Here is a 45,785-nt window from a genome sequence, read left to right as displayed (position 1 = left end):
ACGCGGCGCTACAAGCCGTGGCGGGGACAGCGGATGGCCGGTCGCGGGGGCAGGTGATGGCCGACACGCTGACCGGGCGGGTGACGGGGCGGGCGGTGACCGGCCCGGTGGACGTGCACGTGGACCTGCTGATCCCGATCGACACGCTGCTCGCCGAGGAACCCGGGCAGGTGGCGGGGTTTGGTCCGGTCCCGGCGGACCTGGCCAGGGAGTGGGCGACCTCGGATGAGGTGCAGGTGCGCCGGCTGTTCACCTACCCCGAGACGGGTGACTTGATCGGGATGGAGTCCCGGTCACGCTGTTACCGGGGTGGTTTGGCGAGGTTGGTCCGGGTGCGGGATCGGACGTGTCGGACGCCGTGGTGTGACGCGCCGGTGAAACAGACCGATCACATCACTTCGTACGCGAGGGGTGGGCCGACCAGTGAGCGGGACGGGCAAGGGTTATGCGAACGCTGCAACTACGTGAAAGAACACCCCGACTACCTGGTGGGTGGTGACGCCGGTCAAACGCATGTGGTCACCGGTGGCCTGTCCGCGTCCAGTCGGCCACCCGCCCCGCCGGGACACCCGCCACCCACCCGGTCCCCCATCCGCCGCACCCTGATGAACATCGAATGGCAACACGCACTCCGACACCACTGAGCGACGTCAGAGCAAGCGTGCGCCCAGCCAGTCCGCGATGTATGACGCGGCGCGTGCCCAGCCCGCATCGAGCATCAGGTCGTGCGGTAGGCCGTCCAGGATGACGGGTTCGACGCCATACCGGAGCGCGGTCAGCGCCACGTCGGACGGTGTTGCCGTGCGATCCTTCGATCCGCCGCAGACCAGCAGCGGCGTCGTGACCCGTTTGGTGCGGACGGGGCGGATGAGGGTGTTCGCGGTGGCGCGGAAGCTCTCGTCCTGCAGCCGGGCGGCGTACTCGGCGACCTCCTTCGCCGGGGCCTCCGCCGAGAAGTACCAGTAGCGGGCGTCATCTGGTGACGCGAACATCGGCTTCGCCCGCAACGTCATGAACAGCTTGAGCGTCCCGAGCGGATCATGTCGCGCCATCCGGCACGTCAGCCGCATGCCGCCACTGGGCGGCGGCGAGCCCACGAGCACACCCGCTGGTGCACGGTGATCCTCCAGATAGCGCTGGATCGCGAAACCACCCAGCGAATGCCCCACGAGCACGGCAGGATTCGGGAGTCTGTCGACGGTCATCACGCCTGCGGAGAACCTCGCGTTGTGTATGGCGGCGCTCGACGGGACCGTGGGCAGGTACGTCGATCTCGGGGTCGCTCCGACGCGGCATTAGACTCCTGAACCCGTGGCACTCACCATCGGAATCGTCGGTCTTCCCAACGTCGGCAAGTCGACCATGTTCAACGCGCTGACCAAGAACAACGTGCTGGCCGCGAACTACCCGTTCGCGACGATCGAGCCGAACATCGGTGTCGTTCCGCTGCCGGACGAGCGGCTCGACAAGCTCGGCGAGCTCTTCCATTCCGACAAGATCGTCCCGGCCACGGTCTCGTTCGTCGACATCGCCGGCATCGTGCGCGGCGCCTCCGAGGGAGAGGGCCTGGGCAATAAGTTCCTCGCCAACATCCGCGAGGCGGACGCGATCTGCCAGGTCATCCGCGTCTTCGTCGACGACGACGTCACCCACGTCGACGGCAAGGTGTCTCCCGAGTCGGACATGGAGACGATCAACACTGAGCTGATCCTTGCCGACCTGCAGACCCTCGAGAAGGCCGTGCCGCGCATCGAGAAGGAAGTGAAGGGCAAGAAGACCGACGCGTCGGTGCTGGAGGCGGCCAGGGAGGCGCAGGCGATCCTCGAAGCCGGAGACACATTGTTCGCCAAGGGTTTCGACGTCGCGCCGATCAAGGAGCTGGGTCTGCTCACCGGCAAGCCGTTCCTTTACGTCTTCAATGTCGACGAGGACCAGCTCACCGACACCGACCTGCAGGAGTCGCTGCAGCGACTGGTCGAACCGGCCGAGGCGATATTCCTCAACGCCAAGCTCGAGATGGACCTCACCGAGATGTCCGACGACGAAGCGCTGGAGATGCTGCAAGGTTTCGGCGCCGAGGAGTCCGGCCTGAACCAGTTGGCGCACAAGGGTTTCAACACCCTCGGGCTGCAGACCTACCTCACGGCCGGCCCCAAGGAATCGCGAGCGTGGACCATCCACCGCGGCTGGACGGCGCCGCAGGCCGCCGGCGTCATACACAGTGACTTCCAGAAGGGCTTCATCAAGGCCGAAGTCATTTCGTATGACGACCTCATTGAGCTCGGCTCGGTCGCCGAGGCCCGCGCGCACGGCAAGGCGCGCATGGAGGGCAAGGACTACGTCATGACAGACGGCGACGTGGTGGAGTTCCGATTTAACGTCTAGCGTTATTGACGCTAGACGTTATATGCACGGTGCGTGATCAGATCGTTCGGCGACCGCGACACCGAGAAGGTCTGGCGCCGTGAACCGCCGAAACGACTGGACTCACGAATCCACAAGGCGGCGAACAGGAGACTCCACCTTCTGGATGCCGCAACGACTCTGGACGCGGTGCGTGTGCCGCCCGGCAATCGCTTGGAATCGCTCAAAGGCGATCGGAAGGGCGAGCACAGCATCGGGGTGAACGACCAGTGGCGGATCTGCTTCCTGGGCCGATGCAGCTGCTGAGGACGTGCAGATCGTGGACTACCACTGAGGAGGAGAGATGGCCGAGAAGCTCTACCCGCCGATCCATCCGGGTGAGGTCCTCATGGAGGATCCTCATGGAGGACTTCATCGAGGGCTTCGGCATTACGCAGAATAAGCTTGCGACCTCGATCGGTGTGCCGGCCCGGCGGATCAACGAGATCGTGCACGGTAAGCGTGCGATCACGGCAGACACCGCGCTGAGGTTAGGGCGATACTTCGGGATCGAGCCGCAGTTCTGGCTCAACCTGCAGACCCGCTATGACCTGGAACTCGCGGAGGATCGTGTCGCAGAGCAGATCGCTGCGATCGCGCCGCTGAAGACCGCATGACTGCCGAAAGTCGCGATGTGCCGAACGCGTTGCTCCAGCGGCTCGTCGGCGACCGGATGTACTCGGTGGAATTCGTGCTCAACGACTACGTGCAGCTCAGGTTCGACGGTCCGCCTGGCGGTTCACCCGTGACGCTGAACTCGTATGTCTGGCCGACAGTCGACTGTGGCGAGCGTGTCTGGCACGAGGCCGATCTCGGCTATGCGGACGCGTTGCGAAGGTTGGTGCCGGGCACGGTGGGGTCAACCTCGGAGGATACAGGGGCCGGAATTCAGATCTTCTTGGACACAGGCTCGGTAACCATTCATCCGAAGCTGGAAGAGGTCCACGTCGAGATCGCCGAGATCATGGGCTTCGCTGACGGTTCGTGGACGGTCTGGCGGCCGGCAGAGGGCAGTTTCGACGACCTGGCCTGACTGGTGCGAGCGTAGACGTCGCAGCGCCGTGTAGCGCGGGTGCTACAATGAACGGCATGAGTGCGGACGCGCCCCAGGAAGAGAGCCTCTCGCAACGTGAGTTGCGCAACGAATCCGGGCGCGTGCTCCGAGCCGTCGCCGAGGGGCAGTCGTTCGTGCTGACCAACAGCGGAATCCCCGTTGGCCGCCTGGTCCCTCTCGATGCTCCGCCTCCTTCGTTGCCGATTGTTCGGCCGGCAAAGCGGGTCGGCGGTTGGGCCGCGCTGAAGCCCGCGCCGGCCGAAGGTGATCGCCCACTGGCTCAGCTCCTCGATGAGCTCCGCGAGGAGCGAGTGTGAGCGACGTTCCGGTCGTCTACGTCGACACGTCAGCGCTCGGGGCGCTGCTGGTGGCGCAGGCGGAAACGGATGCGCTGCTGGACTGGCTCGGCCGGGCTCCTGCCAGGCTCGTCTCCAGCGATCTACTCGAGACCGAGTTGCGTCGTCTGGCCGTGCGGGAGGAGCGGGATCAGGCGAAGGTCAGCGCGCTCCTCGATGGCGTGTCGCTCGCGGCGCTCGACCGGGCGGCATACCGCTCCGCTGGGCTCTTGCCGCTGCCGCACCTGCGTACCCTCGACGCCCTGCACCTGGAGGCGGCGCTGCGCCTTGATGTCGACGCCGTTCTCACCTACGACAACCGGCTGGGCGAGGCTGCGCGGGCGGTCGGTCTCGAGGTAATCGCTCCCGGTGCGGTGAGTGCTTCGCACCCGGACTCGGGAGGACGAGAAATCGGAGGCGAGACATGAAGCTCTTGCTCACCTCGGCCGGCATCAAGAACACGAGCATCGCGGGCACGCTCGTCGACATGCTGGGCAAACCCATCGCCGAGGCCAGCGCCCTGGTGATCCCGACGGCGGCATACCCGGCGGGTGGTCCCGTTGCTGCGTGGCGCATCGTCTCCGGCAGGCAATGACGCCGGTGTGCGAGATCGGCTGGAAGTCTGTCGGCCTGCTCGAGCTCACTGCGCTCCTCAGCATCGACGCGGCACAGTGGATCCCCATCGTCCGGGAAACCGACGCTCTTCTCGTCGGTGGCGGCGATCCGCTCTACCTGGCGCACTGGTTGCGGCAGTCCGGCGTGGCTGACGTGCTGCCTTCGCTGCACGACACGGTGTGGGTCGGCGTGAGCGCCGGGAGCCTGGTTGCTGCGCCCCATCTGAGCCAGGACCTGAGCGACTGGCAGTCGCCGACGGGCAGTGTCGACGCACTGGGGCTGGTCGACTTCGGCATCTTCCCGCACCTCGACAACCCGAACATGCCGGAGTTCGGTCTGGCTGATGCGGAGCGCTGGGCCGCTGCGCTCGAAATGCCCGGCTACGCCATCGACGACGAGACGGCCATCACCGTCATTGACGGCAAGGTCGACGTCGTCTCCGAGGGTCACTGGGAGCTGTTCGACTGAGACAGTCATGCGCAGATTGCGGTTCTTCGCCTACTTCAGGCCGAGTTCTTGGGTGAGCAGGTCGATGTCCGTCACGTCCTTGGCGCGGCGAACCAGCCGAGGATTCCAGGTGGGCATCATTTTCCTTGATCTCGATCTGAGGCATCGGCTCGATGACCCGGGCTTCGACCCCGCGCAGGGTCCGTGTCCGAGATTCGCGGATCATGTTCCGCGGCCAAGGTTCGCCGGCGAGCGCGACACCGCGGCGCTACGGGAGGTCATGCGCCTTTGCGGCGTCGGTGCAGAGCTGGTTGCGCGGGGGCACGAGTGGTCGCGGGGGCACGAGTGGTATCGCTCCGACCCGGTCAATGTGCCGGGGCTCGCTGCCGAGTCACTGATCGTCAAGATCGGGGAGAACGTCGCACGACTCAGTGCCGAGACCATCGCCACCCGGACGTGCCCTGGTCGCTGATCAGGCGGATGCGGGACCGCCTCGCGCATCACTACGAAGGCACGGACTACGAAGCAGTTTGGGACACGCTTGTCGTTGATCTGCCGACGATCGGCGCATACGTCCGATCAGCCATGGAGCCATGACCTCCGCAGGGTCGATGTCGGTCTACAGCAGCGCAGCTACCTGCTGCGCGGTCGCCTTGGCGGAGTTCGGGTTCTGTCCAGTGACCAGCCGGCCGTCGGTCACGGTGTAAGAAACGAACGGGAGCTTCGCCTTCTCGTAGCGGGCCCCGCGCTTCTTCATCTCGTCCTCGGCGTTGTAGGGGACGAGCTTGTCGACCCGTGCCAGAACCTCCTCCTGCCACGCGAAGCCGGTCACCTTGCGCCCGGCCACCAGCAGCGAGCCATCGGACAACGTGAGGTTGAGCAGCCCGCAATATCCGTGACAGACCGACGACACGACTCCGCCGCGTTCCCAGATATCCCGCGAAATGCGTTGCAGGCCTTCACTGTCGGGGAAGTCGTACATCACCGCATGGCCTCCGGTGAAGTAGATCGCTTCGTAGTCGGCCGCGTCGACCTGGTCGGGGCTGAGAGTGGTCTCCAGCAGTGCCATCCGCTCGGAGTCGGCGCGCCACGCCTTCGCGGTCTTGTCGTAGTTCGGAAACGTCAGCGATCGGGGCTCCAGTGGCGACTTCCCGCCTTGCGGGCTCACGATGGTCTGCCGGAAACCCTTATCCTCGAAGACTTTCCACGCGTGCGTGAGCTCCGACAGCCACAAGCCCGTGGCATGGTCCGGATCGTCGTAGTGGCTGACGTTGGTGACGACGTGCAGGATGTGTCTGCTCATGAGGTCGGTCTCGTTTCGTTGTCTATCCGGCCGGATGTCGGGCGACCATCAACCCGATATTGCCGCGTTGTACGACGGTGCCGTGCTGATTGGTGAGCACGAACTCGCGGTCGAGGATCCCTGCCTCGCCGCTACTGGTAGCGCGGACGCTGGTGATGCGCACAGCGCAGTGCACAGTGTCTCCCGCCACGATCGGGTGCTCGAAGCGCCACCCGTCGATCCCGAGCAGAGCGATCGAGCAACTCTCGAAAATGCCCAGGCGCGAGGCCAATCCGAGCGCGACCGACAACCCCAGTGCTCCGTGGGCAATCGGCTCGCCATACCGGCCGCTGGCGCTGTGCTCGGCATCCGTGTGCACCGGATTGGTGTCCCAGCTCCAGCCCGCGAACGTGACGAGGTCGGCGTCGGTGATGGTCCGCCCCTGTGTCCGGAAGACCTGCCCCTCCTCGAAGTCCTCGAAAAACCACTCGGCGGGTGATCTCGTGTGTTGCGTCATACGTCGATCATTGCGCCTGGAACACTCGACTGCGTGGAGATCCGTGTCGCGCAACCGGGCGATCGCCGAGCAGTCGCCGGGTTGCTCTGGTTGCATGCCTCGGCGGATGAGCGCCGCCGCCAATCGGAGGAGTCATTTGCCGATGATTTCGCCGCGTGGTGGTCCAGCCACTTCGATTCGCATCTCGCGTTTGTCGCTCGGGTCGCCGATCACGGGCTGGTCGGTATGGCGTGGCTCGCGCTCCTCCCGCGCGTGCCACGGCCGGGGGACGCATCGCGTCGATCGGCGGATATCCAAAGCGTTTTCGTCCTGCCACAGTTTCGCGGTGCAGGCCTCGGATCAGCACTCGTGCGAGCGGCGACGGCTCACGCAGTGACGACCGGTGCCACTCGGGTGACGGTGAGTTCGGGCCGCCGGGCTGTCCCGCTCTACCGCCGTCTCGGCTTCGAAGCGTCGGACCAGTTGCTGCAACAATCGGTAAACGCCGACCCGGGTGCGAATCCTGGCGGCGAACCATCGGGACGGGGAGTGGGGCAGTGAGCAAACAGGCGGAGATCCGGACTGCAAATGCCGCCGACGTGGCGGCCGTCGTGGGGCTGGTCGAGTCAGCATACCGGGGTCAGTCCAGTCGTGCGGGCTGGACGACCGAGGCCGACCTGTTGGACGGTCAGCGAACCGACGCAACGGAAGTGGCCGAGCTGGTCGCGCGCGGCGCGGTGCTCGTCGCGGTCGTCGACGACGCCCTCGTTGCCTGCTGCCAGCTCGAAAAACGCATCAGCGCAGCATATTTCGGCATGTTCGCGGTCTCGCCGACGTTGCAGGGTGCAGGCATCGGCGGCCAGTTGATGGCGTATGCCGAGAGGTATGCCGAGCGGCAGTGGTCCAGCACCCGGATGGAGATGACCGTCCTGCGGCAGCGGACCGACCTGATCGCTTTCTACGAGCGGCGCGGCTACTACGACACCGGCACCCGCTCCCCGTTCCCGTATGGCGACGAGCGTTTCGGCATACCGCGTCGCGACGATCTGGAGTTCACCCTGTTGACCAAGCAGCTCGGCCGGCCGGCCAGTTCCCCCGAAAACCGGGTCCACCGATTCATCGTCGAGTACGAAACACAGTGGGAGATCGCCGCGCCCGCGTTTGATCGGCGGCGCGACACTGACGAGACCCGCGATCGCTTCGAGATCTGGGGCGAGCTGATGGCGCAGACGACCCGCAATCACTTCACGGACCCGACGTCTGTGCGCCTGGCGCGGTCGTTCAGCAACCCGGCCGAGTACGGGCCGGAGGTGGAGCAGTTCGTCCGGTCGGAGGTCCAGGACGACGTCGCTCGGGTGCTGACCAAGCGCACGTCCCCGCTCACGAAGTTCCGCGAGTACACGCTGCACGCCCAGGGCCCGGACTGGCGGATCTCGGCGATCAGCGAATACTTCGGGGAGCCCACACAGCCGTTCGAGGACCGGGCGACCGTGGACGCCCGGTTGCGGGAGTGCGCCGCGGACGCACCACTGGCCGAGTTGCCGCAGAAGGAGACGCACCTGGACGAGACGCGCAACTTCACCGATCGCGACGCCGACCTGGACGGTCAGACAACCCGGGCGCAGGTGGAACGTGTCGGCGCCCTGGTCAGCGCCACGGGAGTGCTGTCGGTCGTGGATTTCGGCTATGACAACGACAACGCCCGCCCACTCGCGCGCACGGTCCGACCGGGTGCCTACCCGGTCGAGCGGGTCACCGCGTTCGAGTGCAACGCTGCCGTGCGCGTGCGCTTCAGCGAGGAGCCGCCGGTTGCGTGGCGGCCGGCCTCGCTGCCGGGCAGCGGGCACGTGGTCGGTGTCGACGCGGGCTGCGTCTGCATCGTCGACTACGCCGGCTACGCGACGATGACCCGGCGCGCGAAGGCTGCGGCATACGACCGCTTCACCGCAACCCCGTATCCCAGGGTGCTGGAGTTCCCGCTCGGCAACGGCGACACCGGCGTTGCCTGCGACTCCGGATTCGGCGACGGCGGCTACCCGATTTACTGGGGCCTCGACGCGCAGGGCCGCACGGCGCAACTGGTCGTGGACTTCATGGTGCTCGTCGCCGAGGACGACGGCGGAGCCTTCAGGCACCTGTAGCGAAGCTGAAGTCCCGGGAATCCTTACCGAACCCGAACATTCGCCGCGCATCTCCCGAACGTAGGACCCGCAGGCTGGTTCGTGTTCGGAAGTGGGCCAGCTGGCCCACCAGATGCCAAGGAGAGACCGATGAACAAGCGACTTATCATTCCGGCCGGCGTCGTGTCGGCAGCGGCGCTACTGGGCGGAGGTGCCACGGCATACGCCGCGACCGGTACGTCGGACAGTGCGCCGGCCGTCGCGACGGTTGCGCATGTCACCTCGACTGCGAAGGCGAAGGGCAAGCACCACCATCGCTTCTGGCTCGACCGCGCACTGCACGCCACCTGGGTGAGCGCGCACGGCAAGGGCGACAAGACGAAGTTCGTCACCCACGACAGCATCCGCGGGTCCGTGGTCCGGATCTCCGGCACGTCGGTGACGGTGCGGGCCAAGGACGGCTTCACCCAGACCTACCGCATCGACAGCAAGACCAAGGTGCGCGAAGCCGAGAAGGGCAAGGCCGTGGCGTCGTCCGCGTCGGCGGTCAAGCTCGGTCTGCGCGTGCTCGTCATCGGCACGGGCAAGCCGACCAACCCCACCGCGAACGTCATCCGCTGGCGGATCGCGGACAATGCGGGCAGCGCGAGCACTGCGTCCTGACTGACGATCGGGGGATCAGCTGACCGGAAGGCGGATGGCGAAAGCCACTCCGCCTTCCGGCGCGTGTCCTGCCTCGATGCGCCCGCCCAGAGCGACGATGACTCCGTGCACGATGGCCAGACCCAACCCGGTGCCCACCGGCCGGGTATGGCGGTAGCGGTCATGCAGCACGCCCCTGCGGAACACCACGGCGAGGTCGTCGTCGGTCAGACCAGGCCCACCGTCGCGCACCTCCAGCACCGCCTCCGGCCCCTCCAACCGCAGGGCAAGGACGATCGGGGCGCCCGGCGGTGCCACGCGTACGGCGTTGTCCAGCAGGTTGTCCAGCACCTGCCGCACCCGCGCTGCATCCGTGTGCGCGCCGATCCCCGGGTTTGCATCGACCTCCAACCGTAATCCCTTGAGTTCGCACGCATTTCGCCATACCGAGCCGGTGGCGAGCACCACCTGGGTCAGGTCGGTCGGTTCCAGCTCGACCCGCAGCTCGCCGGAGTCGGCCCGGCCGAGGTCCAGCAGGTCGTTGACCAGGCGGGTGAGCCGCTCGGACTCGGACAACATGGTGGCGCCGATCGCAGGAACCTCGCCGGCCGGGATCACCCCGTCGGCCAGTGACTCGGCATAACCGCGCAGCGTCGTGAGCGGAGTGCGCAGGTCGTGCGACACCGCCAGCAAGAACTCGCGCTGCCGGCCCTCCGTCTCGGCGAGTGACGCAGCGAGTGTCTCGACCGCGTCGCCGATCTCGGCAATCTCAGCCGGTCCGGATGGCTCGATGGTCACGGCCCGCTCACCCCTCGCCAGCGCGTGCGCGGCCTGTGCCGTGCGTCGTAAGGGTCCCGCCATCCAGCGGGCGACCACTGCCGCCAGCAGCGCTGCAACTGCCAGTGCGATCGCGAAGGCGATGACCGCTCGCCATACGACGCCGGTCACCGCACCGATCGCGTCGCGCTGCCGCTGCAGCAGCACGATGGCGCCGGCCCGGGTGGGTCGTCCCTGCACCAGCACCGTGGCGTCGCCCGACTCGCGGGTCGTGCTGATCGGGCGCCCGTCCAGCAGGGCGCGTATGTCAGCAGGCGTGACCACTCTGGCGAGAGGATGCGAATGTGCTTGCAGCACACCGGTTTGGGTGATGGTGATTACCTGCACGTGTAGTGCGGCGAGAGTCCGCACCGAGCGGCGCTGACTGGCTTGCGCGTTGTCACCCAGGTTGGAGCCGGCTGCGGCCGCATCGGCGAGCCGAGAGAACGACTGCCGGGCGCGGTCCTGGTCGGCGGCGCGCACGAGACCGGCGGTGAGCAGCCCGGCGAGCGCGGCGGTGATCGCGCCGATCGTCGCGGCGAGGACGAGCAGCTGCCGGTAGAGCGGCCACCGTCGTCGCGCCCGGGGCGTCATCGGTCGCCCGGCTCGGCTGCGTATCCGACGCCGCGGACGGTTCGCAGCACCGCAACGGATCCGAGTTTCGCGCGCAACTGTGCGATGTGGACGTCGACGGTGCGGCTTCCCGGGTCGTTCGCATAGCCCCAGACGTGATCGAGCAGCTGTGCGCGGCTGAAGACCTGTCCGGGGTGCTTGGCAAGGAACGCGAGGAGGTCGAATTCCGTTGCTGTCAGGTCGATGTGCTGACCCGCAAGGTACGTGCGCCTGGTCGCGGTGTCGATGCGCACCGCACCGAGGGTGAGCGTCGTGTCCGGCTGTGGCTCGGGGCGATTGGACCGGCGCAGCAGGCCGCCGAGCCGCGCGACCAGTTCACGTGGCGAGAACGGCTTGGCCAGGTAGTCGTCGGCACCGAGCTCGATCCCGACGATCCGGTCGACCTCCTCGCCACGCGCCGAGAGGAATACGATCGGCACCCAGTTGCCGGCGGCGCGCAGCCGGCGGCAGATCTCGATGCCATCCCGGCCGGGCAGTCCGATGTCGAGGATGAGCGCGGCAGGGGAGAGCCGCACCACAGCGTCTTCGACTGCGGTGCCTGAGGATTCGAGATGCACAGCATACCCGTCGCGTTCGAGGTGCCGTCTGATGATGTCGGCGATCGCGGCTTCGTCCTCGGCGACGACGACGAGTCCGCGGTGGGCCGCACTCTGTGCCATCGGGTGAGCGTACGGGAGCAGGCTCAGCGGTGCCTGTGGCTCGATCCGACCGGAGCCGTTCTCCCGTGATGGTACGTGTGATGCAGCGGTGATGCAGCAATGATGCAGAGATGCGCACCACGGTCGATCTCCCTCCTGCGGTCCGTCGCCGAGCCGAGCAGTTGGCGGTGGCCCGCGGGCAGTCACTGTCCGCGACGATCGCGGAGCTGACGATTCGGGGGCTCAGCGAACTCGACGAGCCGGTCAGCATCGAAGTCGACTCCCGGTCGGGGTTTCCCGTCCTGTCACTCGGACAGCGGATCACGGACGAGGACGTCGCGAGCGCCCTGGATGACATGTGACGACATACCTGCTCGACTCGAATGTGCTGATCGCGCTGACGGCACGTGAACACGTTCACCACGAGCGGGTTACGCGATGGGCGGCGAACGTCGGCAGCTTCGCGGTCTGCTCCATCGTCGAGGGTGCGCTTCGCGGTCCGCCTCGGCGTGGGCGTGACCGAGGCACTGGAGACCGTGCGGCTTGTCCGGCAGCGGGCTGGCTACCAATTCTGGCCGGACTCCTTATCGTATGCCGACTGCGACCTCGCTCACGTTCGCGGGCATCGACAGGTCGCGGATGCGTACCTGGCTGCGCTCGCCGGTGCGCACGACGACGCCAGACTCGCCACCCTGGACGGTGGCCCGGTGACAGTGCTGTCAGGACTTGCGTTCCTCGTCCCCGACGATCACGGTCCTGCCTAGCCACGCCGTTTCGGCGAGAGGTCAGCAGTTGTGGTGAGCCGCGGGCTCTCGCGACAATTACTGTCCGTTCGCGGTGTGATCCGGCCCGACCTTGACCAGGGTCTTGAGCACGCCGCGCCACTCGTCGCTGCCCATCGGTGAGGCGACGAGCTGAGCCGGATCGTCGGTCGAGCGGACGAAGACATGGCACCGGTCGCCGTCCTGGGCGAGCACCACGTCATACGTGTTCCGGATGCTCTCGTCGGACCACCTGCTGACGCTGACCAGGGCGGTCTGCGGGCTCGCTGCGAGCACTGAGTCGGCATCGGCGTCGGCGTTGCCGCGTTCGCCGGACGGCAAGCGTTTCCAGAGGCGTTCGAGCGCGTCGGTGGTCTTGCGCAACGAGTAGAAATGGATGCCGAGTGCATCGATCAGCACTTCCAGCGTGACCCCTTCCGGTTGCGGCATGAGGACGAAGCGCCACGGATGGTCCGGCTCGGACCCGGTCACGCGCGCGTCCAGCACCACCCGAGAGCGTTGCTGGAACGTCGTCACGATGCCGAGATCGCCGCGGATCTGCAGGTGTTCGGATCCGGCATCGGTGGTGATCAGGTTGCGCGCCGCGAGGGAGCGCACGGCCTCCGCGACGAGCGCCGGGTCCGGCTTCTGTTCCATCAGATGCCCGATGCCACCGACCGCGTCGACCTCGGAGATCGTGTAGCCGCCGAGCGGCACCGCGCCGGTGTCGACGAGATGCACCAGGGCAGTCATCGAATCCGTAGGGACGCCAGGCCCTTTGGGTTGCTGTCTCATGCGTTTTCCTCGGTCTCGTCGATCACGGTACGGCGTACGGCGAGGCGGATCTCACGATCGCCGACGTGCACCACTTCGGTGGTCGTCTCGCCCGGCTCCGGAAGAGCCCAGTGCGGTGTGACGGTGGACATCTTGTCGATCACGGCCCGCGCCGCGTCGGACGGTGCCGCACTGGCGTAGACCTCCGAGGAGCCGAAGAGCCCTCGTCCGTTGCGGCCGTCGGGGTGCAGGACGAGTTCGGCGAGGGAGTCGGCGCGATGTGGTGGCGGAAATCGTGTCGCCAGGTCGGGCGAGATGGACGTCGCGTCGGCGTGGTGCTCGATGTCGTTCAGTGCGGTGACAAGTTCGTGCTCCGCGGCCTCGGCCACCGGCACTGCGGCCGACAGGGCGGGTGACAGGTAGACCGGCCGCCGTTCGGTTTGTTTGGACAGGCCCCACGGTCCGACGTTGCTCTTGGTGAACCGGTAGACGACGTAGTCGCACAGGTGCCGCACGTCCGTCGTCGTCGGCAGGTGAAATCCCGGCCCCATGGCTGTCGGCGTCTTTTCCAGTTGCACCCAGGTGCCGGTCGCGGTCCGGCCGTGGAGCTTCTCGCGTACCAGCGGCCCTTTCATGCCCAGGTCCGGGTAGAGCTTCTTGTCGATGTCGGGATGGTGACTGGACAGTCGCTCGATCGTTTTCGGGAAGCGCCAGCGCGTGTAGAGAGCGGGGTCGTCGACGAGAACGTGTCCGCCCCAAAGGATTTCGCGCAGCTGGGTCACATCGAGGCCATGTCGTTCCAGGTCGGCGATGATCGTCGCCTCCGGTCGGGTCAGCCGGCGGCCGGCCTGCTGCAGCCCGTCACGGAACTTCCCGTCGTGGGAGGTGATCTCGACCAGCAGCCGGACCCGCCGGCGCACCACCTCGGCAGCTTCACCGCTGAGAATCGGCGCCTCCGAGAGGTCGCCGGTGGGCACATCGGTCATGGCCGCACCGTATCCCGTGCGCATGGTGCTCCGCTGGCATGCAGGGACTTCCCAGCCTCGGGACGCAAGCTGCCATTCTCGGATTCGGCGAAGGGGCGGGCATGGCGTTCGGCAAGAAGGACAACGACCAGCAGCAACCACAGCAGCAGATGGCACCGCCCCCCGCGGCGGGGCCCGCGCCGCAGGAGAGCGTCGGCGGCGGCATACCCCCGGCTGCGATGGAGCGCGTACGGCGGCTGGCTGCCCTGGAGCAGCAGGACAAGTCGGCGTTCACCTCCGATCTGTCGGTCAGTGAGTTCCTGCTCGTACACAAGCTGGGGTTCGATGCCGTCGGCTACGTGATGGGCACGTCGATTTATCACATCGGTTTCCAGGCGCAGCGCTGGGGACAGTCGATGGAGCTGGAGGTGCTGTCCTCCGCGATGTACCACGCGCGGTCGCTCGCGGTGGAGCGGATGCGCAGCGAGGCGCACGCGCTCGGTGCCGACGGGATCGTCGGGGTCAAGCTGCAGATTCAGCGGTACGCCTGGCAGGAAGGCGAGCTGGAGTTCATCGCGCAGGGCACCGCCATACGGGCACGGCAGCCGAACCCGTCCTACAAGCTGCAGGACGGCGGACCGTTCACCTCCGACCTGTCCGGTCAGGACTTCTACACTCTGGTCCGTGCCGGGCACTTCCCGCGTGCCTTCGTCTTCGGTGCCTGCGTGTATCACGTTGCGCACCAAGGGATCCGGCAGAGCATGAAGATGGTCGGACGCAACATGGAGATGCCGCAGTTCACCGAAGCGGCATACACCGCAAGGGAATTGGCGATGACGCGGATGGAGAACGAGGCGAACCGCTTCGGCGCCGACGGCATCGTCGGTGTGCGCACCGAAGTCAGTGCGCACATCTGGGGCGAGCACGCTTCGGAGTTCCTCGCGCTCGGCACCGGCGTCATCAGCTCGCCGGAGAGCGGTATGCCGGAACCCAACCTGACCCTCAGCCTCGACAACTGATGTTCGGCCGCAAGCAGCGAGACCTTATGCCGGCGCCGCCGGAGTATGGGCCTTCGGTGCCGAAGCCGTTCTCCGAGCTGCTGCCGCAGGGCCAGGAAAGCGCGCTCGGGCGACTGGCGCGCACGGCCCGGATCCCGGACGACGCGCGGGCGCTGGTGCGCGCGCTCGACACGGAGACCACGCTGACGTTGCAGTTCTTGGCGCACGACAGCGCTGCGGTGCGGGACGTCTACGAGGTGGAGCAGATTCGTGACGAGCACACGCTCGCTGTTGTCGAGAGCTACGTGTCCGTGCCCGGCGCAGAGAAGGCCGCGTTGCCCGACGGGCGTTCGCTGGCCGCCGTGCTGGTCGCGAACCTCACCACGCTGCTGGAGGCGACCCGGGAGGTCCAGCGGCGTACCGCCGAGCGCGGCGAGCAGCAGATGCAGGTCAACGACATGTTCCTGCGCGACAAGTTCGGATCGGGCGACGACTCACTGCGCTTGCCACCGACCGACTGAGCCGGTCACGCCGGCCGGTGCCAGGCGCGGGACCAGGCTACGACCCGGCGCACCGCGGGTTCCGGGTCGGAGTCGAGCCGGTCGAGCAGCTCCGGGGTGACGGCCGGGTGTGCGGCGACCCAGGCGCGCACGTCGGACGTCGGGTCGGACGCGAGCTGCCATAACAGTGCTTCCGGCGTCGCCGGCTGGCGCGCGACGCATCGGCGCACCGTCGGGTCGGAGTCGTCCGCGAGCAGTTGGAGCACGTCGAGCGGGCAGTGCTGGTTGAGCGCTGCGCTCTGCCGGATGGCCGGGTCCGAACTGCGGGCGAGCAGCCGCACGCGCCGCAATTTTCCTTCCGTCGCAGGCGGACTCGGGTGCAGCGCCGTGATCTCGTCCGGGGTCAGCTGCTCCTCGCCGAGGTCGCGCAGCGCCGCCCGCTGGGCGGCGGTCAGGAACGTGACACAGGACATTTCCGGCTCCTTCGACGTCGGGTCTGCCACTGTATGACGAACCGCTGCATGAGCCTGCGCGGCTCGCTATCGGGCGAACGGCACCCCCGCTTGGCAGATGACGTTTGCGTAGAAGGTCGCCTCGCCCGTGCGGATCGCGAATTTCGCCGCCAGTGCCCGCCGCTTGAAGGCGTCGTGGTCGATCGGTTCGGGGGTGAGGCCAAGGGTGGTCAGTGCATCCAGACACGGGCGATTGGTCTCCAGCATCTCGCGGGAGATCCAGCTCGCCTCAAGCGTGAGTTCGGGCAGCACTACCTGCACGACATCGATGAAACCGGCTGCGCCATAACGATATCCGAGGTCGACCGTCGGAAGGTCGCCCAGTGGCAGGCCACTGTCGCACACGACGAATTGTTCGGTATGCCGCAAGCCGCTCAGCTGCCGCGCCAACTCTGCGTGAATGATTCCCTTGCTGATCACGGACGTGGCTCCTCAATGATCGATGGTGTCTGGTCGACGAGGTCCGGCAGACGCGCGAACGACTCATAGCCACCCTGTGCGGTCGGGTGCCGGACGGCGAGCGACCCGGCCGTCACGGCATACCGCAGTGCCGTGCCCAGCGAATCACCAGCAGCCAGTCGCGCGGCGAAGACACCGCAGAACGCGTCGCCGGCCCCTGTGCTGTCGACGACTTCGGGCGTCGGCGGGGTCGCGGCCATCAGTGTTGTGGTTGTGGTGCACAAGATGGCACCACGGCCACCGAGGGTCGTGACCACCGCACTGGTGCCGCGCGCAATCAGCGACCTACTGGCCGCGATCACTCTCTGCGTGTCTGCTGCGTCGACGTCGGGCAGCCCTGCAGACTCGGCGAGTTCGTGCTCGTTGACGATCAGCACGCCGCAGCGGCGTAGCAGATCGTCGTCCAGCCTGACGGACGGCGCCGCGTTGAGGACGAACCGGCCGCGGGCCGCCACCGCGGCCGACTCCACCAGAGGCACCGGGATCTCCAGCTGGCACAGCACGACGTCTGACTGTCTCAGCGATGGAAGTCCCTGGGACCATTGGTAATTGGCCCCAGGGGCAACCAGGATCGTGTTGTCCGATGCAGCTACCGTGATCCACGCGCTCCCCGTGCGAGCGTCGGCTACGCGGTGGACTCCGCTGGTGTCGACGCCAGCACTCGCAAGGGTCGCGAGCGCTTGCGCGCCCTCGGCGTCGTTCCCGACGGCGGCGACCATCAGGACGGATGCGCCCGAGCGGGCGGCGGCGGCTGCCTGGTTCGCGCCCTTCCCGCCGACCGAACTGGTCAGTGACGATGCGAGCAATGTCTCGCCGGGGTGCGGAAACCGGGCCACTTCCACCGTATGGTCGATGTTGACCGAGCCGATGACGACGACGCGATCACTCACCTGCGTCTCCCGGTTGGGCACCGGTGATGAGAGCGACCAGGTCGTCGGGGGTCACCGAGTCCACCTCACGACGCGCGACCGTCGTGCCACGGCGCAGGACCACGGCGACATCCGCGATCCGCTTCACCTGTGACATGTCGTGGCTGATCAGCAACACCGTGACACCTCGGTCCCGCAACCTGCGGACCAGTGACTCCACGGCTGCGGTCTCCCGTACACCGAGGGCTGCGGTCGGCTCATCCATGACCACGAGCTGCTTGCCCCAGTGTGCGGCCCGGGCAATGGCGATGCTCTGCCGCTGGCCACCCGACATCCGCCGGACCGTGCTCGCCACGCTGGGAATGTTGACGTCCAGTTCGGTCAGGATCTCCTTGGCCTGGGTACGCATCGCCTTCTTGTCCAGGATCCGCAGCGGGCCGGCGCCGCGGGTGAGCTCGCGCCGCAAGAAGAGGTTCTGCCAGACCGGGAGATCGTCGATCAACGACAAAGTCTGGTAGACGGTCTCGATGCCAGCACGCCTGCTCTCGTCCGGTGTCGCGAAATGCACGGCCTTGCCGTTGATGGCGATGGTGCCGGTGTCCGGCGGATGCACGCCGGTCAGGCAGCGCACCAGGGTCGACTTGCCCGCGCCGTTGTCGCCCAGCAAGGCAGTCACCTTCCCGCGCTCAAGCACCAGGTCCGCGTGGCGCAGCGCCTGGACGGCGTCGAACGACTTGCTCAGCCCGCGAGCCTCGAGCAGGACGTCCTGGGCGACCGGTTTGGTCAGATCCACATCGGTGTTCATGCCGTGGTCCTATCTCTGGAAGCGGGAGATGAAGGCTGCGCCGAGCACCACGACACCGACCGCGATCGGCTGGTAGTACTGCGAGATATCCAGCAGCGTGAATCCGTTGAGTAGCGTCTGCAGGAGCACGGCCCCGGCCGCTGTGCCGAGAATGGACGCGCGACCGCCACTCAGACTCGACCCGCCGAGGACGACCGCTGCGATGGAGCTCAGCAGCAGGTTGGTCTGCATGGTGGGGTCGGAGCCGCCATTGTTGGAGACGAAGAGCACGCCGGCGATACCGCAGGCGAGGCCGGAGCCGGCATACGCGAGCAACCGGACCCGGTTGACCGGGATGCCGACGTCGCGTGCCGCCTCCAGGTTGCCACCTGTGCTCAGCAGGTACGTGCCGGTGCGCGTCCAGAAGAGCAGGTATGCCGCGATCGCCGCGACGACCACCGCGACCAGCCAGAACCACCGGATCGGTCCGATCCCGTTGAGCGCCAGGCCTTGCAGGAAGCCGGACGAAACCGCGGTCTGATTGCCGCCGGTGAGCAGCAGGGTCAGGCCGCTGACCACCGACAGTGACCCCAGGGTCACGATGAAGTCGGCCATCTTCAGCCGAGCGACCAGCAGGCCGTTGACCAGGCCGACAACCAGGCCCGCGAGGATGCCGGCGGCGATCGCCGCCGGGGTGCCCCAGCCGTGTGTCCAGGTCCAGCCGATGACCGTCGCGGCCCACGGCAGGTTGGAGCCGACGGACAGGTCGATGCCGGCCACCGTGATGACGAGTTGCTGACCCATGGACATCACGACAAGGATCGCGGCCGACACGAACAACGCGGTCATGTTGCTTGTGGTCAGGAACTTCGGCGTCGCGATGAAGAAGACGACGAAGAGCGCCACCAGGGCGATCGGGGCGGCATAGCGGGCGACCGCCTCGCCCATGTTGCGCCGCGGACGCGCCGGAAGGTCAGCGTCCGCGGCGACTTGGGGCTCGGAGATACTCACTTGCTACTCGACTTCGGGGTGCCGAACGGGTCGTCGAACGGCGTGAACGGCTTGGGGAAGTTGCTGATCGCCTTGTCGACGTTCGCAGCGTTGATGAAGGCGATGGGAGCGACGACCCGGCTCGGGATCGACTTGCCGGCAACCTTGTCGATGCACGCCTGAACGGCCATCTGACCCTCGACATACGGGTACTGGGTCATCGTGCCGGTGTTTTTGCCGGCCTTGATGGACGACAGCATTGCCTGGATGCCGTCGACCGAGACGATCTTGATCTTGCCCTCTTTGCCGGCGTTTTTGACCGCCTGGGCGGCACCCAGCGCCATCGTGTCGTTGGCGGAGAAGATCCCGGTGATGTTCGGGTGTGCCTGCAGGATCGAGGTGGTCACCGTGAGCCCGAGGTTCTGGTCGTAGTTTGCTGGCTGAGCGGCCACGATGGTGAGCTTCCCGGCGGTCACCTTCTTGAAGCCGTTCAGCCGGTTGATGCCGTTCTGTTCGCCGGCGATGCCCTGGAGGACGGCGACGTCTCCCTTACCGCCCATCGCTTTGAGCAGTTCCTGCCCGGCTTGCTCGCCGGCGGACAGGTTGTCGGACCCGATGAACGACGCGTAGGACACGCCGGCCTTCTTCGACGCCTCCGGGTCGATCTGGGTGTCCAGGTCGAGGATCGGGATCTTCTTGCGCGCGACCGGAACGAGCGGAGTGATGACGTTCGTCGCGTTGACCGGCACAACGCCGAAGCAGTTGTAGTCCTGTCCTGCAAGAGTCTGGATCTGGGCGTTCTCGCCTTGGGAGTCCGTTTCGTTCGCACCTGCCTTGACGGTGACGGTCACCCCCTGCGCCTTGCCCTCGGCGACGGCGCCATCGCGCAACGCGGCCCAGTAGGGGTTGGAGAAGTCACGGGTCACGATCGCGATCTTGGCCTTCGACCCCTGGTTAGACGATTTACTACCGTGGGTGCCGCTGCTCGCGTTGCTTCCGCTAGAGCCACCGCGGCCGCAGGCGGTGACGCCGGTGAGGGTGAGCCCGCCGATGACTATGGCGGTGGCAGCCGTCCTGACGTGTGTTCTCATTGCATCTCTCCATGGGTGTGTTGGTGGATGGTTACTTCTGGATGTGCCCCGGCAGGGGCACGTGCTGGGGGTGTTATCCGGCGGGCACGCCGCAGGATGAGCGGCTGATGAAGGTGCACGGCGGGTGTGCCGCGAGCACTGGATTGCCTTCTCGCTGAGCGAGGACAGCCGCGATAGCTGCCCTGGCGAGTTCTTCAATCGGCTGCGCGATAGCGCTCAGCGGCGGGTCGAAGAGGTCGAACCACGGTGCGTCGTCGAAACAGATCACCGACATGTCGTGCGGCACCCGGATGCCGTGCGCGCGCAACGCTTTCAGCGCACCAACCCCCATGGGTCCGTCTGCGGCGATGATCACTGTCGGGTTTCCCGAGGCAAGAAGTGCTTCGGCGGCGCGGTAGCCGCTCTCCTGCCGGAAGTCGCCTTCCTCGACGACAATGTCCCGGCTGCGGAATCCGGCCGAGACGAGCGCGTCCCGGATCTGTCCGCGGCGGTCTCGCCCCAGTGGGGTGGCCAGTGGCGGCGCGACCACGCCGACCCGCCGATGGCCGAGCCGGGCAAGGAGTTCGGCCGCGTCCGCCAGCGCTTGCCGCGGATCGGAACTGACGATCGGCACGGTGCGCAGGCTCTCGGCCACCGCACCCGTGCCGGACACGGTGATCGGCCGGTCCAGCAGCACGATCTTGGCGCCCGAGGCGGCGAGGGCACGCAAGCCCGGAGTTGTGGACGCAGTCGGGACAAGGAGCACCCCGTCGACCTGGCTCCCGGCGAGCAAATTGAGCAGGTAGTCGTCCTGGCGCGCGACGTCCTCGTCCGAATTGCAGAGGATCAGTGAGTATCCCTCATGGGCTGCCTGGCGCTCGATCGTCCCGGCGAGTTCGGCGAAGAACGGGTTGGCGACATCACTGACGATCAGGCCGAGACTCTTGGTCGACTCGGTCCGCAGTGCTCTCGCGGCGGAGTTCGGCCGGTAGCCGAGCTGGTTCGCGGCGGCAATCACCCGCGCGCTGGTCGCGGTGGAGATGCGCGGGTTGCCGGCAAGCGCCAGCGAGACGGTCGCGTCGCTGACACCCGCCGCCGCGGCGACGTCACGCAGCCGGACAACCATGCGATCTCCTCGTTGTTTAATCGATTAACCGTCACTATGGCAGAACGTGGCCCAGATCACAACAGTCTCCAGCGAAGTGGTGTCGGACCGGATGTGCTGAGCTAGGGGTATGACGAACGAGAGCTCCACCCTGGCAGGTCACTCCGTGCACCGCGTGGGCTTCGGTGCGATGCAGCTTCCCGGGCCGGGCGTGATGGGGCCGCCACGGGATCGCGACGAGGCGCTGGCCGTGCTGCGGCGAGCAGTCGAGTTGGTCGTGAATCACATTGACACTGCTCAGTTTTACGGCCCCGACGTCGCCAACGAGCTGATCCGCGAGGCGCTGCACCCGTATGCCGAGGACCTCGTGCTGGTCTCCAAGATCGGTGCCCGTCGCGACGAGTCGGGGGCGTGGCTGCCTGCCCAGCACCCCGATCAGCTGACCGAACAGGTCACCCAGAATCTGCGGTCGCTCGGGCTCGACCGCATCCCGGTGGTCAACCTGAGAGTAATGCCGCGCGAGGAGTGCACGGACGCCGACTATTGCCCGCTGGAGGAGCAGCTTGACACGATGCAGCAGCTGGTCGCCGACGGCCGCCTCGAAGCCTTCGGGGTGAGCAATGTGTCGGCGGACCAGGCGCGCACGGCCGTTGACGCGGGTGCCGTCTGCGTGCAGAACGCCTACAACCTGCTACACCGCGACGACGAGGCAACCCTGCGGTTGTGCGCCGACCGCGGCGTCGCCTACGTGCCGTTCTTCCCGCTCGGCTCGGCGTTCCCCGGCATGCCCAAGGTCACCGAGTCGGCCGCCGTGCAGCAGGTGGCCGAGCGGCTCGGAGCGACGGCCGCACAGGTGGGCCTGGCGTGGCTGCTGCAGCACTCCGGCAACGTCTTGCTCATCCCGGGGACGTCGTCGCTGAGCCACCTCGAGGAGAACATTGCGGCCACCTCGATCACGTTGTCCGATAACGATGTCGAGGAGCTCGAAGCGTCCGCCTGACCGTCGCTACGGCCGCCAGCCGAGTTGGGTGGACAGCAGGTCGTCATACGTCTCGCGGCGGACGACGAGTTGTGTCGTGCCGTCCTCGACGAACACGACCGGCGCCTTGCGTGCGCCGTTGTAGTTGTTGGCCAGGGTGTAGGCATAGGCGCCGGTGACCGGCATCGCGACGAGATCGCCGATCTGCGGGCCGGCGAGTTCGAGGTCACCGATCAGCTTGTCGCCGGACTCGCACTGCCGGCCGACCAGGTCGCACTGCACGAGCGGGGCGTCCGGCCGGTCCTGCGCGATGACCGCCTCGTAGCGCTGCTGCGTCAGCGCCGGGTCGAGGTTGTCAGCCATCCCGCCGTCGACCGCGACGAACGTGCGGCCGGTGCGCTTGACGCTGACAACCGTGTAGAGCGTCAGGCCGGCGATGGCGACGAGGGAGCGCCCGGGTTCAATGATCAGCTTCGCGTCCGCGGGGAGCGTGTCGCGTGCCGCTGTGACGATCGCGTCGAGGTAGGCGTCGATCGAGGGCGGTTGCTCGGCATACGTGTAGGGCACGCCGAGGCCACCGCCCACGTCATACACCGCGCAGCCGGGGAACTCGGCGAGTTGCCGGACGGCCTCGCCGAAGGGTGCGGCGTGGAGGATCTGCGAGCCGATGTGCAGGTGCACGCCGTCGAAAACCATTTCGCTAGAACGGATTTTCTCGGTCATCGCGTGAGCCTGGTCGTAGGGGACGCCGAACTTCGAGTCCGACCCGCCCGTCGACTGCGACGGGTGCGTCTCGGGCGCGACTCCGGGGATGACCCGGATCAGCACATGCTGACCTGGCGCAGGTATGGCGAGCAGGCGGTCGAGTTCGTCCGCGTTGTCGATCACGATGGTGCCGACCCCCGACCGCACGGCGAAGGTGAGTTCCTCGGTGGTCTTCGCATTGCCGTGGAAATACAGCAGTTTCGGGTCGACGCCGGCGGCGAGGGCCATGACGATCTCGCCCTGCCCGGAGACGTCGATGCCGAGCCCGCAGTGCGCTGCGAGCGCGTAGGTGGCCACGGTGGGGAGCGCCTTGGAGGCGAAGAGCACCTGGGAGTTCGGCCAGCGGGCGGTGAGCCCGTCGACCAGCTGCGCCGCCCTGTTGCGGAACTCGGCAACGTCGAAAACGTATGCCGGAGTGCCGAATTCGCTCGCGAGGTCGTGCAAGTCGACGCCGCCGACGGACAACCGGCCGGCGTCCGACCAGGCTGCGGACGCGGGGAAGAGCGGGACGGGCACGGTGACCTCCGGGGTGGCTGGCGCGGATGCGGTTGTGCCGTCAACGATCCCATGCCTGGCTGGATCCGTCGGCGGCCGCGGGCAGGTGGCTACGGCCGGGTGCCGGGCTTGGGTAGCGCCCGTCTTACCGAGGACAAATCCGGGACTCACAGCCCGGTCTGTCCGGACTGTGACAGGCGATACAACGAATGACACAATCCCGACATTCTGATCACCAAAGCGGTGACTGCGATGCCTGAGGACATCGTGGACAGTTCAGGGAATCAGGACGTCGGATGCCGTGGCTGGCTTGCGGAATCCGAGTAGTGCGGTGATCGCGGCGGCGAGCACCAAGGCGGCAGCGATGCCGAGGGCGAGGTGGAATCCCTGGACGAACGACTGGATGGCGGTGTGTCGGTAGGCAGGGCCAAGGGCGTGGGTGACGGCGCTGATGTGTGCTCCGGCGACGTTCTGCGTTTGGGCGGACGCGGCGACGTGAGCGGAGGCAGGAAGCCGGTGGATCGCGTTGTGCCAGTGGGAGGTTGATGCGGTGACGCCGATGCTGCCGAGCACGGCCAGACCGATGGAGGTGCCGAGTTGGCGAGACGCGTTGACGACCCCGGACCCCGCGCCGGAGACGCCAGCAGGCACATCGCGCATGGCGATATGGGTGACGCCGGGCACGATGGTCCCGAATCCGATTCCAGCAAGGACATAGCCGAGGGCGGTGTGTACAAATGGGCTGGTCGCGTCGGCCCGGCTGAGGACGAAGATGCCAATGGCGGCGACGAGGCACCCGGTGCTGACCACTCTCGCGGGTGGGTGCCGGCGGTCGATACGACCGGTGAGCTGGGCCATGAGGAGGAACGGGACGTTCATGAACAGCCACGACAGCCCGGTCTTGAGTGGCGACCAGCCGTTGACGTCCTGATAGAGCAGGGTGAGGTAGTACATGAACGCGCCGAACGCGGCATAGCTCACGAGATATACGCCCGAGGCGCTGACGAAGCTGCGCGCGGCGAGCAGGGCAGGGGGGATCATCGGTTCGGCTGTCCGCCGCTCCCAATGCACGAAGCAGACCAACAGCGCAGCGCCGACCAGGAGCGGTCCGAGCACCGCAATGGAAGTCCACGGGTGCGAGGACGCCTCGATCAGCCCGAGAGTGAGCCCGACCAGCCCAAGAGCACTGAACGCGACGCCGAGTAGGTCGAGACGACGCGATGAGGGGTTACGTGACTCGGGAACAGCGATGAGGGTGAGCGTGATCGCGACCGCGGCGAATGGGATGTTCGCCCAGAACACCGAGGACCAGCCGAAGAAGGTGAGCAGGACGCCGCCGACGACGGGTCCGACGCCGAAGCCAGTGCCGCCGATCGCGGCCCAGGTACCGATCGCGCCGGCGCGTAGGCGCTGATAACCCACTCCAGACCGCCGGGCGTGGTGCGCAGACTGGCCTGGATCGAGGGAAGCGCAACGTTCACGATTGTCACGTCGAGCTGGATCATGAAGGTCGCTACGCACATCGCCAGCAACGTCAACCGACGCCGCCCGCACTCGCTCAGACGCCCGCTCGGTTGGGTCGCAGCGACTCCCATCACCGGGTCTGTCCATGCGCGAGAGCGGCAATCGTGTATGTGGCTGGACGCATCAGGACTTCCTCTCGGGGCGGGCAAACGAGAGCGAGTGGTCATCGGCCCGCAGTAGAAAATAACCATACGGTTAGATATGTGTGGGACACATCTTAACCACATGGTTAGACTTGGTGAGGTGAGCACGTCCCAACCATCCCCACAGCGCCGCCCTCCGAGCCACGACCCGGAAGGACGACGCGCCGATGTGCTCGCTGCAGCACGGCGGTTGTTTGCCAGGCATGGCTACGCACAGACTTCGATTCGCGCGATCGCGCAGGAGGCCGACGTCAACCATGCGCTCGTGGTCACCTACTTCGGCGGCAAGGAGTCGCTGTTCATGGAAGCGGTTGGCCGATTCCACATTCCACCGGCCGCGCTACAAGGGAGCACTGAGGGCATGGGCCTCCGCATCGCGCAGGCGTACATGGACCGCTGGGAGCAGATGGCAGACGACGACCCCTGGCTGGCACTCGTCCGCTCATCCCTTTCGCACGAGGCCAGCTACGAGCTGTTGCAGACCGAGTTGGAAGCCCAACAGACAGTGCCGCTCCGCCATGCTCTGGGAGACACCACCGAAGGGCGACAGCGTTCCGCGATGGTCGAGTGCCTGATCGCCGGGATGATCCTGACTCGGTACATCTACCGGCTGCAACCCGCCGCGTCGCTCCCCGCCGCGGCGTTCAAGGCCGCGTTCGGCAACGCCCTCCAGCAAGCCATCACCGGCCCTCTACCAACGCGGTGAAAGACCCATCACCCGCCCCACCTCCGGAGTGACGTGACTCTCAGGTAGTAGCCGTCCGGGTCGACGAGGCGGAAATCGCGCAGCCCCCACGGCTGGTCCGCAAGTGGCTCGACGCTGCCACCACAAGATTCGGCGTGGGGCGCTGCGTTCGCGTAGGCAAGGTCGACATCGTCGACCTCGACGACCATCTCCAGCCCTACGCCTCGGGGTCCGGCGAGCCGGTCGGGGCTGAAGTGGTGCCCGGCGGGCAGCTTCGCATGGTGCTGGACACCAATGGTGATCGCTCCGGACCTCAGTGACACGTACCCGTCGCCTGACCACGTCGGCGGAGGTTGGAGGCCGAGGGTCGAGCGATAGAAGCGGACCGATGTCGCGACATCCTGGACGAACAGCTCGAACCGCAGGCCGACCAGAGCTGTCGCACCAGCGGGCACATAGTTGTCAGCGGCATGCATCGGGTCGGATCCCCCAATCACAGATCGCGCAGGTAGAGGCGGAAGGTGACGGGCGTGCCGTCCGGATGCGTGTCGGTGGCCGAGGTGAACTCCCGGACGAACCGGAAACCGGTGCGGTCGGCGACGCCGAGGGAGGCTACGTTCTCCGGCTCGATCCGCAAGGCGGCACGCGTGCCGATGCCTTCGGCCCGCAGGTAGTCGCACATCAAGGTGACGGCACGAGTCGCGACACCGTGCCGTCGTGCCCAGGGATGGACGGCATACGAGACGTTGACCTCACCCGCGTCGAGGCCGTCGTCAACTGCCGGGTCACAGTCGACGTAACCACCGAGTCGCCCGTCGACGACAATGCCGAAACCGCGCTTGCCCTCGCCACGTGCCGCATTCGCGGCGAGACCAGCGAAGTGGCGCCTCGTCGACTCACGCGTTCCCTTGCCGCCGGAGAGCCAGCGCATGGTCTCCTCGTCCTCGCCGGCATTGTGCGCGTCGACGTCCGCTTCGACGAGTGGTCTCAGCGTGACCTCGCCCATCAGCCCAGGGTCGCCTCGATGGCCGCGGTCACCCGCGGGTCGTCGGGCGTCACCTGCGGGCTGAAGCGCTGCACGACCGACCCGTCCGCGCCGACCACGAACTTCTCGAAGTTCCACTGGATGTCACCGTCGTGACCGTCCTGGTCGGCCGACTCCGTCAGCGCCTGGTAGATCGGGTGCCGGTCGTCGCCGTTGACGTCGATCTTCTCGGTCAGCGGGAACGTCACGCCATACGTGGCGCTGCAGAACTCCTGGATCTCCTCCGCCGAGCCCGGCTCCTGCCCGGCGAACTGGTTGCACGGGAAGCCCACGACGGTGAATCCCCTTGCCTCGTAATCCTTCTGCAGCGCTTCGAGCGCGGTGTACTGCGGGGTGAGCCCGCACTTGCTCGCCACGTTCACCAGCAGCGCGGGCCGCCCCAGCGTGATGTCGGCGAGCGTGCCGGCCGTTCCGTCGAGTCGGGCGATGGGCGCGTCGAGAATCGTCATACGGCCAATGTATGCCGCGTTTCATCCGCGGCGCGGCGGCCGGGGCACGAACGCACTCGTCCTGGCCTGGTATGCGGCGTAGCCGGGCCGGTCGGCCATCGCGCGCTCCGTCAGGCGGACGCCGCTGCCCCAGATCAGCAGGGCGGTCATCACGACCGGCGAGATGATCGTCAGCACGCCCGGCCAGGTCGAGCATGCGACCAGGTAGACGCCGGTCCAGACGCACGCATCGCCGAAATAGTTCGGATGACGCGACCACGCCCACAGCCCCTGGTCCATGACGACCGGACGCGGGTCCTGCCGCTTGTAGCGCTCCAACTGGCGGTCCGCGACCGTTTCGAGAGCGATGCCCCCGACCGCGACGAGCGACCCGAATATCGCGACAGCCCAGCGTAATCCGTGCGGGTCACCGCTCACCGCCGACACCTGGATCGGCAGCGACACGACCCACTGGATCACCCCCTGCATCCCGAAAACGCGCAGCGCGGTCGCGATCCTGCTGCGACCGGCCGCCATCCGCTCGTAGCGCGGGTCATCGTGATCCTGCGTGCGCAGGCGCCCCCACACGTGGGATGCGAGACGACCGCCCCATACCCCGACGACCAGCACGAGGACCCAGCGGCGCACCCCGCCACCGGACCCGGTCGCGAGTCCGAGCAGGGCAACGGCCGCCAGGCCGAGGCCCCAGACGACGTCGGCAACCATCCAGCGACCGGCCAGCCGTCCCCAGAGCGCGGCGCACCCTTGCAGAGCAGCCAGCACCACCGCACTGACGAGGGCCATCTCGGCGAGGTCAGTCATGCGCTGCACTCCAACCCGGCGGACGGACCGCCGGAAGGCCGGATCGCCCCGGTCGCCGCCGAACGGCCACGATCTGGTCGACCCCCATCCGGCCCTCCTCGAAGGCGAGGAGCCCTCCGGCGAGATAGAGCTCCCAGACACGGACGGTCTCGGCCGGCACCAGCTGCTCGATCTCCGCGCGGTGCAGCTCGAAGCGCCGCTGCCACGAGCGCACCGTCCAGGCGTAGTGCTCCCGAAGCGCGTGCACGTCCCGCACCTCCAGGCCGGCCGCCTCCAGCAGCTCGATCGTGTCACCGACGGGACGCATGGTCATGTCGGGCGCGATGAACGCCTCGATGAACGGGCCCCCTCCCGGATGCCGGCCGCGACGACTCATCTGCTGCACCAGAACGCGTGCGTCGCCGTCCGCCGCGTCGTGCAGCACGCGGGCATAGTCGGGGTAGCCCTTGTCGCCGGCGTGCTCGCCCATCTCGAGCGACACGACCGCGTCATACCGCCCGGTCACGTCCCGGTAGTCCCGCAGCTCGACGGAAACCCGGTCGCCCAGTCCTCGCTCGTGAATTCGCCTGTCGACAAAGGCCTTCTGCTCCTCGGAGATGGTCACGCCCGTGACCTTGGCGCCGTAGCGGTCGGCCGCGTGGAGCGCGAGCGCTCCCCACCCGCAGCCGACGTCCAGCAGGCGCATCCCGGGACGAGCGTCCAGCCCGACCTTGCGGCACACGAGATCGAGCTTGTCGTGCTGGGCGTCCTCGAGCGTGTAACCGGCCGTCTCGCAAGAGCCGAGATCTCCCCGGGTCACGTAGGCGCACGAGTAGGCCATGCTCCGGTCGAGGACCAGCTCGTAGAAGTCGCTGCGCACGTCGTAGTGGCCGTGTATGGCGTCGCGGTCGCGGGCCCGGGAGTGCAGCCGGCCACGAACCTTGAGCTGCGACGCGGGATCCGGTGGCCGCCGGCCGAGTCCGCCGGCAGCGATCACGCCGCGCAGCGCCTTTACCAGACTCACCGCACCAGGGCGCCGGTGCGCCAGGCCGCGCTCCTCTCCGGTATGCCGGAACAGCTGCAGCAACTCACTCACCTCCCCGTCGAACTCGACGTCGCCGGCGACGTAGGCCTGTGCGGCACCGAGTTCACCGGGATGGCGCAGCAGGCGGCGCAATGCGTCCGGGTGGTTGAGCCGGACCCGCGGTCCGGTGGCGCCGGCAGTGCTGCCGTCCCACGCCGTCAGCCGGACGGGCAACGGGCCGCGCAGGAGCGGCCGCAGTGATTGCTCCAGCGCCGGCGCGACCCCCGTCATGCGCAGTCCTCGCGGACGAAGGTCAGCTGGCGCACGTCGAGGTAGCCGGCACGGAACCCGCCCTCGGAGTAGCGCAGGTAGAAGTCCCACATCCGCCGGAAGGTCGCATCAAAGCCGAGAGCCTCGACGTGCGAGGCGCTTTCGGCGAATCGGCGGGCCCAGTCATCGAGGGTGCGCACGTAGGAGTCGCCCATCGGCAGCTCGCCGGTCAGCCGCAGCCCGGCCCGCCCGGCCGACTCGGTGATCAGCCGCACCGACGGGAGTGCACCGCCCGGGAAGATGTACTTGTGAATCCAGGTGTAGGTGCGCTGAGTCTCCAGTGCTCGGCGGTGCGGCATGACGATCGCCTGGATCGCAGCGCGGCCACCGGGCCGCAGGACCGACGCGATGGTGGCGAAGTAGGTGTCCAGAAACTCCAGCCCGACAGCTTCAATCATCTCCGCCGAGACAACCGCGTCGTAGGTGCCGGTGACATCGCGGTAGTCGCACAGCTCGACGTGTGCGGCGCCGGCCACGCCCTCCTCGGCAAGCATCGCATTGGCCCACTGTTGTTGTCGCTCGGACAACGTGATGCTGCGGACCGTGGCCCCTCGACGGGCGGCACGCAGCGCGGATCCGCCCCAGCCCGAGCCGATTTCGAGGACCCGTGACCCTGCGGCGACGGCAGTCTCGTCGAGTAGCCGGTCCATCTTGCGGCGCTGCGCGGTTGCCAGGTCGTCCGCCTCGCCGCCGAAGAGAGCGCTGGAATAGGTCATCGTCGGATCGAGGAACGACGCGAACAACTCGTTGGACAGGTCGTAGTGGCGCGTGACGTTGCTCTGCGAGTGTGCCCGGTCGGGCCGGTCGGCACGGGGCTGGCGGCGCAGGACGACTGACCTGAGTGCATGCAGCGGTCGCGGCACCAGGGTGTCCACCCCTCGGGCGAACTGCTCGATCAGCCGGGCGAGTTCGCTGCTGTCCCATTCGCCGGCGAGGTAGGACTCACCGAAGCCGATCATGCCCGCGGTGCCGATGCGCCGCATCAACGCCTGGGGTGCGACCACCGTCATCGTCGGGGCGGACGGCCGCCGGTCGCCACCCAGGACCTGACCGTCCGGGAAGACCACGCGGATCGGCAACCTCGCCACGGCATAGGTGAAGAGCCGGGCGGCGACCGCTCCGGACGCCGACGCGACCACGCCGTGCGGGATGCGCGCGACATCGGGCCACCGGCGCGCGTCGACGGCCCGCGGCGACGCGCCGGGAAGTGTGCTCGTGGTGCGGAAGAAGGTCATGTCGTCTCCTCACGGTGGTGCGGACGGGGTTGCACAGGAAGGCGGCGGAGCCACAACCGGATGCCCTGCACCCGGATGCGGGCCGTGACTAGCTGCGCCGCGACCGGCAGGTGCAGCGCCAACCGGAGCCGGTCGCTCCACGACTGCGGGCGGACGCCGCGCCAGGTGGCGACGAACGGCCGGCTCCCTGGCCGGTGCAGCGTCACCCGAATGTCGAATCCGGCGGCGTCCGGCGGCGGCACGGACATCGTGTAGCTCCCGGTCACGTCGTTGAACGGTGAGACGTAGAAACACTTTTCGGTGTGCGCGATGTCGCGTTCGTCGGGTTGAAGGAGATAGGTATGGCGCTCGCCGTAGGTGTTGCGGACCTCGGCAATCACGGCGAGGGATTCACCCGAGGGCGCCGCGCACCAGTAGAGGGTCAACGGGTCGAATGCGTAGCCGGAGGTGGCCCCACCGCACAGTGCGGTGATGTCGCAGCCGGACACATCCACGCCGCGTGCGTGCGCGAAGTCGACGATGTTCTGTCGCCAGCTCGGTGACCGGCCGAGATGATCACCGGCCCGGAATCGGACGAATCCTCTGTGCCACCAAGGAAGTACGTGGTTGGGGTCGGTCGCGTTCAGTGGGATCGCCCAGGTGCAGGTGCGGTAGGTGAAGTCGTTGTGCAGTGGCGCGACTCGCACATGCCGGACCGTCGCCAGGTATGCCGTGGGCTTCACCAGTGACCCCCGAGCGCCTCGGCAGCGCGCAACCCCGAGAGCGCGCCGTCCTCGTGGAAACCCCAGCCGTGGTAGGCGCCCGCGAAGGCGATGCGTGCTTCGCGCAACCCGGACAGGCGGGCCTGGGCACGCAGGAATTCCGCGGTGTAGAGCGGGTGCTCGTAGGCCGTCCGGGCGATCACCGTCGCCGGATCGACCCGGCCGGCGCCGCCCAGCGTGACGATGAAGCGCCGGCCATCCGGGGAGGGCAGTCGCATCAGCCGGGTCAGGTCGTACGACACCAAGACACCGTCCTGGGGCCCGCGCGGCAGCAGGTAGTTCCACGAAGCACGCGCCCGCGCCGAGCGGGGCAGCAACGACGTGTCGGTGTGCAGCTGAACCTCGTTGGAGGAGTAGCGCATTGCGAGCAGCACTGCGGTCTGGGCAGGGGTCGGTGACTTCAGCACCGCGTGGGCGGCGCGTGGGTGGGTCGCGATCACGACGCCGGTGAAATCGTGCTCGTCGTCCTCCGTCTGCACGGTGACGACGTCGTCACGAGCGGCGACGGCACGCACCGGTGTGCCGCAGCGCAGCTCGATGCGCGGGCCTGCGAGGAGCCTCTCGACATACGTGCGCGATCCGCCGGTGACGGTCCGCCACGCGGGGGATCCGGTCACTGACAGCATGCCGTGGTGGTCGAGGAAGGTCAGCAGGCTGCGGGCCGGATAGGCGAGTGCGTCGGCCGGCGCGCAGGACCACACTGCGGCGACCAGCGGACGTGCGAAATGCTCCAGGAAGTCGCCGGAGAAGTCGCGTCCGGCGAGCCAGTCGCCGAAGGACAGCGGGCTCTGGTCGCCGGACCGCAACGACGTGCGCGCCTCGCGGTGGAATCTGCGGATCTGCCACAGCATGCGCAGGAACGCCGGCCGGGTCGCCGTTCGCGGATCCGCCAGCACACCGCGAATGCCCTTGCCGCCCGCGTATTGCCAGCCGGTGCGCTCGGACCAGATCGACATGCTCATGTCGGTCGGCTGGGTCGGAACGCCGAGCTCGTCGAAGAGGCGGCACAGCGTCGGGTAGGTGCGGTCGTTGTGCACGATGAACCCGCTGTCCACGCGCACGCTGTCCTGCCCGGGGACTGCGACGTCATGCGTGTGGGCATGCCCACCCGGCCGGTCGTCGGCCTCGAAGACGGTCACCTTGCCCGACCGGGCCAGCACGTGTGCAGCGACCAGCCCGGAGACGCCGCTGCCGACGATCGCGAAGTGATCGACCACCGAACTCCCTTTCGCCGGAACTGTTTGTCCGGTGGGGTTCGTCGCCGCGGGGCAGACGGATGGGTGATCAGCTCATGGAAACCACGACGATGGGTTTGCTTGTCGGCTGCTTCGAGCCGCCGGCGGGCTCGACAGTGACCGCGGCCCCGGATGCGTTCGCGGTGCTGCCGCGCAGGACGGTCGGCTTCCCGGGTTGGAGGAGGCCGGCGTCGACCATTCCTGAGGGAGTGACGAACCACGCCTGGTAGACCTTGCCCGTTGCGGCCGCCGGCACGTCCTGCAGGGTGGCGACCGCCTTCTCCTCCTTCGCGGAGAAGACCATCACCAGGGACCCCCCGTCGACGGCCTTACTCGCCCGTCGCGCGTCCGGCGCGTTGGTCACCTGTGCCACCGCGCTCGCCGGGGCCGAGTGGCCCGACCAGGGATGCACGGCCACCGAGATGCCACCGGCTATCAGCACGAGGGCCGCTGCCGCTGCAAGCAACCAGCGTGCGCGAGGCCGGCTCGGTTGCGCGTCGGTTGCGCGGTCCGTGCCGGACTCCTGCGGAGTCGATCGCGCGGCTGCCAGCACCGTCTCGCGCAGCGCCGGCGGCGGCGCCACCGGCGGGACGGACTCACCGACCACCGTTGTCAGCTCCCGCCATTCGGCCACCTCGCGCCGGCACTGCGCACAGTCCGCCAGGTGCCGGTCGGCCGCTCGCCGGGCGAGGTCGTCGAGTGCGTCCATCGCGTAGTCGACCGCGTCCACGTGTTTGCTTGTCATGCTTCACCTCCGAACGCCGCACGCAGGGCGAGCAAACCGTCGCGGATCCGCGACTTGGCGGTGCCGAGCGGGATCCCCAGGCGCTGCGCGACCTCGGCATGCGAGATGCCCTCGAAGTAGGCGAGCTCGACGGCCTCTCGCTGGACGGGCGACAACTGGGCGATGGCCGCGCGCACCGAAACCGCCTGGAGCGATCCGGTGACTTGTTCGGAGGTGGAGTCGTATGCCGGTTCGGACTGCGTCGACACGTACGTTGCGTCGCGGTGGCGAGCGGCGTTCACCGAGCGGACCCGGTCGACCGCGCGACGATGCGCGATCGTGAACAGCCAGGACAGTGCAGACCCGCGGTCCGGCGAGAAGCGCGGGCTGGTCCGCCATACCTCGAGGAACACCTCCTGGGTGACCTCCTCGCTCATGGCCCGGTCGACCACGACGCGGCAGACGAGCCCGTGCACGCGCGCGGCGGTCGCGTCATACAGCTGCGTGAACGCCGCCTCGTCCCCCTGGCCGACCTGCTGCAGCAGGCCGGCCAACGAAGGAGGTTCGCCCGCGGTCACGTCCCCATTCTTACGGGTGGGCGCATGCGGGGCGAGCGCTGGCATGTCCCACCACCCGTGCGACGGCCTACTTGGCCATCAGGACGCTGTCGATGATGTAGACGGTCGCGTTCGCGGTCTGCACGTTCCCGCACACTACGTTCGCGGTGCCGTCGACCATGAACTTCTCGCCCGATCCGGTGACCGTGATGGTCGTTCCGCCCAGCGACTGGTGGCTCCCAGCCAGCTGGGCGGCGCTCAGCCGTCCCTTGACCACGTGCCCGGTGAGCAAGGCCGTGAGCTTGGATTTGTTGGCGAGCACCGCGTCGAGTTGCGCCTTGGGCAGCTTGGCGAACGCCGAGTTCGCCGGCGCGAACACGGTCAGCGCCGACGCACTGTTGAGCGTGTCGACCAGGCCAGCCTTCTTGACCGCGGCGGTCAAGGTCGACAGTGCGGGGTTGTTCGAAGCCGCGGTTGCGACAGGATCCTGCGCCATACCGTCGAAGGACCCCTTTCCGCTCTTGGGAACCGTCGAGCAGGCGGGACCGAACGGCATCGCGGCGACTTTCGTGGCGCCGGTGCTGCTACTCATGCCGGATCCGCTCGACATCGCCGTGGACGTCGTGGTGGCTGCGCCGCCACCGGAGGTGGTGTTGCTCGCACTCGATCCGGACGAGCCGGACGAGCCGCACGCAGTGAGCGATGCCGCGAGCAGGGCGGTGGCCACAACAGCGAGGGTAGGGCGTGCTTTCACTGACCTCAACTCCTTCAGAAGGTGATTCTGGTTGATGACATTGGTGATTCGGAGTGCAAGGGCTGTCGGATTGGCCAGTTTCAGCGCACCACGAAGAAGCGTTCCTCCACACCACTCGAACCGTTGGGAAAGACTCCTGCCCGCTTCGAGGTCTGCAGTTGGTCATGGCCGTAGACCACGCGTGCTCGGACGCTGTGCTGGCCGGCTGCGGCGTCCGCCCACACGAAGTACCACTGCCGCCAGTAGTCGATGTTGACGTCCGGTCCCATGCTCGCGTCTTCCCATGGCCCGTTGTCGACGCTGACCTGCACCCGGACGACGCCTCGTCGCTGCGCCCAGGCCGTGCCGCCGATCAGCACCCGACCCCGCTGGACGGAAGCGAATGAGCGCGGCACGTCGATCCGCGCAGTGGGCTTGATCTCGCCTGTCGTCGTCCAGCCCCGTTGCGTCCAATACGCCTTCCGGGCGGCGTATGTCGTGACGGTCAGCCGGGTCACCCACTTGGTGCAGCCGAGCATGCCGTAGAGGCCGGGCGTAACCAGGCGCGCGGGGAACCCGTGGGACCGAGGCAGTGGTGCGCCATTCATCCCGACGGCGAGGATCGCATCGCGATCGTCGGTGAGGGCCTCGAGCGGAGTGCTGATCGTGAAGCCGTCCGTCGACGTGCTCAGGACCTGCAGGTCCGGTCGCCCGGGGTCCTTCACACGTGCCGCTGCCAGCAGGTCGCGGGTGAGCACCCCTCGCCACGTTGCGCCCCCGGCATACCCTCCGCCGATCTCGTTGCTGACACAGGTGATGGTGATGTTGCGCTCCACGAGCGGACGGCCGAGGAGCTCGGAATACGAGAGTGAATAGGGGTTTTCGACGTCTCCGTCAATGCGGAGGGACCAGTCCGAGGCGTCGACGGCGGGCACGGTCAGTTCCGTGTCGACCCGGTAGAAGGTGCCGTTCGGGGTGCGCAGCGGCGTGACGCCGGGGACGAGCCGATCGATCCCGCGCGGGAGTGGCGGAGCCGGGTCGGCCGCCTCCGGCAGCCGGACATCGATGGCCGAGCGCCGAGCGGCCAGCCGGTCAGCACCGACGAACCCGGCTGCCGTCATCGTCGCGCTCACCCCCGAGGCCAGCACGAAGTCGCGCCGTCCGACGCCCGCCCGGGCTTCCTGCTGAGGCGATCGTCGGTCGGAAGGTGGTCTGTCGATCCGGTGCAGTGCCAGCAGGACCAGGATCGACACGGCACCGGCCGCTGCGGTCGGCGCCAGATCCGTGACCGTGGCGAACGGGCGAGTCAGCACCGCGTAGCCCGCAACGGCGAGCATGGTTGCCTGTGCAGCGATTCCCGCCGTGAGACTGCGCGTGGCGATCAGGCCGGACGTGACGGCCAATGCGAGGACAGCGACCGCGATCGAGGAGAGCAGCACGAGTTTGTCGTGGGTGCCGAACTGGCGAATTGCCCAGTCTTTCAAAGCAGTCGGCGTGTGATCGATCACGGTCGAACCCACGGCCAGGATCGGTGCGGTGGCTGGATCGCGCACCGCCGCGACCAGCTGACCGGCAGCCAGCCCTGCGCCGACTGCCAGCACCCCGGTCGCGGCTGCTCGAAAGCTGGCTCGCAGTGCAGCTGCTGTCATGGCCGGGGTTCGTGACCACGGTCCCGATGGATGGGTTCTAGGAGACTGCACCCTCCGCGGGGGCGAGGCGCTCGTCCTGCTCGTCGTATGCCGGGGTACTGGCCGGCGCGGACCGGCGCGGCCGGATCAGCAGGCCGGCGACGACACCGCCCACGACGCCGAGCACTCCCGCGACGAGTGCGGTGAGCCGTAGCCCATCAACTGCGGCGAGGTGCACCAGGTGGTCGGCCGCTGCCTGTGCGTCCGCAGGAACGTGCGAGAGGACCGCGCGTGCCTGGCCCCCTGCGACCGCCGCTGACGCGCCGGACGCGTGCGGCATGTCGTGCGCGACCAGGACCGACTTGATGCGGGCGGCGAAAACCGTTCCCAGCGCTGCGATCCCGAGCGCGAATCCGAGCTGGCGTGCCGTGTTGACTGCTCCGGCCGCCATACCACCGCGTTGCGGTGCGACGGCAGACATCGCCGTCGAGCTCAGGGTGGGTGCTGCAAGACCGACACCGACTCCGGTCACGACCAGGCCGGGCAACAACGCAGTCCAGCTTGCGCTTGCTCCGCTCAGCTGCCAGGCGACGAGCAGTCCGCCGGCACCGGTCAGCCCGATCCCGAGCCCGACCGCCAGCCAGTTGCGATTGCCGTGCATGAGCCGGCCGATGCTCGCACTGGTGACGAACGACGCCACGGCCAGCGGCAGCGTAGCAAGACCGGCCTGCACCGGTGACATGCCACGGACTGACTGCAGCCAGATCGAGGTGTAGGTCAGGTAGGCGAATGCCGCTGCGGACAGGACGAATCCGGCGATCAGCGCGCCGGTGAACGCACCGCTGCGCAACAAGCCCAGGTCGAGCATCGGATGATCGCTCCGCGTCTCGGCGACGATGAATGCAACCAGCATCACGATCGACAGTGCGAACGATGCGAGCACCAGGCCTGCGCCCCAGCCGTGCTCGTTCGCCCGGATGAGTCCGAAGGTCAACGCCGCTGCGAAGATCGTGAACGTCGCGATGCCGGACAGGTCGAGTGGCGAACGGTGCCGCTCGCTCTCGGCAAGCACGAGGAAGCACAACACGATCGCGGTGATGGCGAACGGCAGGTTGACGAAGAAGATCCACCGCCAGGAGAGGTGCTCGGTCAGCAATCCACCGGCGATCGGCCCGATCGCGGCCGCCGCGCCGGAAACGGCGCCCCAGATGCCGTATGCCGTGCCGCGGTCCCGCCCGGTGTAGCTGCGGTTGAGGAGAGCGAAGGTGGTCGCGAACATCGCGGCACCGCCGAGCCCCTGCACCGCGCGTGCTGCCACGAGGACCGTGGAGTTGCCGGCGAATCCGCAGGCGGCAGAAGCCAATGCGAAGAGCGAGAGGCCTACGACATACGCGGAACGGTGTCCGAGACGGTCTGCGATCGAGCCGATGCCGAGCAGGAACGCGGCGAGGACGAGGGCGTAGCTGTCGACGACCCACTGCAGCGAGCTGAAGTTCGTCCGCAGGCTGACGGCCATGTCGGGTAGTGCGACGTTGACGATCGTCACGTCGACGAGCAGCATCAGGGTGCCGATGCAGATGGTGAGCAGTGGAAGCCACTTGCGCATGGTGAGAAACCTTTCCGGGAGTGGTTTCCAGGATCCGGCGATTCGGGACAGGCAACCAGCCAGGATGGGGGCAGCGTAGATTTCCGCCATGGCTGCAGCTCCTGGGAAGAAATCCGCCACAGTGGATGAGATGGACATCAAGCTCACGCACGCCTTGCAGACGGCGCCGCGCGCACCGTTCGCGGTGATCGGCTCGGTGCTCGGTGTCTCCGAGCAGACCGTCGCGCGGCGCTATCGGCGGCTGCGCACCAGTGGAGCGGCGCGGGTGATCGGTTTCGTGGACCCGGAACCGCTCGGCCGGCAGAACTGGATGCTGCGGCTCTTCTGCCGCCCGGACGCGTCCGGGCGGATCAGCCACGCGCTGGCCAGGCGCGATGACGTCCAATGGGTGGCGATCCTGCAGGGCGGGACCGAGGTCGACTGCGTGCTGCGCCCGCGTACCCTCGACGACCAGGATCAGCTGCTGCTGCAACAACTGCCGCGGACCGTGCAGATCACCGGCATCGAGGCAGAGGCAGTGCTGCACGTCTTCCGGGGTTCGACGACGCAGGACTGGCGGGTCGGTCCGGACTTTCTGACCCCGGACCAGGAGGCGCAACTGCTCGCCGGCACGCCGGAGCGCAGCGATCGGCCGGTGCAGCTGACCGAACGCGACGAACCGCTGTTGCAGGCGCTCATGCTCGACGGCCGCGCGTCATACGCCGACCTGTGCGCTGCGGGCGGAGGCTGGACGGAAGCGCAGGTGCGCCGGCGCGTCACCGAGCTGCGCGAGGGCGGGCTGCTCTACTTCGACGTGGACCTCGACGACGCATTCTTCGGCAATCCACTGGTGGCGCGGGTGCTCCTCACCGTCGCGCCCGCTCACCTGCACGCCGTGGGGGAGGCAATGGCCAGGCATCCATCGGTCCGATTCTGCGCTGCCACAACCGGATCAACCAGCATCATGCTGTCCGTGGGCTTTCCCGACGTCGACAGCCTTTACCGTTTCGTCTCCGAGGACGTGGCGCGGCTGGACGGCGTTGCGCAGGCCCAGGTCGAGCCGATCACCCGCGCGGTCAAGCGTGCAGGCACGATCGTGCGGTGAGTCGCGGAGGCCGAGCCGCGAGTATGTCCAGCGCGCGCCATGCCGCGCGATTGGCATACCCAAGAGCGGGCCAGCGCCGAGCGGGGTACTTCGGTGTCGAGCGTGGTAGAAAACCGGCCGTTACGCGTGTGTGGTTCTACCCCGCTCGGTGGGTACGTACCCCGCTCGGTGATCACCGGAGCGACCGGCTACGACCTCACAGCCAGCGAAGTCCTCGACCGACTGCCAGCTGTATGGTCGAACGTGACGGGCGGCTTCCGCGGCTCAGACTGCTGTGCCGACGACGGTGCCCACGCCATACGTGATGGCCATGGCGAGCAGACCGCCGGCGACATTGCGGAGGATGGCCGGACCGGCCGGCGCCTGCCCGAGCCGCGCGCTGACGGCTCCGGTCACGACGAGCGCCACCGCCACCGCCACGAAGCAGACCAGCACCCGAAATGCGGCGGCTGGCAACAGGATCGCGATGAGCGGGATGAGCGCACCGACCGTGAAGGACAGGAACGACGCAGCGGCCGCCTCCCACGGGTTGGTCAGGTCGTCCGGGTCGAGGCCCAGCTCCGCCTCGGCGTGCGCGGCGAGGGCGTCGTGCGCGGTCAGCTCCGCGGCGACCTGCTCGGCGAGTTCCCGGCGCAGCCCCTTGGCTTGGTAGATCTGGGTCAGCTCTTCCAGCTCCTCCTGCGGCAGCTCCCGCAGCTCGCGTCGCTCCTTGCGCAACATCGCTCGCTCGCTGTCGCGCTGGGTGCTCACTGATACGTATTCGCCTGCGGCCATTGATAATGCGCCCGCGACGAGGCCGGCCACGCCCGCGATGGCGATGGTCGAGCGGCTCGTCGTGGCACCGGCTACGCCCGCGACGATGCCGGCCACGCTCACGATGCCGTCGTTGGCGCCGAGCACCCCGGCACGGAGCCAGTTGAGCCGGCCGGCGAGCCCGCTGTCCTGCAGCTCGCCGTCGTGCGGCTCCACCGAGGCGCTGGTCATCCGGAAGTCGTCGATCCGGTCGACTCGGCTGCCTCGCCGATGCGATGCGCCAGCTCGATGTCGAGCTGGGTGATGCCGCCCTCGCTGTGGGTCGACAACGTCCACCGGACGGTCGTGTAGGAGATCTCGATGTCGGGGTGGTGGTCCATCTGATCGGCGTCGACCGCGACCAGCCGGACGAATTCGATTGCGGCCGCAAAGCTCGGTGAGCTGTATGACGACCGCAACGTGTCACCGTCGCGCCGCCAGCCCGGCAGATCGGCCAGTTGCCGGGTGATCTCCTCGTCGGTCAGCAACCTGCTCATGATCAGCAACCTTGCCCCGTGTGATGCCGGATGTCCACGCAGGCAAGGCTGCGATAACCGTCCTGGTCAGCCGCCCAAATAGGCAAGCACGGCGAGCACCCGGCGGTTGTCATCCGCCGACACGGGCAGGTCGAGCTTGGCGAAGATCGCGTTGGTGTGCTTGCTGATTGCCTTCTCGGTGACGAAGAGCGCCGCGGCGATGGCAGCGTTCGAGCGCCCCTCCGCCATCAGCGCGAGCACCTCGCGCTCGCGATCGGTCAGTCGGTCGACCGGACTGCCCTCCGGGCGCCGGGCGATCAGATGCCGCACCACCTCCGGGTCGAGCACCGTGCCACCCGCCGCGACCTGGCGGACCGCCGAGACGAAGGCACCGACATCGGAGACGCGGTCCTTCAGCAGGTAACCGACGGATCCGTCGCCACCCTCGAGAAGCTCTCGTGCGTAAAGGCTCTCGACATACTGGGACAGGACCAGCACGGGCAGTCCGGGCGTCTCGCGGCGGGCGTCGATCGCGACCCGCAGACCTTCGTCGGTGAGGGTGGGCGGCAGCCGGACATCGACGACGGCGACGTCCGGACGGTGCTCACGCAGCGCCCGGACGAGTGAGGGTGCGTTGTCGACCGCGGCGACGACCTCGATGTCGTGCGCGGTCAGAATGCGCTGCAGGCCGTCGCGCAATAGCGCGTGGTCCTCTCCGATCACCGCCCGCACGGCACCTCCATCGTCACGGTCGTCGGACCACCCGGCGGACTCAAGACTGCAACGGTGCCGTCGAACACTGCAAGCCGGGACGCGATGCCGCGCAGACCGCTGCCCTGTGGGTTGGCGCCGCCGACGCCGTTGTCGCCCACGACGGCGACCACGACGTCATCCTCGTCGTGGAGCGCAATCCAGCAGGCGTCGGCGTGAGCGTGCTTGCCGATATTGGCGAGGCACTCGGAAATGCTGAAATAGAGCGCAGATTCGAGGGTCGCCGGCAGCGCCGGCGGATGCAGGTCCAGCTCGGTATCCATCGGCAGGTCCACGGCAAGGGCCCGTACCGCGTCGGCGAGGCCACGATCGGCCAGCACAGGCGGATGGATGCCGCGCACCACCGACCGGATGTCCTGCAGCGCCTCCGTGCTGCCGTCCCGCGCTTCGAGCAACAGCGTCCGGGCCGCCTCCGGGTCCTTCTCGATCAGCTCAGCCGCCAGACCGAGGCTCATACCCAGTGCCACGAGGCGCGCTTGCGCCCCGTCGTGCAGGTCGCGCTCGACGCGTCGCAACTCAGCCGCTGCAGCGTCGGCACCCTGCGCCCTCGACGTCGTCACCTCGCGGACGCGACGGGCGAGGACCGCCTGCCGGGAGATGCCAAGGAGGAAGGCGTCCAGCCCGAATCGCCACCGGGCAATGGGTTTCGCGGTGAACCACCACACCAGTGCGCCGAGCACGAATCCGCCGGCCGACAGTGCGACGGCGCCCTCGGTCGTCGTGATGGTCATGCCGTAGGGCCGGTCGAAGATGTCCGGCAGGCCCTTCCACAGCCCGAACCAGACGATCGACCAGATCGGATAGAGGAACAGGGCGATGCTCAGAACCGAGAGCGTGAAGCCGATGGTGATCGACGACAGTTCCCACAGCAGGTCACGCCATCGCGCCGGGTCCGATGCCCAGCGCTGCACCCGCGCGATCGGTCCGAGACCGGTGGTGTCGCGGTATTCCTGGACGACCGGCTGCTGCAGGATCTCCCTCGCCATACTCCGGTGTCCGGTCGCGACCAGTCGGGTCGCCGGGACCACGATCAGCAGCAAGATCACACCGATTCCCAGTGGTGTCAGGGCGACTCCCACCACACCGAGCACGAAGAGCGCAACGGTCGGCGCGAAGAGGAGCACGGCGACGACGTGCGCCAGCATGATCTGCGGGCGACCTGCGGTTGATTGCACAGCACCATCCTGACGTGTGCGCGCTCCGAGCGCAGTCGAGAATGCACCACATCGGAGGTGGTGCTAGCCCTACCCGAAGTGTGGTGTTGCCGTCACTGACTTCCGCTTCGCGGGCGACGAGTGTTGAATCCGGCCGGGCAACCGCCCGGGCACACGTTCACCGAGGAGGGAACAGCACCGTGAAAAGGGCTGGTGCCACACTGAGAATCGCCCGATGGAGCGTGCGTCACCCATGGCGCGCCATCGGCACCTGGCTGCTGCTGGTGGTGGCCGCCGTTGCGTGCGGCACAGCAGTGTCCATGCACACCACGACCGACGCGGACTACCGTGTCGGCCAATCCGGCGCCGCGGCACGACAGATCGAAGCCGCCGGGCTCGACGCGCCGGACACCGAGTACATCGTCCTGTCCGCGCAGGCAGGCGGAACGGTCGACGCCGACGTGCGCGCAGCGGCCGGCCGGATTGCGGCGGACGCCCAGCGCGACAGCCAGGTCGCGCGGGTCGCCGCACCGGTGACATCTCCCGACAAGCACCTCGTCATCGTGCCGATCACGATGAAAACCGTTGCCGCCGGTAAGCATCCGGACATCACCGGCATCACGAAGATCGTGGGTGACGCGCAACCTCGCGCCCCGGGTGTGCACATCGTGCAGACAGGTGAGACATCCCTGAACAAGGCCGTCAATAAGCGAGTCGGCAACGACCTTGGGTCCGCCGAGAGCACGAGCATGCCGATCACCATCGTGCTGATGCTGATCGTCTTCGCGGCGCTGGCCGCGGCCGGCATACCGGTCCTGCTCGCCATCGCGAGCGTCTTCGGCGCGATGGGCCTGATGGGGCCGATCTCGTTGCTCCTTCCGATGGAGCCGACAGTGACCAGTGTCATCCTGCTCATCGGGATGGCAGTCGGCGTCGACTACTCGCTCTTCTACCTCAAGCGCGAGCGGCAGGAACGCCAGCGCGGCGCGAGCACCGCGAACGCCGTCGAGATCGCCGCGGCAACCTCCGGTCACTCAATCGTGGTGTCCGGGTTCGCCGTCATCGTCAGCATGGGTGGCCTGTATGCCGTGGGCGACGTCACCTTCAGCTCGATCGCAACCGGATCGATCATCGTCGTTGCGTTCGCCGTGTGCGGTTCACTGACCGTGCTGCCGGCCCTGCTGACGAAGCTCGGGTCGAAGGTCGACCGTCCCCGGATCCCGCTGCTGTGGCGGCTCTCCTCGCGGATGCGGCCCGGCGCGTTCAGCAGCCGGCTGCTCGGTCCCGTGCTGCGGCGCCCGGTCACCGCGCTGCTCGCCGGCGGTGTGTTGCTGCTGGCACTCGCTGTTCCGGCGTTGAGCATGAAACAGCAGACCAGCTCGCTGGATTCGCTGCCGCAGGACATTCCTGCGGTACGCGCCATGCAGCAGGTCGGAGTTGCCTTCCCCGGCGACGGGCCGACAACCACCGTTGTGCTGCACGACCGGTCGGCGGCGCAGGTGGACAAGGACGCGCGAGCTGTGCAGGACAAAGCCGTCGCGACCGGCGACTGGAAGCAAGTGCCCAAGGCGATGCACGCCTCAGCGGACGGTCGCACGGCGGTGCTGACGCTCGGCAGCAAGGCCCCTGAGGGCTCGTTCGCCGCCGGTGCCGCCGTGCGTGAACTGCGCGACACGGTAGTCCCGGCCGCAGTGAGCGACACGGGCACGACGTGGGCCGTCGGAGGTGACGTGGCCAGCAGCTACGACCAGATGCATCACCAGTCCACCGGGTTGCCCAAGGTACTGATCCTCGTCCTCGGGCTGACCCTGCTGATGATGGCGGTGACGTTCCGCAGTGTCGTGATTGCGCTGCTCACCACGGCGCTCAACCTGCTGTCGGTGGGTGCCGCGTTCGGTGTCCTCACATTGGTGTTCCAGCACAACTGGGCGGAGTCGATGCTGCACTTCCACTCCACGGGCGGCATCATCTCCTGGATCCCGATCTTCCTTTTCGTGGTGCTGATGGGACTGTCTATGGACTACCACGTGTTCGTCCTCAGCCGCGTCAAGGAACGGTATGACGCAGGTATGCCGCCGAAACTCGCAGTGCGACAAGGTGTTTCGGAAACAGCCGGTGTCGTCACAAGTGCGGCCGTCGTCATGATCTCGGTCTTCGCGCTCTTCGCGTCGCTGTCGATGGTGGAGATGAAGGAGATCGGCGTCGGGCTGTCCGTGGCGATCGCGCTCGACGCGACCGTCGTGCGTCTCGTGCTGCTGCCGGCAGCACTGTCGGTGCTCGGCAGGTGGGCCTGGTGGCCGTCACGGCGCCAAGGCACGCGGCATGCCGCGCGTCCGGTCGAGCCTTCGGATTACGCACCGCTGGAGCCCGTCAGGGCACGGTGAAAGTCTGTGTCGGCACCACCTCGGCGTCGGCGGCCTCAACATCGGTCGCGGCGCTGGGGTCGATCGCCACTGGATCGACCTCGTGACGCTGGATCTCGCCCGACTGAATCTGCTCGGCGAAGTGACAGGCCACGCGGTGCGACGCCGGGACGCCGTCGATCTCGACAACCCGCAGCTGCGGTCGTTCGGTGTCGCAGCGCTCCTCCTGCCGCCACGGGCAACGGGTGTGGAAGCGGCACCCGCTCGGCGGGTTGGCGGGGGAGGGCAGGTCGCCGGCGAGGATGATCTGCTCGCGCCGGTCCTCGACCAGCGGGTCGGGGATCGGCACGGCTGACATCAGCGCCCTGGTGTATGGGTGCAATGGGGTCGCATAGAGGTCGTCCGAATCTGCTTCTTCCACAAGGGAACCCAGATACATCACGCCGACCCGGTCGCTGATGTGCCGGACCACCGCGAGGTCGTGCGCGATCACCAGGTAGGTCAGTCCGAACTTCTCCTGCACGTCTTCCAGCAGGTTGATCACCTGCGCCTGCACCGACACGTCCAGCGCGCTGACCGGCTCATCCGCGACGATCAGCTGCGGATCGACCGACAGCGCCCGAGCGATGCCGATGCGCTGGCGCTGGCCACCGGAGAACTCGTGTGGATACTTGCGCAACGCGGCTGCCGGGAGCCCGACTGCCGCGAGCAGCTCGCGCAGCCGGGCACCGGCTGCCTTCTTGTCCTTGGCCAGACCGTGCGCCTGCATGCCCTCCAGCAGCAATGACTCCACCGTCTGACGGGGGTCGAGGCTGGACAGCGGGTCCTGGAAGACCATCTGCATGTGCCGCCGCGTGGTGCGCAGCGCCTCGCCCTTGAGCGTCGATACATCGACCCCGCCGAACGTGACACTCCCGGCGGTCGGCTCTTCCAGGCGCAGCAGGGCACGTCCGAAAGTCGATTTGCCGCAACCGGATTCACCGACGAGACCGTAGGTCTCACCCCGGTGGATCTGCAGCGTCATGCCGTCCACGGCGTAGACGTAGCCGACGGTCTTGTCGAAGAACACGCCCCGCTTGATCGGGAAGTGCACCTCGACGCCCTCGACGTCCAGCAGGACCTCGGGCTCGGTGGTCATGCGGGCTCACCACCTTCGGCCGGGTTGGGGTTGTGGCACCG

The 45,785-nt window shown here is 67.7% G+C and carries 57 protein-coding genes (1 of these 57 cut by a window edge); 22 read left to right on the top strand and 35 right to left on the bottom strand.

The window, feature by feature from the left end:
• The coding region (locus tag EFY87_RS17065) for an HNH endonuclease signature motif containing protein (RefSeq protein ID WP_220093680.1) at positions 1-644 on the top strand (644 nt) is incomplete at its 5' end.
• Positions 645-650: 6 nt separating this feature from the next.
• Here EFY87_RS17065 and EFY87_RS17060 read toward each other — a convergent pair.
• On the bottom strand, positions 651-1,205 hold the full coding sequence (locus tag EFY87_RS17060) for an alpha/beta hydrolase (RefSeq protein WP_148043386.1): 555 nt from the start codon (positions 1,203-1,205) through the stop codon (positions 651-653).
• A gap of 106 nt (positions 1,206-1,311) precedes the next feature.
• On the opposite strand from EFY87_RS17060, the gene ychF reads away from it, so the two are divergent.
• From ychF to EFY87_RS21010, 10 genes are all read left to right on the top strand, one after another.
• Positions 1,312-2,385 carry a redox-regulated ATPase YchF gene (gene ychF, locus EFY87_RS17055; RefSeq protein ID WP_123272687.1) on the top strand — a complete coding sequence of 358 codons (1,074 nt, stop codon included), beginning with the start codon at positions 1,312-1,314 and terminating at the stop codon, positions 2,383-2,385.
• Positions 2,386-2,418: 33 nt separating this feature from the next.
• Positions 2,419-2,670 (top strand): type II toxin-antitoxin system RelE/ParE family toxin, encoded by a 252-nt coding sequence (locus EFY87_RS17050; RefSeq protein WP_245988723.1) that lies wholly within the window; start codon positions 2,419-2,421, stop codon positions 2,668-2,670.
• 95 nt (positions 2,671-2,765) lie between these two features.
• On the top strand, positions 2,766-3,020 hold the full coding sequence (locus EFY87_RS17045) for a HigA family addiction module antitoxin (protein WP_123272686.1): 255 nt from the start codon (positions 2,766-2,768) through the stop codon (positions 3,018-3,020).
• A 56-nt stretch (positions 3,021-3,076) separates the two neighbouring features.
• Positions 3,077-3,436 (top strand): hypothetical protein, encoded by a 360-nt coding sequence (locus tag EFY87_RS17040; protein ID WP_245988724.1) that lies wholly within the window; start codon positions 3,077-3,079, stop codon positions 3,434-3,436.
• 56 nt (positions 3,437-3,492) lie between these two features.
• Positions 3,493-3,774 (top strand): type II toxin-antitoxin system Phd/YefM family antitoxin, encoded by a 282-nt coding sequence (locus tag EFY87_RS17035; RefSeq protein ID WP_123272702.1) that lies wholly within the window; start codon positions 3,493-3,495, stop codon positions 3,772-3,774.
• Positions 3,771-4,220 carry a type II toxin-antitoxin system VapC family toxin gene (locus EFY87_RS17030; RefSeq protein WP_123272684.1) on the top strand — a complete coding sequence of 150 codons (450 nt, stop codon included), beginning with the start codon at positions 3,771-3,773 and terminating at the stop codon, positions 4,218-4,220. The genes EFY87_RS17035 and EFY87_RS17030 overlap by 4 nt, the downstream gene beginning before the upstream one ends.
• A complete protein-coding gene (locus EFY87_RS21270) occupies positions 4,217-4,387 on the top strand; it encodes a hypothetical protein (protein WP_342769137.1) in 171 nt (56 codons plus the stop codon). The genes EFY87_RS17030 and EFY87_RS21270 overlap by 4 nt, the downstream gene beginning before the upstream one ends.
• Positions 4,360-4,875: a Type 1 glutamine amidotransferase-like domain-containing protein gene (locus EFY87_RS17025; RefSeq protein WP_342769136.1), complete on the top strand. Its 516-nt coding sequence runs from the start codon at positions 4,360-4,362 to the stop codon at positions 4,873-4,875. The genes EFY87_RS21270 and EFY87_RS17025 overlap by 28 nt, the downstream gene beginning before the upstream one ends.
• A 109-nt stretch (positions 4,876-4,984) precedes the next feature.
• Complete coding sequence (locus EFY87_RS21015) at positions 4,985-5,326, top strand: hypothetical protein (RefSeq protein ID WP_245988722.1); 342 nt, start codon at positions 4,985-4,987, stop codon at positions 5,324-5,326.
• A gap of 8 nt (positions 5,327-5,334) precedes the next feature.
• On the top strand, positions 5,335-5,451 hold the full coding sequence (locus tag EFY87_RS21010) for a HepT-like ribonuclease domain-containing protein (protein ID WP_245988721.1): 117 nt from the start codon (positions 5,335-5,337) through the stop codon (positions 5,449-5,451).
• Positions 5,452-5,473: 22 nt separating this feature from the next.
• Here the strand turns inward: EFY87_RS21010 and EFY87_RS17015 are convergent, their stop codons facing one another.
• Both EFY87_RS17015 and EFY87_RS17010 read right to left on the bottom strand, forming a co-directional pair.
• On the bottom strand, positions 5,474-6,157 hold the full coding sequence (locus EFY87_RS17015) for a type 1 glutamine amidotransferase domain-containing protein (protein WP_123272683.1): 684 nt from the start codon (positions 6,155-6,157) through the stop codon (positions 5,474-5,476).
• A gap of 22 nt (positions 6,158-6,179) precedes the next feature.
• Entirely contained in the window at positions 6,180-6,653 is a 474-nt protein-coding gene (locus tag EFY87_RS17010) for a MaoC/PaaZ C-terminal domain-containing protein (RefSeq protein ID WP_123272682.1), read from the bottom strand.
• Here EFY87_RS17010 and EFY87_RS21400 point away from each other — a divergent pair.
• The 3 genes from EFY87_RS21400 to EFY87_RS16995 all read left to right on the top strand — a co-directional run bounded on the left by EFY87_RS21400 (position 6,642) and on the right by EFY87_RS16995 (position 9,415).
• Positions 6,642-7,193: a GNAT family N-acetyltransferase gene (locus EFY87_RS21400; protein ID WP_123272681.1), complete on the top strand. Its 552-nt coding sequence runs from the start codon at positions 6,642-6,644 to the stop codon at positions 7,191-7,193. The two genes, EFY87_RS17010 and EFY87_RS21400, sit on opposite strands and share 12 nt — an antisense overlap.
• Positions 7,190-8,773 carry a GNAT family N-acetyltransferase gene (locus EFY87_RS17000; protein ID WP_123272680.1) on the top strand — a complete coding sequence of 528 codons (1,584 nt, stop codon included), beginning with the start codon at positions 7,190-7,192 and terminating at the stop codon, positions 8,771-8,773. Before EFY87_RS21400 ends, EFY87_RS17000 begins: the two co-directional genes overlap by 4 nt.
• Positions 8,774-8,902: 129 nt before the next feature.
• Entirely contained in the window at positions 8,903-9,415 is a 513-nt protein-coding gene (locus EFY87_RS16995; RefSeq protein ID WP_123272679.1) for a hypothetical protein, read from the top strand.
• A gap of 15 nt (positions 9,416-9,430) precedes the next feature.
• Here the strand turns inward: EFY87_RS16995 and EFY87_RS16990 are convergent, their stop codons facing one another.
• A complete protein-coding gene (locus EFY87_RS16990) occupies positions 9,431-10,804 on the bottom strand; it encodes a HAMP domain-containing sensor histidine kinase (protein WP_123272678.1) in 1,374 nt (457 codons plus the stop codon).
• On the bottom strand, positions 10,801-11,502 hold the full coding sequence (locus EFY87_RS16985) for a response regulator transcription factor (RefSeq protein ID WP_123272677.1): 702 nt from the start codon (positions 11,500-11,502) through the stop codon (positions 10,801-10,803). Before EFY87_RS16985 ends, EFY87_RS16990 begins: the two co-directional genes overlap by 4 nt.
• Positions 11,503-11,612: 110 nt before the next feature.
• Here EFY87_RS16985 and EFY87_RS16980 point away from each other — a divergent pair, with 110 nt between their 5' ends.
• On the top strand, positions 11,613-11,843 hold the full coding sequence (locus tag EFY87_RS16980; protein WP_123272676.1) for a hypothetical protein: 231 nt from the start codon (positions 11,613-11,615) through the stop codon (positions 11,841-11,843).
• 153 nt (positions 11,844-11,996) lie between these two features.
• Positions 11,997-12,245, top strand: a complete 249-nt coding sequence (locus EFY87_RS21005; RefSeq protein ID WP_245988720.1) for a PIN domain-containing protein — start codon at positions 11,997-11,999, stop codon at positions 12,243-12,245.
• Between the two features lie 57 nt (positions 12,246-12,302).
• Here the strand turns inward: EFY87_RS21005 and EFY87_RS16970 are convergent, their stop codons facing one another.
• Positions 12,303-12,995 carry a hypothetical protein gene (locus tag EFY87_RS16970; protein ID WP_148043385.1) on the bottom strand — a complete coding sequence of 231 codons (693 nt, stop codon included), beginning with the start codon at positions 12,993-12,995 and terminating at the stop codon, positions 12,303-12,305.
• A 38-nt stretch (positions 12,996-13,033) separates the two neighbouring features.
• Positions 13,034-14,002: a hypothetical protein gene (locus EFY87_RS16965; protein ID WP_148043384.1), complete on the bottom strand. Its 969-nt coding sequence runs from the start codon at positions 14,000-14,002 to the stop codon at positions 13,034-13,036.
• A 38-nt stretch (positions 14,003-14,040) separates the two neighbouring features.
• Here EFY87_RS16965 and EFY87_RS16960 point away from each other — a divergent pair, with 38 nt between their 5' ends.
• The gene (locus tag EFY87_RS16960) at positions 14,041-15,000 is read left to right on the top strand and encodes a heavy metal-binding domain-containing protein (RefSeq protein WP_220093679.1); all 960 of its coding nucleotides are present in this window, start codon (positions 14,041-14,043) and stop codon (positions 14,998-15,000) included.
• Positions 15,000-15,500, top strand: coding sequence for a hypothetical protein (locus tag EFY87_RS16955; protein WP_123272673.1), 501 nt, complete (start codon positions 15,000-15,002; stop codon positions 15,498-15,500). The genes EFY87_RS16960 and EFY87_RS16955 overlap by 1 nt, the downstream gene beginning before the upstream one ends.
• Before the next feature lie 5 nt (positions 15,501-15,505).
• Here EFY87_RS16955 and EFY87_RS16950 read toward each other — a convergent pair whose 3' ends face one another.
• From EFY87_RS16950 to EFY87_RS16920, 7 genes are all read right to left on the bottom strand, one after another.
• Positions 15,506-15,952, bottom strand: a complete 447-nt coding sequence (locus EFY87_RS16950) for a HEAT repeat domain-containing protein (protein WP_123272672.1) — start codon at positions 15,950-15,952, stop codon at positions 15,506-15,508.
• A 66-nt stretch (positions 15,953-16,018) separates the two neighbouring features.
• A complete protein-coding gene (locus EFY87_RS16945) occupies positions 16,019-16,411 on the bottom strand; it encodes an RbsD/FucU domain-containing protein (RefSeq protein ID WP_123272671.1) in 393 nt (130 codons plus the stop codon).
• On the bottom strand, positions 16,408-17,340 hold the full coding sequence (locus EFY87_RS16940; RefSeq protein ID WP_158607690.1) for a ribokinase: 933 nt from the start codon (positions 17,338-17,340) through the stop codon (positions 16,408-16,410). Before EFY87_RS16940 ends, EFY87_RS16945 begins: the two co-directional genes overlap by 4 nt.
• Positions 17,333-18,124: an ATP-binding cassette domain-containing protein gene (locus EFY87_RS16935; protein WP_123272669.1), complete on the bottom strand. Its 792-nt coding sequence runs from the start codon at positions 18,122-18,124 to the stop codon at positions 17,333-17,335. The genes EFY87_RS16940 and EFY87_RS16935 overlap by 8 nt, the downstream gene beginning before the upstream one ends.
• A gap of 9 nt (positions 18,125-18,133) precedes the next feature.
• Complete coding sequence (locus EFY87_RS16930) at positions 18,134-19,114, bottom strand: ABC transporter permease (RefSeq protein ID WP_220093678.1); 981 nt, start codon at positions 19,112-19,114, stop codon at positions 18,134-18,136.
• Positions 19,111-20,184, bottom strand: a complete 1,074-nt coding sequence (locus EFY87_RS16925) for a sugar ABC transporter substrate-binding protein (RefSeq protein WP_123272668.1) — start codon at positions 20,182-20,184, stop codon at positions 19,111-19,113. The genes EFY87_RS16930 and EFY87_RS16925 overlap by 4 nt, the downstream gene beginning before the upstream one ends.
• A gap of 73 nt (positions 20,185-20,257) precedes the next feature.
• Positions 20,258-21,289, bottom strand: coding sequence for a LacI family DNA-binding transcriptional regulator (locus tag EFY87_RS16920; RefSeq protein ID WP_123272667.1), 1,032 nt, complete (start codon positions 21,287-21,289; stop codon positions 20,258-20,260).
• A gap of 109 nt (positions 21,290-21,398) precedes the next feature.
• Here EFY87_RS16920 and EFY87_RS16915 point away from each other — a divergent pair, with 109 nt between their 5' ends.
• Positions 21,399-22,268: an oxidoreductase gene (locus tag EFY87_RS16915; RefSeq protein WP_123272666.1), complete on the top strand. Its 870-nt coding sequence runs from the start codon at positions 21,399-21,401 to the stop codon at positions 22,266-22,268.
• A 6-nt stretch (positions 22,269-22,274) separates the two neighbouring features.
• Here EFY87_RS16915 and lysA read toward each other — a convergent pair whose 3' ends face one another.
• Both lysA and EFY87_RS16905 read right to left on the bottom strand, forming a co-directional pair.
• Complete coding sequence (gene lysA / locus EFY87_RS16910) at positions 22,275-23,528, bottom strand: diaminopimelate decarboxylase (protein ID WP_123272665.1); 1,254 nt, start codon at positions 23,526-23,528, stop codon at positions 22,275-22,277.
• Between the two features lie 255 nt (positions 23,529-23,783).
• On the bottom strand, positions 23,784-24,929 hold the full coding sequence (locus EFY87_RS16905; RefSeq protein ID WP_158607689.1) for an MFS transporter: 1,146 nt from the start codon (positions 24,927-24,929) through the stop codon (positions 23,784-23,786).
• 345 nt (positions 24,930-25,274) lie between these two features.
• Between EFY87_RS16905 and EFY87_RS16900 the strand changes: the two genes are divergently transcribed.
• A complete protein-coding gene (locus EFY87_RS16900) occupies positions 25,275-25,880 on the top strand; it encodes a TetR/AcrR family transcriptional regulator (RefSeq protein ID WP_158607688.1) in 606 nt (201 codons plus the stop codon).
• An 8-nt stretch (positions 25,881-25,888) separates the two neighbouring features.
• On the opposite strand, the gene EFY87_RS16895 is transcribed toward EFY87_RS16900, so the two are convergent.
• From EFY87_RS16895 to EFY87_RS16835, 13 genes are all read right to left on the bottom strand, one after another.
• Positions 25,889-26,335 carry a VOC family protein gene (locus tag EFY87_RS16895; protein ID WP_123272662.1) on the bottom strand — a complete coding sequence of 149 codons (447 nt, stop codon included), beginning with the start codon at positions 26,333-26,335 and terminating at the stop codon, positions 25,889-25,891.
• A gap of 17 nt (positions 26,336-26,352) precedes the next feature.
• Entirely contained in the window at positions 26,353-26,865 is a 513-nt protein-coding gene (locus EFY87_RS16890; protein WP_123272661.1) for a GNAT family N-acetyltransferase, read from the bottom strand.
• Positions 26,865-27,353, bottom strand: coding sequence for a glutathione peroxidase (locus EFY87_RS16885; protein WP_123272660.1), 489 nt, complete (start codon positions 27,351-27,353; stop codon positions 26,865-26,867). Before EFY87_RS16885 ends, EFY87_RS16890 begins: the two co-directional genes overlap by 1 nt.
• Positions 27,354-27,374: 21 nt before the next feature.
• The gene (locus tag EFY87_RS16880; RefSeq protein ID WP_123272659.1) at positions 27,375-28,154 is read right to left on the bottom strand and encodes a DUF1295 domain-containing protein; all 780 of its coding nucleotides are present in this window, start codon (positions 28,152-28,154) and stop codon (positions 27,375-27,377) included.
• Positions 28,147-29,448: an SAM-dependent methyltransferase gene (locus EFY87_RS16875; protein ID WP_123272658.1), complete on the bottom strand. Its 1,302-nt coding sequence runs from the start codon at positions 29,446-29,448 to the stop codon at positions 28,147-28,149. The genes EFY87_RS16880 and EFY87_RS16875 overlap by 8 nt, the downstream gene beginning before the upstream one ends.
• Positions 29,445-30,722, bottom strand: a complete 1,278-nt coding sequence (locus tag EFY87_RS16870) for an SAM-dependent methyltransferase (protein WP_123272657.1) — start codon at positions 30,720-30,722, stop codon at positions 29,445-29,447. Before EFY87_RS16870 ends, EFY87_RS16875 begins: the two co-directional genes overlap by 4 nt.
• Positions 30,719-31,444: a DUF1365 domain-containing protein gene (locus EFY87_RS16865; RefSeq protein WP_123272656.1), complete on the bottom strand. Its 726-nt coding sequence runs from the start codon at positions 31,442-31,444 to the stop codon at positions 30,719-30,721. The genes EFY87_RS16870 and EFY87_RS16865 overlap by 4 nt, the downstream gene beginning before the upstream one ends.
• Positions 31,441-32,700: an NAD(P)/FAD-dependent oxidoreductase gene (locus EFY87_RS16860; RefSeq protein WP_220093677.1), complete on the bottom strand. Its 1,260-nt coding sequence runs from the start codon at positions 32,698-32,700 to the stop codon at positions 31,441-31,443. The genes EFY87_RS16865 and EFY87_RS16860 overlap by 4 nt, the downstream gene beginning before the upstream one ends.
• A 67-nt stretch (positions 32,701-32,767) precedes the next feature.
• Positions 32,768-33,463 (bottom strand): anti-sigma factor, encoded by a 696-nt coding sequence (locus EFY87_RS16855; RefSeq protein ID WP_123272655.1) that lies wholly within the window; start codon positions 33,461-33,463, stop codon positions 32,768-32,770.
• Positions 33,460-34,020 (bottom strand): ECF RNA polymerase sigma factor SigK, encoded by a 561-nt coding sequence (sigK, locus tag EFY87_RS16850; RefSeq protein WP_245988719.1) that lies wholly within the window; start codon positions 34,018-34,020, stop codon positions 33,460-33,462. The genes EFY87_RS16855 and sigK overlap by 4 nt, the downstream gene beginning before the upstream one ends.
• 67 nt (positions 34,021-34,087) lie before the next feature.
• On the bottom strand, positions 34,088-34,753 hold the full coding sequence (locus tag EFY87_RS16845) for a fasciclin domain-containing protein (protein WP_342769135.1): 666 nt from the start codon (positions 34,751-34,753) through the stop codon (positions 34,088-34,090).
• 80 nt (positions 34,754-34,833) lie between these two features.
• Positions 34,834-36,381: a molybdopterin-dependent oxidoreductase gene (locus EFY87_RS16840; RefSeq protein ID WP_123272652.1), complete on the bottom strand. Its 1,548-nt coding sequence runs from the start codon at positions 36,379-36,381 to the stop codon at positions 34,834-34,836.
• A gap of 37 nt (positions 36,382-36,418) precedes the next feature.
• Positions 36,419-37,966, bottom strand: a complete 1,548-nt coding sequence (locus EFY87_RS16835) for an MFS transporter (protein WP_123272651.1) — start codon at positions 37,964-37,966, stop codon at positions 36,419-36,421.
• An 88-nt stretch (positions 37,967-38,054) separates the two neighbouring features.
• On the opposite strand from EFY87_RS16835, the gene EFY87_RS16830 reads away from it, so the two are divergent.
• Positions 38,055-39,050: an Lrp/AsnC family transcriptional regulator gene (locus EFY87_RS16830; RefSeq protein ID WP_123272650.1), complete on the top strand. Its 996-nt coding sequence runs from the start codon at positions 38,055-38,057 to the stop codon at positions 39,048-39,050.
• A 264-nt stretch (positions 39,051-39,314) separates the two neighbouring features.
• On the opposite strand, the gene EFY87_RS16825 is transcribed toward EFY87_RS16830, so the two are convergent.
• From EFY87_RS16825 to EFY87_RS16810, 4 genes are all read right to left on the bottom strand, one after another.
• Entirely contained in the window at positions 39,315-40,034 is a 720-nt protein-coding gene (locus EFY87_RS16825; RefSeq protein ID WP_123272649.1) for a VIT1/CCC1 transporter family protein, read from the bottom strand.
• Entirely contained in the window at positions 40,031-40,339 is a 309-nt protein-coding gene (locus EFY87_RS16820) for a 4a-hydroxytetrahydrobiopterin dehydratase (protein WP_123272648.1), read from the bottom strand. The genes EFY87_RS16825 and EFY87_RS16820 overlap by 4 nt, the downstream gene beginning before the upstream one ends.
• Before the next feature lie 66 nt (positions 40,340-40,405).
• Entirely contained in the window at positions 40,406-41,041 is a 636-nt protein-coding gene (locus EFY87_RS16815; RefSeq protein ID WP_425459371.1) for a response regulator, read from the bottom strand.
• Positions 41,038-42,264 (bottom strand): sensor histidine kinase, encoded by a 1,227-nt coding sequence (locus EFY87_RS16810; protein ID WP_123272646.1) that lies wholly within the window; start codon positions 42,262-42,264, stop codon positions 41,038-41,040. Before EFY87_RS16810 ends, EFY87_RS16815 begins: the two co-directional genes overlap by 4 nt.
• Before the next feature lie 221 nt (positions 42,265-42,485).
• Here EFY87_RS16810 and EFY87_RS16805 point away from each other — a divergent pair, with 221 nt between their 5' ends.
• Positions 42,486-44,627, top strand: coding sequence for an MMPL family transporter (locus EFY87_RS16805; protein ID WP_220093676.1), 2,142 nt, complete (start codon positions 42,486-42,488; stop codon positions 44,625-44,627).
• Here EFY87_RS16805 and EFY87_RS16800 read toward each other — a convergent pair.
• Positions 44,614-45,744 (bottom strand): ABC transporter ATP-binding protein, encoded by a 1,131-nt coding sequence (locus EFY87_RS16800; RefSeq protein WP_123272644.1) that lies wholly within the window; start codon positions 45,742-45,744, stop codon positions 44,614-44,616. The two genes, EFY87_RS16805 and EFY87_RS16800, sit on opposite strands and share 14 nt — an antisense overlap.
• Positions 45,741-45,785: the 3' end of an ABC transporter ATP-binding protein gene (locus tag EFY87_RS16795; protein ID WP_123272698.1), read on the bottom strand. Its footprint extends 981 nt past the window's final position; 45 of the gene's 1,026 nt are visible here — the last part of the coding sequence; its start codon lies off the right edge, out of view — the gene reads right to left on this strand; its stop codon occupies positions 45,741-45,743. The genes EFY87_RS16800 and EFY87_RS16795 overlap by 4 nt, the downstream gene beginning before the upstream one ends.

Origin of the sequence: Flexivirga caeni (genome assembly GCF_003724155.1) — a bacterium.
Taxonomy (GTDB): domain Bacteria; phylum Actinomycetota; class Actinomycetes; order Actinomycetales; family Dermatophilaceae; genus Flexivirga; species Flexivirga caeni.
Note: the sequence above shows the minus strand (reverse complement) of the source record. Positions and strands in the feature narration are given on the sequence as shown.

Bases quoted from the DNA above. Each gene is read 5' to 3' on its own strand.
- EFY87_RS17060 (WP_148043386.1), bottom strand. From the start codon at position 1,205: ATGACCGTCGACAGACTCCCGAATCCTGCCGTGCTCGTGGGGCATTCG.
- EFY87_RS17045 (WP_123272686.1), top strand. From the start codon at position 2,766: ATGGAGGACTTCATCGAGGGCTTCGGCATTACGCAGAATAAGCTTGCG.
- EFY87_RS17040 (WP_245988724.1), top strand. From the start codon at position 3,077: ATGTACTCGGTGGAATTCGTGCTCAACGACTACGTGCAGCTCAGGTTC.
- EFY87_RS17035 (WP_123272702.1), top strand. From the start codon at position 3,493: ATGAGTGCGGACGCGCCCCAGGAAGAGAGCCTCTCGCAACGTGAGTTG.
- EFY87_RS21270 (WP_342769137.1), top strand. From the start codon at position 4,217: ATGAAGCTCTTGCTCACCTCGGCCGGCATCAAGAACACGAGCATCGCG.
- EFY87_RS21010 (WP_245988721.1), top strand. From the start codon at position 5,335: ATGCGGGACCGCCTCGCGCATCACTACGAAGGCACGGACTACGAAGCA.
- EFY87_RS17015 (WP_123272683.1), bottom strand. From the start codon at position 6,157: ATGAGCAGACACATCCTGCACGTCGTCACCAACGTCAGCCACTACGAC.
- EFY87_RS17010 (WP_123272682.1), bottom strand. From the start codon at position 6,653: ATGACGCAACACACGAGATCACCCGCCGAGTGGTTTTTCGAGGACTTC.
- EFY87_RS16995 (WP_123272679.1), top strand. From the start codon at position 8,903: ATGAACAAGCGACTTATCATTCCGGCCGGCGTCGTGTCGGCAGCGGCG.
- EFY87_RS16990 (WP_123272678.1), bottom strand. From the start codon at position 10,804: ATGACGCCCCGGGCGCGACGACGGTGGCCGCTCTACCGGCAGCTGCTC.
- EFY87_RS16985 (WP_123272677.1), bottom strand. From the start codon at position 11,502: ATGGCACAGAGTGCGGCCCACCGCGGACTCGTCGTCGTCGCCGAGGAC.
- EFY87_RS16980 (WP_123272676.1), top strand. From the start codon at position 11,613: ATGCGCACCACGGTCGATCTCCCTCCTGCGGTCCGTCGCCGAGCCGAG.
- EFY87_RS16970 (WP_148043385.1), bottom strand. From the start codon at position 12,995: ATGACTGCCCTGGTGCATCTCGTCGACACCGGCGCGGTGCCGCTCGGC.
- EFY87_RS16965 (WP_148043384.1), bottom strand. From the start codon at position 14,002: ATGACCGATGTGCCCACCGGCGACCTCTCGGAGGCGCCGATTCTCAGC.
- EFY87_RS16960 (WP_220093679.1), top strand. From the start codon at position 14,041: ATGCAGGGACTTCCCAGCCTCGGGACGCAAGCTGCCATTCTCGGATTC.
- EFY87_RS16955 (WP_123272673.1), top strand. From the start codon at position 15,000: ATGTTCGGCCGCAAGCAGCGAGACCTTATGCCGGCGCCGCCGGAGTAT.
- EFY87_RS16950 (WP_123272672.1), bottom strand. From the start codon at position 15,952: ATGTCCTGTGTCACGTTCCTGACCGCCGCCCAGCGGGCGGCGCTGCGC.
- EFY87_RS16935 (WP_123272669.1), bottom strand. From the start codon at position 18,124: ATGAACACCGATGTGGATCTGACCAAACCGGTCGCCCAGGACGTCCTG.
- EFY87_RS16925 (WP_123272668.1), bottom strand. From the start codon at position 20,184: ATGAGAACACACGTCAGGACGGCTGCCACCGCCATAGTCATCGGCGGG.
- EFY87_RS16920 (WP_123272667.1), bottom strand. From the start codon at position 21,289: ATGGTTGTCCGGCTGCGTGACGTCGCCGCGGCGGCGGGTGTCAGCGAC.
- EFY87_RS16915 (WP_123272666.1), top strand. From the start codon at position 21,399: ATGACGAACGAGAGCTCCACCCTGGCAGGTCACTCCGTGCACCGCGTG.
- EFY87_RS16895 (WP_123272662.1), bottom strand. From the start codon at position 26,335: ATGCATGCCGCTGACAACTATGTGCCCGCTGGTGCGACAGCTCTGGTC.
- EFY87_RS16890 (WP_123272661.1), bottom strand. From the start codon at position 26,865: ATGGGCGAGGTCACGCTGAGACCACTCGTCGAAGCGGACGTCGACGCG.
- EFY87_RS16885 (WP_123272660.1), bottom strand. From the start codon at position 27,353: ATGACGATTCTCGACGCGCCCATCGCCCGACTCGACGGAACGGCCGGC.
- EFY87_RS16880 (WP_123272659.1), bottom strand. From the start codon at position 28,154: ATGACTGACCTCGCCGAGATGGCCCTCGTCAGTGCGGTGGTGCTGGCT.
- EFY87_RS16875 (WP_123272658.1), bottom strand. From the start codon at position 29,448: ATGACGGGGGTCGCGCCGGCGCTGGAGCAATCACTGCGGCCGCTCCTG.
- EFY87_RS16870 (WP_123272657.1), bottom strand. From the start codon at position 30,722: ATGACCTTCTTCCGCACCACGAGCACACTTCCCGGCGCGTCGCCGCGG.
- EFY87_RS16855 (WP_123272655.1), bottom strand. From the start codon at position 33,463: ATGACAAGCAAACACGTGGACGCGGTCGACTACGCGATGGACGCACTC.
- EFY87_RS16840 (WP_123272652.1), bottom strand. From the start codon at position 36,381: ATGACAGCAGCTGCACTGCGAGCCAGCTTTCGAGCAGCCGCGACCGGG.
- EFY87_RS16835 (WP_123272651.1), bottom strand. From the start codon at position 37,966: ATGCGCAAGTGGCTTCCACTGCTCACCATCTGCATCGGCACCCTGATG.
- EFY87_RS16830 (WP_123272650.1), top strand. From the start codon at position 38,055: ATGGCTGCAGCTCCTGGGAAGAAATCCGCCACAGTGGATGAGATGGAC.
- EFY87_RS16825 (WP_123272649.1), bottom strand. From the start codon at position 40,034: ATGACCAGCGCCTCGGTGGAGCCGCACGACGGCGAGCTGCAGGACAGC.
- EFY87_RS16820 (WP_123272648.1), bottom strand. From the start codon at position 40,339: ATGAGCAGGTTGCTGACCGACGAGGAGATCACCCGGCAACTGGCCGAT.
- EFY87_RS16800 (WP_123272644.1), bottom strand. From the start codon at position 45,744: ATGACCACCGAGCCCGAGGTCCTGCTGGACGTCGAGGGCGTCGAGGTG.